Below are 54,427 nucleotides of genomic sequence, written 5' to 3'. Positions count from 1 at the left end.
GTCGTCACGCAGGTGCAGGATCACGCTGGTGCCGCGCTCTGGGCGGGTGGTGTTTTCCACCTCAAAGTCACCGGCGCCACCGCTGATCCAGCGCACGCCCTCCTCGGCTTTCATGCCGGCACGGCGCGACTCAACCGTGATCTTGTCGGCCACGATGAAGCCGGAGTAAAAGCCCACGCCAAATTGGCCAATGAGCTGTGAGTCGGCCTTTTGGTCGCCGGACAATTTGCTGACGAAGTCTTTGGTGCCACTCTTGGCGATGGTGCCGAGGTGGTCGATGGCCTCTTGTGTGCTCATGCCAATGCCGTTGTCGGTGATGGTGAGCGTTTTGGCGTCTTTGTCAAACGTGACCTTGACCTTGAGCTCGCTGTCGTTTTCATACAGGCCACCGTCGTTGATGGCCTCAAAACGCAGCTTGTCGCAGGCATCTGACGCGTTACTGATCAATTCGCGCAGGAAAATTTCTTTGTTGGAATAGAGCGAATGGGTCACCAGGTGCAACAGTTGTGCAACTTCGGCCTGGAAGGAAAGGGTTTGTTTGGTCATGGGTTCAGGTTTGTTCTTAAAGCATTAAAAAACCGGCAGCAAATGCCCCGGCACTCAAGCGAAACATTAACTGGGGGTGATGGTGATTATTTCAAGACGGGGCCAGGATGGCGCGATTTACAGCGCCAACCTGCCCCGGCCAAGTCAGGGCGTCAAGACGGTGCGCAACGGCGCCGTACGCCAGTCCTTCACCTGCCGCAGCAGCACCGGCACCACCATGGCCACCCCGATCAAGGTGGCTGTCAGGCTGGGCGCGACCATCAGCAGCGCGGCAGCAATACACAGCGCCTGCTCCCAGCGCTTCATTTCCACCAGGAAGTACTTGGAAAACGCCATCGCCAGAAAGGTGATGCCCAGCACGCAGCCGACAAAGGTGACGGTAAAGTCATACCAGGTGAAGCCCTTGGCCACCAGCAGCAACGACGGCGAGAAGACAAACACAAACGGCACCAGCGCCTTGGCAATGCCCAGCCGGAACGCGGTGTTGCCGGTTTTGAACGGGTCGCTGCCCGCCATGCCCGCTGCCGCGTAGGCAGCAAGGGCCACCGGCGGCGTAATGTCGGCCAGCACACCGTAATAAAACACAAAGAAGTGCGCCACCAGCGGCTCCACGCCAAGTTGCACCAGCGTGGGGGCCGCCACCGTCACCATGATGATGTAGTTGGCCGTGGTGGGAATACCCGCGCCCATCAAAATGCAAACGGCCGCCGTCATAACCAGTGCAGCCAGCAAGGTCAGGGACTGGAAGGCCATCAAATAGGTCGGGATGACCATGCTCAGCCCATTGGCGATGGTTGTGGCCGCACCGGTGATGATGAAGCTGATCTTGAAGCCCACCCCGGTCAGCGTGACCACGCCAATCACAATGCCCACGGTGGCAGCGGCAGCCCCCACGGCCAGCGCGTATTTGGCACCGGTCTCAAAGGTTTCGACCAGCACTGCGGGTTCAATACGACCCCGAATTTTGTAAAGGCGCATCAGCAGCATGGTGACAACCGCGCTGACGCCAAAAATTCCCAGCTTGACTGACTCATCCAGGCTGGTGAACGCAATGGTGATCAAAGCCAGATGCAGGATCACCATGAGAACCCAGTTTTTGGCGGTGTTGCCGCGCACTTGCGTGGTCAGGCCAACGATGGCGCTGGAGGTGATGCCGACAAACGCCGCCAAATAAGGCGTGCGGCCGTTCACCAGAATGCTGATCAGCAAAAACAAGGGGATCAGCGTGGGCCAGCGCATCTTCAGGCTTTGGCGCAGCTTGGGCATTTCTTCTTCAGTCAAACCACGCAGACCGTAGCGCTTGGCCTCAAAGTGCACCTGCATGAAGACGCCATAAAAGTGCATGAACGCCGGAATGATGGCCGCGGTAATGATGGTCTGGTAGGGCAACCCCAAAAACTCGATCATCAAAAACGCCGCAGCACCCAGCACCGGCGGGGTGATTTGGCCGCCGGTTGAGGCTGCTGCCTCGACCGCGCCAGCAAAGTGGCGCTGGTAACCAACCCGGATCATGGCCGGAATGGTCAGCGAGCCGACCGTGACGGCATTGGCCACCGACGAGCCCGACAACATGCCAAACATGGCCGAGCCGAACACGCTGACCTTGGCTGGGCCACCGGCATAGCGCCCGGCAATGCTCGACGCAATGTCCAAAAACAGTTGCCCCAGGCCAATGCGCGTGGCCATCACGCCAAACAGCACAAAGTGAAACACGTAGGTGGCCACCACGCCCACGGCCACGCCATAAATACCCTGGCTGGTAAGGTACTGGTGGTTAATGAACTGGGCCCAGTCTGAGCCGGCATGTTGCAGCAAACCCGGAAAAATAGGGCCAAACAAGGCATAAAAGGAAAACCCGAGCGCAATGATCGGCAGCGGCCAGCCCATGCTGCGCCGGGTGGCTTCCAGCAAGGCCACGAACAAGATGCTGCCAAACACCACGTCATAGGTGTTTGGGTTGCCGACGCGAAACGCCAGGTCTTCAAAGGTGTAGGGGATGTACAGCACCGCCAGCGCCACGCCCAAGCCCAACAACCAGTCGTACCAGGGAATGCCACCCGGCGTGGCCAGGCTATGGCGCACCGGGCGGTTGGCCACCGCCTTGCTGCCGGCAAACACCAGAAAAATCAGGCCCAACACAAACGCCAGGTGCACGCCACGGTGCGTGGTTTCGCGCAGCAAACCAAACCCGGCCGTGTAGTAATGAAAGCAACTCAGCGTGATCAGCAACCACTTGATGAGCACCGTGGCAGGGGGCACCGAAGGGCGAAAGCGCATCTCGGGGTCGAACTTTTCCTCCATGGCCAAAAGCTGTTTGTCGTCCGGCAGGGTGGTGGCTGTGCTCATGAGGGTGTGTGTTCAAGTTTTCCAACGACAACGGGCGGTGATACCGCCCGTCAAACCATGGGCCAAACCCGCACCTGTGTGAGGTGAGGCTTGGCAGAGAGAGTCAAGCGCGGCTTATTTCAGCACGCCAGCTTCCTTGTAGAACTTCTCTGCCCCCGGGTGAAATGGAATGCCGACACCTTGCACCGCGTTTTGCAGCGTGATGTACTTGCCCTTGGCATGGCCAGCGGCCAGTGTCTTCTGGGCAGCATCGCTGTACAGGGCCTTGGTGATCTGGTACACGGTATCCAGATCAGCCTTGTCACTGGTCACCCATTGCGCGCCCACGGCCAAAGTTTTCACAGCCGCCACGCCCTTGTAGGTTTCTGACGGGATCGAGTCCACCGCAAAGAAGGAACTGGATTTGCGCAGGCCGTCGGCTTGTGCACCGTCAATCGGCAGCAACTCTATGCCGGAACCTGCCGAGGCCAGTTCGGCAATGGCGCCAGCGGGTGCACCACCGGTGAAGAAGAAGGCATCAAGTGCGCCGTCTTTCATCTTGTCGCCAGCCTGATTGGGCTTGATGTATTCGGCCTTGATGTCAGACTCTTTGATGCCATAGGCCGCCAGCACCAGGCGGGCGTTGATCAGCGTGCCGGAGCCGGGTTCGTCCAGCGCCACACGTTTGCCTTTGAGGTCAGCAATGCTTTTGAAGCCCGAGCCTTTTTTGACCACCACGTGGATGCTCTCGGGGTACAGGTTGGCAATCATGCGCAGGCCACCCACCTTGGGTTTGCCTTCAAAAATGCCGGTGCCGGTTTGCCCCCAGGTGGCGACGTCCGACTGGCTAAAACCTGACTCCATGGAGCCGCCCGCAATGCCGTTGACATTGCCCAGCGAGCCGTTGCTGGCCTGCGCGGTGGCAATGATCTTGCCGGGCACTGAGACGGCGTTGGCAATCATGCCGCCCACCGGGTAATAGGTGCCGGCGGTGCCACCGGTGCCGATACGGAAAAACTGCTGCGCGCTGGCCGTGCCAGCGAGCAGGGTTGTCGCCAGAACGACGGCGGCAAAGACTTTGAATTTCATGAAGCGCTCCTGAGTGGTGGAAGGACATGCCAGGCACTTTGGGCACCGGACAAGCAGCTCAGTTTACCCCCGTGCGCAGCTGATCCTCCCGGGTGAAAGCCCTTAGTCTCGGGGCATTTTGGCCGCGATTTAATTCACTTTCGTCGCAGCCAGATTGTTCACCTTGGCCTGTTGGTAGCCCTCAAAAAGGTGGGCGTACACCGGCCCGGGATGGCCGGTACCTACGGGCTGGCCATCCAGCCGGGTCACGGGCAGCACCTCTTTGGTGGCTGACGACAACAGCACCTCATCAGCAGAAAAAACCTCGGCGCGAGTGATGCGGCGCAGCTCAAAACCAATGCCTTGTTGTTGGCAAATTTCTTCGATCAAGCCGTAGCGAATACCTTCCAGCACCAAGTTGTCTTTGGGTGTGCCCAGCACCTTGCCGTCTTTGACAATCCAGACGTTGCAGGCCGCCGCTTCGCTCAGGTAACCGTCACGGAACATGACGGTCTCGACCGCACCCACGTCAAAGCTGATCTGGCGGGCAAACACCGCGCCGAGCAGGCTGGTGGCTTTGATGTGCGCCTTTTCCCAGCGGAAATCATCGGCAGTGACACACGCCACACCGTCCACGCGCTGCTGCTCGCTAGGGGGCTTCATCACGTTGGTCATGACAAACACGGTGGGCGTGATGTCAGTGGGCATGACGTGGTCGCGCATGGCCACGCCGCGGGTGATCTGGATATAAATCAATTGATCTGTAGTTTCCGCCTTAGCCCCTATGGATTGAGCGTATTCAGCTACCAATTTAAGAGCAATTGCGACCCATTGCGCCCGCGTATTGGGATTGACAATGCGCAGCTCTTTGAGGCTGCGATCAAGGCGTGCCATGTGGTGCTCAAAGCGAAACAGTTGCCCCTGGTACACCGGCACCACCTCATACACACCATCGCCAAAAATAAAACCACGGTCCATCACGCTGATCTTGGCGTGGGGCAAGGTGGTGAATTCACCATTGAGGTAACAAGGCAGCGCTGGCAGAGTGTTCATGATGGGGCCATGGTTTGGTTTTGGTCGGCAAAGTTTACGCCCACCCCGCCCACGCATCGGGCTGACAAGGCCACCTCATCCCTGCTGGTGGCGATGCAGGCATGACAAGCAGCGGCGGCTGCCAGGGTGTGATTACCCCAGCCAGGTGAGCAACTGCTTCAGCACAACAGGGCTGCTGAGCAACTGCAGGTGGCCGGTGCGGTAGGCGATGCACTGGCGCTCAGGCGCGAAGTGCAGACAACGCTGCGCCTCGTCATGCTGGCCGAGCGCGCTGTGCAGCGGCACCAGTCCGTCGCCAGTCAGGCGGTCTGCCATCGGGCTGCGCTTGGCAGCCAGGGTGGCGGCGACAGCAAAACAGTTGACATCTTGCGGCAGCGGCACCGGGGTGCGGCTGTCGGGCTTGCGGTGAAAGCGGTCATGGCCCTGCCAATCGGCGTCCAGCACATGGCCGTAGCGCAGGTCGGTGACACCGGCGCTGCGCAGCTGGCCAAGCTTGGCAAACGGACGGGTGTAAGGCGTGCTGCCCAGAATCACATCAACCCAGTTGCCGGCGCGCTCCAGCGGCGAGCCATGGTGCGGTGTGCCCAGGAAGACGATGTTTTTCAGGCGCTGCGGCCACTGCAGGCCGCTTTGGCTGGCGACATGCAGGGCGCTGCGCATCAGCAGCCCACCCATGCTGTGCGCCAGCACGGTGATGTCGGTCAGAGCCATCGGCCAGCGCTGCACCAGCGCCTCCAGCTGGGAGGCCAGCAAGTGGCCATTTTGCGAGACGTGTAAGCCACTGTTGTAGCGCAGGTAAACGGGGGTGTAGCCCAGCGTGCTGGCCAGTGTGGTGGCGTGGTTGAGGTTTTTGCCGTGCTGCCGGGTGGTCCACTGCAGGTCGCTCATGCACAGGCCGTGCAGCACCAGAAGCAACTTGGGGCTGGCGCTGGGGATTTGCTCAGTTAACGACAAATCATCCTCTAGCCCTTTTGAAACTAGCGCACCTAGCTCCTGATAACGTAGCGTCATAGACAGGGCCAGCGGGTTGGCACTGGCCTGCAGCCGGTCACCCATGACACCGTTGAGGGCAGCGATGACGGCAACGCGCTCTGGCGATTCGTCACCTTGTTTTTCAAGCCGCAGCAACAGTGGCTCCAGCCGGTCCAGGGCAGCAATTACACCCTGCCCTACCAGCTGCGAAACCCCGTTGATGCTTTGATAGACCAGTTTGGTCAGGCCGCGGGTTTGCTCCGGGGTGGCGCCACTGGGTGCGCCCAGTGTGCGCCAAACGGACTGGTGAACACCCTCAGCGATGTTGGACACCGCGGCCGTGGCATCGGTGACCAGCAGGGCAAGGGCGCGCAGGTCCGAAGCGCGCAGGTGGTGTGCGGTATTTTTGGGCGTGGGGGCAGTCATGCGCCATTGTGGCAAAGTCACACGCTTGCCAGCAAAACGCCGAGGCCCGGCCAGCGCATCAGCATGCCGGGCAACACGACACTGCCAAAAGTCACCTGCTCAAAATACTCGGTTTGGCGGGTCTGGCCGCGTCGATTCGCCAACGCAAGGTGTAAGCCACGCACATCGCCACCCACAAAAAAGGCCCCTGAGGGCCTCTTTTAATAACATCTATCGGTAAATCAGGGTGGGTAGCCACATCGTCAGCGGCGACCACAGGGCGGCAATCAACAAGTCCAGCATGGCCACCACCACCAATGGCACCACCGCGCGCGAGATTTTGCCCAGACTCACATTGGCAATACCGCAGCTGACAAATAGGCAAATGCCCACCGGAGGCGTCATCATGCCAATGGCCAGGTTCATCACAACCAGCACGCCAAACTGCACCGGGTCAATCATCATCTGCGGCGTCAACAGCGCCAGCACCGGCACCACCAGCAGCAGCGCCGCGGTGGTTTCCATCACGCAGCCCACCAGCAGCAGCAAGCCCATCACCAGCAGCAGCAAGCCCACTGGCGGCAGCGACAGCGAGTTGACAAAACCGTCCAACAACTGCGCGCCCTGTTGCATCGCCAGCAGCCAGCCAAACACCTTGGCCATGGCGATGATGAACAAAATGCCCGCCGCCGCCACCTGCGATTTGATGATGAGTTGCGGCAGACTCTTCCAGGCCAGCTCGCGATTGATCACCGTGCCCACCAGCAGCGCGTAAAACACAGCCAGCGCTGCAGCTTCGGTCACCGTCACGATGCCGCTCAAGATGCCGCCCAGCACCACCACTGGCGCACCCAAAGACCATAGCGCCGAACGCCCGGTGGTTGCCACCTCGCGCCAGCAAAACGGCGTGCGCTGGCCGTACCCCTTGTGCCAAGAGATCCAAACCGCCACGGTGATGAACGACACACCCAGCAGCAAACCCACCATCAGCCCCCCGGCAAACAGTTGCGAGGTCGAGATGTTGGTCATGAAACCAAAAATCACCATCGGGATCGACGGCGGGATGATGATGCCAATGGCCCCGCCTGCCGCCACCACGGCAGCCGCAAACGGCGCCGGGTAACCCTGGCGGATCATGGCCGGGATGACCACCGCGCCAATCGCCGCGGTATCTGCTGCGGCCGATCCGGAAATGCCGGCAATGATCATCGAGGCCACAATCGCCGCCGCCGCCAGCCCGCCGGGCGCCCAGCCCACTAGGCTGTTGGCAAAGTCGATCAGGCGGCGCGAGATGCCGCCGTGCTCCATCAGCGCGCCAGCAATCATGAACAATGGCACGGCCAACAGGTCAAACGAGTCAACGCCGGAAAACAGTTGCTGCACGATGGTTTGGCCTAGGGCGGCCACCGTCACCACGTCCGGAAACACACCGGGCGTGACGATCAGCCCGATGGCGGGCAGGCCAATGGCCAGCGCAATGGGCAGGCCCAGCGCCATCAGCGAGAACATCAGTACAAACAGCAAGATGATGATCATGGTGCGCCGTCCTCGTCGTCCGCTTGCTCATCCAGCCGGGAGGTGTGGCGCTTGCTCATGTCGGTCAGCACATGGAGCAAAAAAATCACACCCGAAATGGGCAGCACAGAGATGGGCAGCGACATGGGCATCTGCATCGCGGTCGAGGTCTGCTCCCAGGCCTTCAGTGTGTAAATCACGCCATACCAGGAGATCAGGCAAAAACAGGCCAACGTGAGCACTTGCAGGCCGCGAAAAATGAATTTCTCCATCAGCCGACCAAAGCGCGCACCAAAACCCGCCAAACCGATGAAGTGGGCGCGCTTATAGGCCACGGTGGCCCCCAGAAAGGTGGTGGCCACCAGCAGGTATCGGCCCACTTCTTCTGACCAGGCCAGCGAATGGCCGCTGTAGCGGGCAATCACCTGGACAAACAGGATCACGGAAATAACAACGCCCATGAGCAATAAAACCCGCTCGACCCAATGATTGACGAGGTTGCTGACCGCCAGCAGCCTGTGATGAATGTTCATGAAATTTGGAAGCGGTTAGCTGTCGCCCCGGGCTTGATCCGGGATCCCCGTCCTAAAAACCGGGATGGCGAATCAGGTCCGCCATGACAGCACCCACTGGCTTGTATTTATTTGGCAGTCTTGCGGATCTCGTCAACGATCTTCTTGGTGTCGCCGCTCAGAGACGCGTACACCGGCTCGGTCTTGGCGCGGAAAGCTGCCAGATCGGGGGTGTCCACCACCTGCATGCCCGCAGCCTTAAGGGCGGCGAGTTGGCTGGCTTCGTTGTCACGCACAAACTTGCGGCCTGCTAATGAAGCTGTTTTGGCCGCATCCATAAACACCTTTCGGTCGGCGCCAGGCAGCTTGTCCATGAAGGCCTTGCTGCCCACAAATACCAACGCCGAGTAGACGTGGCGTGTCAGCGACAGGTATTTTTGGCCCGATTCGTTGAGCTTGGCGGCAGAAATCACAGAAATCGGATTTTCCTGACCATCCAGCACGCCTTGCTGCAACTGGGTGGTGATGGGCCATGCCATCGGCGTCGGGTTGGCACCAAGGGCGCGCCAGATGGCGAGATGGGTTGGCGACTCCATGGTGCGGATCTTCATGCCCTTAAGGTCATCTGGACTCTTGACTGCCACCTTGGAGTTGGTCACATTGCGAAAGCCATTGTCCAAAAAGTGCATGCCCACCAGGCCCGCTTTGTCAAAGCGTTTAAGCAGGTCCTGGCCAATGGGGCCGTCCAGCACCTTGTCGGTGGATTCATAAGAGCTGAACAGGAAGGGAAGCTCCAACGCCTTGACTTCCGGCACAAAGGCTTCGATCGGGCCAGTCGTGGTCACGCTCATCTGCACTGTGCCCAGTTGCAGCTGTTGCAGCACCTGAGTCTCGCTGCCCAACGCCGCCGAGTGGTGCACCACCACGTCGTACTTGCCAGGCAAGGCCTTGTCGACTTCTTCCTTGAACTTGTTCGCTGCAACCGTGTGGACAAAGGTTGGGCCGGTGACAACACCGATGTTCACCTTTTCTGCAGCCAGCGCAGGCAAAGCAAAGGCCAGACTGGCGGCGCAAGCCAGAGCAGTCAAAGTACCGGAGAAGAATTTCATGGGTGTTTCCTTAAAGAGAGAAAGTTATTTTGTTTGCGCCTGCACCACAGTCGCCCTGATCGCGGTGAGTCGCCAATGATAGCTTTGGGGGCACGACCAACATCCGACGATCAGTTGGGGCAGAGCTGGTTCAGAAATGCTCGTGCGGCTGCAAATAGCGCCACTGGCCTACCGGCAAATTGCCAAGCATGACGTTGCCCACGCGCACGCGTTTCAAGCCGACCACTTTCAGGCCGACTTGTTCACACATGCGGCGAATCTGGCGCTTTTTGCCCTCGGTGAGCACAAAGCGCAGTTGCTCGGGGTTTTGCCATTCGACCTTGGCGCGCTGCAAGGCTTGGCCATCCAGGCTCAGGCCGTGGCGTAACAAGGCCAGTTTTTCGGCCGGAAAGACGGATTGCACATCCTGGCTGACGGGGTCATCGTCGTCAATGCGGCTGAGCTGGGTGACCTGGCCAGGCTGCGTGGCCTGAGCTGAGCGCGCCCGCGCACCGGGCGCAGCAGCATAGGTGGCAGCCGCTGAGTTGGCCGCTGCCGCGTTGATGACGCCGGTGTAGACCACGCGCACCAGGTACTCTTTTTCCATCACGGCGTCTTCACCAATCAACTGGCGCGCCACCCGGCCGTCTTGCGTCAGCACCAAGAGGCCGGTCGAATCGATGTCAAGCCGGCCGGCGGGCACCAGGCTTTTGAGCTGGCTTACGTGAAAGAAAAAGCGCGCGTTGTCTTCAGCCCAGCGGTTTTGCGGCTGCACCAGGGTGATGGCGGGCTCGTGGCCGTCTTCGGCTTGCCCGCTCACCAAACCCAGCGGCTTGTTGATCAGCACCGTGACCTGTTTGGCCTGCGCACCGGTGGCTTGTTTGTCGACCTCAATGCGCACATCGGGCGTCACCTGCATGCCCATTTCAGCCACTCGGCCGTTCACCTTGACCCAGCCCTTGCCAATCCATTCGTCGGCTTCACGGCGTGACGCCAGGCCCAGCTCAGCCATGCGCTTGTTCAGGCGCAGCGTGCCATTGGGGCCAACGGCCGCCGTGTTGCTTTGGCCTGCAGGCAGCGCTGCCTTGGCAGCGGGTGGCGCAGCGCGACGAAAAACGGGGGGGTTAGGGGTGTTTGGCATATGCTATTTAATTAGTAGCTGGTAGCGCTTATTTAATAAGGGCTAGAGGCTCATTTTATATATAAATCAACCAGGGAACGCGGGGGGCATGGATGACCCATCGGGTTCACACTGACACGCTTAAAACAGCCAGCACATTCACTGACCGACCACGGCTGCATAGGCCAGCCGTGTTTCTGGACTCACCGAGGCCAGCAGCTGGGCATGTGCGGTTTTGTGCCGCGCCATCATGCGGGCGGATGCCACTATTTTGGAGCGACAAAACCAGTGGCAGCTGTGTTGCATCAGCAGCAACTCGGCCATCAGGGTAAAGGCCTTGCGCTTGGGGTCCTGGCCATTGCTGTTGGCCACCGCGCGGCTGATGCCTTGGTCATGCACGCTCATGAGTTTACGCAAATCAAAGGTGCTGCCTGGAAAGGCCAGCGACACAAACGGCAGCGCCATCGGCAAACGGCTCACGCGCGCCCGGGCTTCATAAACTTCGGCAAAGTCCAGCGCAAAGCGAGCGAACTGCGCCGCCAGGGTCCGCTCTTGTGGCTCCAGATAGCGCCACACCTGCGCCTGGCGGTCGGTGTCTGACTCACCCAGGGCGCGCTGGTAGCCATCCAACACGTCCTGCATCAGTTTTTCAATCTGGAACTTGCCCAGATAGCTGCCCAGCAAGGCAATGCGCTCCTTTTGCTCGCGCGTCTTGAACACATGCACGCCGAAGGCCAGCAGGGCAACAACAACAAAAATATCCATGGGAAAGTGGCAAGAAAAGTAGCAGGAATTTGACGGCGGCCCGAGTGTAGTGGCTACCGCCTGACGTGGCCGCTAAATGCCATGGCTCTGCAACGCGACCGTGCCTTTGGGCGTGTGCAGCGTGGCAATCAGGTTGGCCGGACCTGCTGATACCTCAACACCGGTGAGCCCGATGGCCTCATAAGCCGCCTGCAGCTTAGGCGCTGTGGGGTGGCTGATGGCCAGGCTCTGCAGTGTCACCCCGGAGCGCGGCAAGGTGTTGCGCGGGTGCAGGCGCAATGGCTCGGCGGCATCTGGCTTGCCCCACTGAATCAGGCTCGGCAGGGTGCCGTCAAACAGGCGCTGGCCGTCTTCGCGCACGGTGATTTGCCACTGCAGCACACCTCGGCGCGAATGGCGGCTGGACTGCACGGCCGGGCCGCGGTCAATGCCCTGGGCTTTCAAGGCCGTACGGGCCGCCTGCAGGTCATCGGTGCTGGCCACAAAGTGCACCAGACGCGGCTCAATGGCCACAGCGGCTTGCAGCTTGGCGTCGTCCATGTCAAACCAGCGGCTCGCCGTCGCACTGCCGGTGCGCTTGGCACCGGGGTTGATGGCAATGATTTCAAAATAGGCCAGCGGGTAAGTGGGCGTGGCTATTTTGAACAAGCGGTTGTGGGTGCCGTGCTGGGCGTGCTCGCCACCCGGGGCCGGCGTGATGCCTAAGGTGGCTTCGCACCACTGCACCCCAAGTTCAAGGGTTTGGGCCACGACAACCAGGTGATCAATTTGTGTTTTCATGGCCTGACCATACCATCCCGCGGGAAGGGTCATCGGTATGGACCGTTGAGATTTCGCAATCGCCCTCCCGCCTCTGGGCGTAACTTTCAGGGTTTTCGGGGGGCATATACCGTGCACTTTGACAACATCGTCTTTGCGGGCGGCGGCAACCGCTGTTTCTGGCAGGCCGGGTTCTGGTCAGTCGCTGCCAACGAACTGGATTTGAAACCGTCAGGGGTGGTGTCGGTGAGCGCCGGCTCGGCCATGGCCTGCGCGCTGTTTGCCGGCACCTTTGACCACGGTTTTGCAGGATTCAAGCAAGCCATTGCCGACAACCAGCGCAATCTCTACCTGGCCAACCTGCTGCACAAGCAGCCCGTCTTCCCACATGGCAAGTTGTACCGCAACGCGATCCTTGGCAGCATCGACGGGCAGGCCCTGACACGCTTGCACCATGGGCCTGAAATCTTTGTGTTGATTGCCTGCCCACCGCAATGGGCCACAGGTCGACTGGCGTTTTTACTGGGCATGGTGGCGGTCGGGCTGGATGCCTGCAACACCAAAGCGGTGCACGCTTGCGGGGGGCGCCGCGTTGGCTTCAAGCCGCTCTACTTGTCGGTGCGGGAATGCGCGACCCCAAACGAGCTGGCCGACCTGATCATTGCGTCCTCATGCGTGCCACCGCTAACGCCTCAAGCCAAGCACAACGGCCGTGCCATCTTCGATGGCGGCCTGGTCAGCAATGTACCAACCGACGGCGTGCCACAAAAAAACGGCCAGACGCTGGTGCTTCTGACCCGGCAATTTCCAAATTTACCAAGGGTTGAGGGGCGCACCTATGTGCAGCCGTCACAACCCATCCCGGCCGGCGCGTGGGACTACACCAACGATGCCGCGCTGCAAGCCACTTTCGACCTTGGACGGCGGGACGGCGATAGGTTCTGCACGTCAGCCAGTGGCTCAAGGCCATAAAACCCGCAGGCGGTTACTGATTTTTCTTGGCGATTTCGTTGCCAAGGTAGCCCCCGCCCACGGCGCCAACAATGGTGGCCAGGGTTTTCCCGTTGCCGCCACCCACCTGATTCCCCAGCAAGCCACCCACCACCGCGCCCACGCCGATGCCCACCGGGCTGTTTTGAGTCACCTTTGCGGCGGGCGGCTGCGAAGGCGCTGCCGAATAATGCCGAGCCGGCTGTTGCGCTGGCCGCTGCACCACCGCCTGCGAGGTTTGGTGCACGACAGGTTTGCTCCGTGGTGCCTCCAAGGCGCTTTTGACAGGTGTGGCCACCAACGGCGCGGGTGCCGCATACACCAAGCCAGTCTGATGTGATGCATCTATAGAAGTGCTGTGAGATTTCGGCAGCACGTCCGTCATGGCGGCAATGCCGACCAGGCTCACCAAGGTGACAGATACCGCAGCGGCGGCCAATAAGGGATGGATTCGGTTGGGGGTTTGGGTCATGTTCATCAAGTTTTCCGTGAAGTAAATCGCCTTTTGGCGAGTGAATTTATTAAACGCGCGAACGATGACATGGCATGTACTCAAACTGTTTCCTTTGTAAGCGCGTGTGTCCGGGCTGATGGCGAGTTACATACCCCAAGTTACCAGCATCACGTCACGCCTGGCCACCTGCTAGTTCATCGGCAAATTGGTGGTTGACATCGCGGTGGTGTGCCTCATCGGAACGGATCACGACGATGACGTCACGCAGCGCGGTGCCTGGTGCCAACTTCCAGTAATCGATGGCGACCTGGGGCGCTGGCACATTCGGGTAAGTGCCATCATCGACGCCTGCCAGGTATTCGGTGTAGCTATAAACCGCCTCTTCCTCCAGGTAACCCACAATCCGGTGAGCGGTGCTGGGGGAGAACACATAGAGCACGAAGAACAGGTTGTAAAAAACACCTTGCACCAGAAGAACAAGCAGCCGCTCCAGCCGCGTTGGCTGTGCAATTTCAATGAAGGTCATCAAATGCATGCGTTCATTTTCTGCTTCATCGAGCAGCACGCGAATCCAGCCCCCGTCACTTTTCATCAGGCGCAGCGCCCGCAAATGCTGCAGCGTGCCGCCCACCATGCCCGGCACAGCAGCCACGGTTTCCAGCACGACGGCGCGACTGCCGTAACGTTTTGAGAAAAACGCGTCAGCAAAGAAGCGCATGAACTTGACCAGTCTGTAGGCAAATCGGTCACGAAAACACACTGGTTTTCGATGTTGGATGGGTTCAGCGTCAATCACAACTTATGTCCCCAGACGTCCAGCCCAGTGCAAAAACCGAGTTGGAAACATTGGGCTAGATGGATTGCTGAACCGGCTTCTTGCCGATGGAGCGTCTTGCTTTCTTGTTTTTGATGGCTCATCTGCAACGGCGCTCCGTACTTTGGGGAAAATTTTGATTCATCTTGACTCCTTCAAAACCAACTCAATTGAGACGATGGATAGAAGGTGTATTGCACCGCGCATGCACAAATGCGTCGGTACGCCAGCCAACACAGGCACAGATCGCCATGTGCAGCCTGATGACAGCGCAGCGCCGGAGCAGCTTGACTGACTCTGTTTCTGAGAACTGTGCACAGTGATCAGCATCCGTACGCTGTCGCACCGACGGGCCCGTTCCCGGGGCGTACCGTCATACAACAGTTTGCGGACCGAGCCTGATGCCCATGCCACCGTCAGCTGAACCAGGAGAAACCTATGAACCCACTGACCACCCCACCGTCCAACACCACACCTGTTGACGGAGACCTTGCTGAACAGGCCAACCCCGGCCACGGTATTCCGTCGCAAGACCCGGATGCTGCAGCGCAGACCGCGCTAGAACCCCAGGATGTCGAGCGCGAGGCCAACTCGGTGCTGATCGGTGGCGGCGTGATGGCAGGTGCTGCCACGGGCGTCGCCATCGGCGTTGTGGTGGCTGGCCCTGTAGGCGCTTTGGTCGGCGCCTCGCTGGGTGCGGTTGCCGGCGCACTGGGCGGAGCCGCTGCCGGAGCCGCGGTGAACCCAGACGACTAGCCCGGCGCCATTCGTCCAAGCCTTTTTGTACGCAATCGCACAGACGAAAACACGCTGACTCCATAACATCCAAGCCAGAGTCATCAACTGACTCGCCTGCGAAGCAATTCGCTCACTTTCAAAGGAAAACTACCATGAACAAAAATCAAATCCAAGGCACTGTGAAAGACATCGCTGGCAAGGTCCAAGAGGAAGCCGGGAAACTTGTTGGCAACAAAGAGCAGGAGGCCAAGGGCATTCACAAACAAGTCACTGGCAAGGCAGAAAAGCGGCTGGGTGATGCCAAGGAGATCGTCGAAGACGCCAAAGAGGCTGTTAAAGATGCCATCAAGCGTCTTTAAGATGTTCATCGGGCCAGTGGAACCCGGTGTTCCTGTCAAGCTGCTGGCAGCGCCGACGGGTTGGCGCTCTGGCTGGCCAAGTAAGTGGTCACGCCTCACAGCCAGACGGCCATGAAACCCATTCATGTCGAAGTCGCCATTGTCGGTGCCGGTACAGCTGGCATGGGCGCCTACCGGGCCGCCCGCGCCCAAGTTGATTCTGTTTTGCTGATCGAAGGTGGCACCTATGGCACGACCTGCGCGCGCGTGGGTTGCATGCCCAGCAAATTGCTGATAGCTGCCGCCGAGGCCGCGCATCAGGCTCGCCATGCCTCAGCCTTCGGGATACAGGTGCTGGCAGTCGCGGTGGACGGAGGTGCTGTGATGGCGCGCGTGCAGCGCGAGCGCGACCGTTTTGTCAGCTTTGTGCTGGCGGCCATTGAGGCCATTGCACCCGACGACCGGTTAACTACCAAGGTCAGGTTTCAGGATGCCAACACCCTGGTGACCGAGCAAGGCCAGCTGATTCATGCCAAGCGCATCGTCATCGCCACTGGCAGCAAACCAGTTCTGCCGCCGGTCCTGAAAGGGCTGGGGTCGCATTTGCTGACCAATGAAAACGTCTTTGATCTGCCCACCTTACCGGCGAGCCTGGCGGTGTTTGGACCTGGCGTGCTGGGGCTGGAACTGACGCAGGCCATGAGCCGCCTGGGTGTAAGTGTGAAGGTGTTTGGCGTGGGCGGCGGCATTGCCGGCATTCAAGACCCGGCGATTCGGGACTATGCCAACCAGACCTTCAACCACGAGTTTTATCTTGACGCCTCGGCTCAGGTGAAGTCGGTCAAGGAAACGGCCACCGGCGTCGAAGTCAACTACTTGCACCGCGACGGCGCCTGGCGAACCGAGGCGTTTGACTATGTGCTGGCAGCCACCGGTCAGGCGCCTGCCGTGGCTGGCCTCGGCTTGGAGCACACGGGCCTGCAGCTGAATGATCGCGGCGTGCCACTTTTTGACCGCTTCACGCTGCAATGCGGCGACAGCACCATTTTTATTGCCGGAGATGCCAGCAACGACCGCCCCCTGTTGCATGAAGCGGCCGACCAAGGCCGCATTGCGGGCGAGAACGCAGGGCTGTTCCCAGGCATCCAACCCGGCCTGCGCCGCACGCCGCTGGCGGTGGTTTTCACTGACCCGCAAGTGGCATCGGTGGGCTTGAATCTGAAGCAACTGGAGCAAGACCACAAGGACCGCTTTGCCGTCGGACTCGTGTCCTTTGAGGACCAAGGGCGCAGCCGGGTCATGCTGCGCAACCAAGGTCTTCTGAAGGTTTATGGCGAACGGGGTACCGGCTTGTTTCTGGGGGCGGAAATGTTCGGCCCTGCCGCCGAGCACATCGGGCATCTGCTGGCTTGGGCGGCGCAACAGCGCATGACGGTATCAAGCATGTTGGACATGCCTTTCTATCACCCGGTCATCGAAGAAGGGCTGCGCACTGCCCTGCGAGACCTTAACCACCAACTGCACCTTGGTCCACAGGTCGTTGAAGGGTGTATGGACTGCGGACCTGGCGCTTAGCCTTGGAACAGCCACCGGATGTGCGCTGCGCCGGTGCAACTTGAAAGAAACCGATGAACGACTCTGCCAACTGGTACGCCAGCCTTGCCAAACCCTTTTTCTCACCTCCAGCCTGGATTTTCGGGCCGGTGTGGTCGGTGCTTTACGTGGTGATTGCCATCAGTTTTGGCTATGTTTTGTATTTGGCGTTCAAAAAGCAAATTGGCTGGGCAATTTTTCTGCCATTTGGCTTGAACCTGGTATTCAATGCCGCTTTCACCCCCCTGCAGTTTGGCCTGAAGAGCAACGGGTTGGCTGCTGTCGACATCTTGTTGGTGCTGGCCACACTGGTATGGGCCCTGCGCGCCATTTGGCAATCCGCCCGGTGGGTTGCCTTGGTCAATCTGCCCTATTTGGTGTGGGTGATGTTTGCCACCGTGCTCCAGCTGTCTATCACTTGGCTCAACCTTTGATATGGACCGTTTCAAACAGGATGTGGCAGCCCCGTTCACATCCCATATTTTCCAGCATGTTCGTGCTGCGGCGTAGGACTGTCACTCGCAAAGGCGAAGCCAGACTTGTTTTGCTTGGCTCGGTACATGGCTGCATCGGCACTTTTGATCAAGGCCTCTGCGGTAGTGCCATCTTTCGGAAAAATCGAGATGCCAATACTGGTGTTGACCGTGAGTTGCCCGACGCTGACATCACACGGCACTTGAGCCGCTGAGATGATTTTTTTTGCCACGATGGCAGCGTCTTGGTCTTCTTTCATTTCCATGAGCAGATAAAGAAATTCGTCGCCGCCATGGCGGCTGACCGTGTCGTCGCTGCGTGTATTTTCAATAAGCCGCTTGGCAATTGTCTGCAGAACGGCGTCGCCAACGTCGTGGCCATGCGTGTCGTTGATGGTTTTGAATTTATCAAGGTCCATGAACATCACGGCCAAAGTCCAGCCATGCCGTGTGGCTTGCGCTATCCCATGTTCCAGCCGGTCATAAAAAAGCACGCGATTTGGCAACCCGGTCAAAGCATCATGGAGGGCGGCATGCAAAGTCTCCTCCCGCTGATCCTTGACCATCGTCAGTTCCTGCTCCAGGAGGTGACGGTCCTTGACTTCATTTTCCAGAGCTTGATTGACCTGTGCCAGTTTTTCCGACGCGTCTTGCACTTTGATTTCAATGGCTTCGCTTTTCTCAAGGGCCATCTCCACTTCAGGCAGGCGGTTCCGATTCGAAAACTCTTCATTGAGGATGACGTTGACCGACGCCAGCTCATCTGCAGACTCCTTGACCATGTCCTTGATGAGTTCGCTTTCTTTCAGCACTTGACTCAAGGACTTGGCTGCTTGGGCGCCTTCAGGCAAGCTGGAACTATGTTTCTTTTTCATGGGGATGTCCTTTTTGGCAGTCCAATACGTCGACGTGTTTCGCGTCCGGGTATCCAACTCTAGCTGACTCAGAAAAAATGGTCTGTGTGGAACCGTACATTTAGCCCGCCCATCAAAACTACGGAAATGGCACGCCACCTCAATGCGCAACTTACTCTCATTTAGATAGCTACTAGCGCTTGCTCTACATGGCCTATAGACCAAAAAGGCTTAAAACCTACTCTGAGCTCTGCTGCAACGCCCACATCTGCGCATAACGCCCATTAGCCGCCAGCAGCTCTGCATGCGAGCCGCGCTCCAGAATGCGCCCGGCCTCCATCACCAGAATTTCATGCGCATCAACCACGGTGGACAGCCGGTGGGCGATCACCAGCGTGGTCTTGTTTTGCGCCACGCTTTGTAATTCAGCCTGAATGGCGCGCTCGTTGGCGGAGTCCAGGGCCGAGGTGGCTTCGTCAAAGATCAAAATCGGCGGGTTTTTCAGCAGGGTGCGGGCAATCGCCACGCGTTGTTTTTCGCCGCCCGAGAGTTTCAGGCCGCGCTCACCCACCATGGTGTCGTAACCCTTGGGCGTGGCCGCAATAAAGTTGTGAATGTGCGCCGATTGCGCCGCCTCAATCACCTGCTCGCGCGTGGCGCCGGGTTGACCGTAGGCGATGTTGTATTCCACCGTGTCGTTGAACAGCACGGTGTCTTGTGGCACGATGCCAATGGCTTGGCGCACACTGGCTTGCGTGACCTGCTTGATGTCTTGCCCTGCAATCAAAATCTGGCCGCTTTGCGCGTCGTAAAACCTGAACATGAGCCGCGCCAGCGTGGACTTGCCCGAGCCGGACGGCCCGACCACCGCCACGGTTTTCCCTGCAGGTATGTCAAAGCTGATGTCGTGCAAGATCGGGCGGGCCGGGTCGTAGGCGAAGTTGACATGTCTGAAACTCACGCTGGCGTTGCCAGCCGTGGCGTTCAGCACGTTGCTGCTTTCATCCACCAGCGCCAGCGGCAAGGCACCGGGCAGGTCGGCAATCTCACGCTCACGCTCCATCAAGGTGAACATTTTTTCCAGGTCGGTCAGGCCCTGTTTGATCTCGCGGTACAGCACGCCCAGAAAACCCAGCGGGATGTAGAGCTGGATCATGAAGGCGTTGACCATCACCAAATCACCCAGCGTCATGCGGCCATCGACCACACCTTGCGTGGCACGCCACAGCATGGCGACCAGGCCGGCTGCAATGATGAGTTGCTGGCCGGTGTTGAGCACGCTCAGGGTGGTTTGGCTTTTGAGCGCAGCCTTGCGGTAGCGCTCCAGGTTTTCGTCGTAGCGTTTGGCTTCAAATTCTTCGTTGTTGAAATATTTGACGGTTTCGTAGTTCAGCAGCGAATCAATGGCACGGCTGTGGGCGGTGCTGTCAAGTTCGTTCATCTGTTTTCTGAACTGGGTACGCCACTCAGTCACCAAAATGGTGAAGCTGATGTAGAAAATGAGCGCGATGATGGTGATCCAGGCGAACCACATGTCGAACTTGACCGCCAGAATGCTCAGCACCATCGTCACCTCAATCAGCGTCGGGAAGATGCTGTAGAGCGAATAGCTGATGAGCGAATGCACGGCGCGGGTACCGCGCTCGATGTCGCGCGTCATACCTCCCGTTTGGCGCTCCAGGTGAAAACGCAGGCTCAGGGCGTGCAAGTGGCGAAATACCTGCAAGCTGATGGAGCGTGACGCGCCCTCGGTGGCCTTGGCAAAAATCAGCTCACGCAATTCGGCAAACAAGGTGGTTGACAGGCGCAACAACCCATAGGCCACCAGCAAGCCCAGCGGCACGATCAGCAAGGCCTGCGCGCCCAGACTGGCCTTGGGATTCATGGTGTCAACCAGTTCCTTGAGCAGCAGCGGCACACCTACATTGGCCATTTTGGCTCCCACCATGAAGGCCAGCGCGGCCATCACACGCCATTTGTACTCCCACAGGTAAGGAAACAGGCGCTGCAAGGTGGCCCAGTCGGTGCGGGGCGGCTTTTCGCCGGGTGCGGTGGCAGAAGTTGGGTCGGTGGCGGCGCCGCGGTTGCGGGCGGAAGAATGGCTGCGCATGGGGGACAATCCTGAATATTTGCGGGACAGGCTGCAGCGACACGAAGTGCGCCAACCCTGTCCTCAACACGTTAAGTAAGGATTGTGCCCATGTCTGCAAGCCCACTGCCCCCCGCTACCGAAACCCCAGCGCCCAAGCTGGAGTTGCCCCGTGACGAAAAGCTGGTGCTCAAGGTGATTCCGATGCCGCGGGACTTGAACGCCAATGGTGATATTTTTGGCGGCTGGGTGATGGCGCAAGTTGACTTGGCGGGCGCGGTGATTGCCGCGCCCTATGCCGATGGCCGCATGGCGACGGTGGCGGTGAAGGAGTTCATCTTCAAGCAACCGGTGCGCCTGGGTGACATCCTGAGTTTTTACGGCAAGCTGGTGCGCATTGGTCGCACCTCCATCACGGTCAAGATTGAGGTTTATGCCGAGAGCTTCAAGTTGCAGGGCCAATACACCAAAGTAACCGAGGCATCACTCACCTACGTGGCCATTGATGAGCAGGGCAGGCCGCGTGAAGTACCCAAGCCAACAGTTTAAATTACTACTAATTCAGTAGCTGCTAGCGCTCTATTTAAAAGGGCTAGAGGCCAATTTAACTCAACTATTGATTGGCTTGGCAAAACGCCAGGAAATCGGCCAGCGGCAGCGGTTTGGCATAGTAATAACCCTGAATTTCATCACACCCCGCTTGTCGCAAAAACGCCAGTTGGTCGGTGCGCTCCACACCCTCGGCAGTCACCGACAACCCACCTCCTGATGTAGTTACACAAACCCCAACCTTTTGGCGGCCGACAGCACCATCACCACGTCGCTGGTGGCCGTGGCAAAGGGCGTGTTGGGCGCCAGCGCATCAATGGCCTGCTCATAACGTTTCGCGTTGATTAGCTGCCCGACCTGACCCGCCACCTGGTGAAAATGCGCGTGCTTGCTGACCAGCTCCGTGAAGCTGGCGCGCCCGCGCAGGCGCTGGCCATCGGCATAAATCCACTTGCCCAAGGCGCAGCAGTCATCGCGCGTGAGCGTGGCTACATCGACTTGGTCACCCCCCTCAATCGCATCGCGCAGCTTGACCTTCCATTGACGGTGGCCATCGATGACGGCGTCCACATCAACGCCCTCGACCAATGGTGAGGCCTTTGCACCGGGCAGACGGAACTCGTCTACCTGGGCTGCCATGCGCACGGCGGCCTGGCTCAGCACCATGGATGAGGCTGCAGTTTCTTCCACCAGCGCGGCGTTGGCCTGGGTGTTGCGGTCAAGCTCGTGCACGCCGGCGCCAATTTGCCCAATGCCCAGGCTTTGTTCGCGGGCGCCGTTGGCCACTTCATCGAGCAGGTCTTTGACTTGCGCGGCGTTTTCCACAATTTGCTGCATGTGCTCGCCCGCCTCGTGCACGATGGCGGTGCCTTTCGTGACCTCGTCCGTGCTGCTGGTGATCAAGTGCTTGATCTCTTTGGCGGCTGCCGCACTGCGCCCGGCCAGAGCCCGCACCTCGGTGGCCACTACGGCGAAACCACGGCCCTGCTCACCAGCGCGCGCCGCCTCTACGGCAGCGTTCAAGGCCAAAATATTGGTCTGAAAGGCAATGCCGTCAATCACACCAATGATGTCGCTGATTTTTTGTGACGAGACCTGAATGCGCGCCATGGTGTTGGCCACGTCCTGCATCACCGCGCCGCCCTGGCTGGCGGTGGTGGCATTGCCGGTGGCAATCTCAGAGGCCTTGCTGACGGATTCCGCCGTCATGGCCACGGTGGAGTTGGTTTGCTCCAGTGCCGCAGATGACTCTTCCAATGCAGCGGCGGCCGATTCGGTGCGCGCCGACAAATCCTGCATGCCTTGTGCAATCTGCATGCTGGTGGTGACCACCGATTCACTGGCGTCTTGCACCTGCTGCACCGTGATGCTCAGAGCCAGTTGCATGCTGGAAAGCTCTTTGAGCAAACCAGCCACTTCGTCGCGCCCTTGCACCTTGATGGCCGTTTGCAGGTCCCCCATCGAAATGCTGATCAAGTGGTGGCGCAGCGCCACAAACCCGTTGCTCATGGCTCGGAAAAACCCCATGCACAGGTAAACGCCAGCCAGCAGGCACAGCGTCGTCACGCCCAGCACCAGCCACAAATTGCGCTGCAGGGCGGCTTGCCGGTCTGCCAGCATGGCGTCGAGCACCTGCAGGTTTTTTTCAACCTGATTGAACTGGGTTTGCAGGGTTTGGTTGGCTGCGGCCACAAACGCAGCCGCATCGCCCTTGACTTCAGTGGCCCCCACGGGCACACCAAGGCGCACCAGGCCCATCAACTCTTGCGTGGCCTGGATAGCGCCAAGCGTCAGGCGCGGACCATAGTCAGGGGCGGCCTGTTGCACTTTGTCGAGCGCCATCTTGGCTTTCGCGGTGTCGCCAGTCAGCAGCGCCAGCAAGCCGCTCAGGCGTGCCGCGTTGTCGGGGGTGATTTGCCCGGCTTTGAGGGCAGAGCGCACCAGGCCACGGATTTCAACGGTGGTCTGAATCACGTCGGGTGCGCGTAGCAGCACGGCGCTCATCAAGTGGTAGCTGGCCAAGTCCGGGTCAAGCGCCAGGCCTGAGCCGTCTGTCACCACATCCAGCAAATGGGCCAGGCTGCGCGACACGCCGATCATGCCGTTGTAGACCATTTCCGGGTCAGCTTTGACACCGGGTGCGGGCTGTGCGGCCTGTGCGGCAAGCACGGCACTGCGCAGCGCGGCAAAGCCAGCGCTGGCGTTCAGCGACTGGCCCACCTTGGCGTCAATGGCTTGCAAATCGGCAAAGGCCTTGTCAAAGGCCTGGCGCGTTTGCTGCAACTGCTCGCCGCCTTCACCAAAGGCCGCATTGCGCGCCTGTTGCCGCCATTGGCCGGCCAAGTCAATGGCCGGGTAAATGGCGCTGGCGTAATGCACACCGGAGCGCTCTTGCTGGGCAAAGCCAATGTCGTGCAGCTTGGTGCTCACCGTGACCCAGAGCAGCCAGCAAATCGGAACCAGAAAGGCCAGGGAGATCAGAGCCATCTTGCCCGGGAACCTGAAACGCTGCATCAAGAGTGCGGCAGGCTGCCAAAAAGTAGATGTGACAAGGGCAGATGCTAGTTTCTTCATGGCAGTCTCAACGGCGTTTTATGCCTGAAGTATAAAACCAGCAGCCGCCAGCGCCGCGCCAGCCGGGGGGGGTCAGGAGACGATGTAAGCGCCCGACCCGGTCGACAGCAGCTTGCCGTCAGCGCCCAGAAATTCCATGCGGGTGGAGGCCACGCGTGAGCCCAGACGCATGACCTCGGCACGCAGCTCAAACCACTCGCCAATGCCGGGGCGAAGGTAATCAATGCGCAGGTCAATCGTGCCGAGCTTGGCAAAGCGCTGCAGCCGATGCTGCGGCGACTCGTCCATGTGGCGCGCGCCCAAGGCAGCCATCACCGCCAGGCCGCCCATGGCATCAAGCCCGGCGCTGATGACGCCGCCGTGGATGCGGTTGTAGGCGTAATGCCCCACCAATTCATTGCGCATGTCGATGCGGGCTTTGACCTGGGTTGGTGAAATTTGGGTGATTTTCAAACCCAGCATGCGGTTGAAAACGATCATTTCCTCGAAGATATTCTTGACGCCTGCGATGAATTCGTCTTCAAACTGCAGGTCGGCGGGCGGGGTGGTGTGTTTGGGCATGGTCAGATTGTCACCGGGCGCCATCGGTCATTTTTTCAGCAAAATCGGGGTTGGTGCGCCCAGGCGAAACGTGCTGCGTATCAACGCCATGGCCTGGGGGCCGTCCCATTCGCGCGCGCCCACCGTCTTGCTGAGCACCCGGCCCTTGGCATCAATGAGCAAGGTCAGCGGCAATTGCGTGGCGCCCAGCATGTGCTCCAGTTCCAGCTGGCGGTCAATGTAGTGGTTGATGGTGGCGCTGCTTTTACGCAGGAAACCTTTGGCAGCGTCGGGGTAGTCGTCAGTGGAGATGCCGATCACGGTGAACTGCTGGCCCAGGTCGCTCCAGGCCAGGCGCTCCAGCGAGCCCATCTCGGCAATACAGGGCGGGCACCAGCTGGCCCAAACGTTGATGACCAGCGGCTTGCCGCGAAAAGCCGACAACTTTTGGTCTGGGCCGTTGAGGCCACGCAGCGTGGCCTCACGCAGCACGCTGCCGACCTCGACTTCACCCGGCGTCTTGGCCGCCACGCCGGTGGCCATGGCCAAGCCCAGCAGGGTAATCAGCAGCAGCCGCGTTGCGTTCATGAACATCATTTCAAAGGCCTCTTGAATAGCTATATAAAACAGAGCTGCTTGCGCTTATTTAACAAGGGCTACAGCTTGATTTACCTTAAATTTCCCGGATTTTTTTGACCAGCGCCGTGGTGGAGTAGCCAGCCACAAACGGCAGGGCCAGCGCCCGCCCACCCCAGGATTCAACCAGCGCGGTCTCGGGCAGCCGGGCCATGTCGTAATCACCGCCCTTGACCAGAATGTCGGGGCGCACCAGGGCGATCAGTTCAACCGGCGTGTCTTCGTCAAACCAGGTCACCAGCGTGCTGCTAGCCAGCGCAGCCACCACACAGGCGCGGTCCATTTCGTTGTTCAGCGGCCGGTCTGGGCCCTTGCCCAAGCGGCGCGCCGAGGCGTCGGTGTTGAGCGCCACCACCAGGCTGGCGCCCAGGGCACGGGCTTGTGCCAGGTACATCACGTGGCCGCGGTGCAGCACATCAAAGACCCCGTTGGTGAACACCAGCGGGCGCGCCAATGCGGCCAGGCGCTGCACCAAATCTTCGGGGCGGCACAGCTTGCCAATGAGGTCGGGCGCGCTGGCAACGTCTTCAAAGTCGGGAATAAAGGGGGTTTCAGGCATGTGCTTGATGCTATCAGGCCCGCCCGGTCGCTTATGCTCTGCCTTTTACTCGCCCCCTTTGTGTGGGCTATTTCCACAGACTCTTTGGCATTATTTCGAACACTATGAACCTGGTACCCGTCAGCATCGACGCCATTCTTATTGGCCAGCCCTTGCCTTGCGCCCTGCGCGATGTGAAAGGTGTGCTGCTGGCCAGCCAGGGGTTCATGGTCAACAACCGGCAAGAACTTGAGTCCATGGTGGGCCGGCGCAGCGAAATTTACATCGATGCCGACGAGTCCGACAACTTCAAGCGCGGCTTTGTCAACCGGATCAACGACATGATGTTGCAAGACCGGGTGCTGGGGCAAATTGCCGAGGTGCAGATTTCGCCCTACGACATGAAGAAAGGCGCCGTGCCCGAGGTAAGCGACGAGCCCGACTGGCTTGACCTGCAGTCGCAGACCAACGCCATGTTGCGCGACACCCGCGGCGACACTTTTTTGCCGCGTCTGCAGCGCTTGCAAGCCGAGCTGGAGCGCCACACCTTGCGCAACCCCGACGGCACACTGTTTGCGCTGATTCACCTCTCAAGCAGCGAATTGCGCCATTACAGCGCCACGCACGCCATGCTGGTGTGCGTCATGACCAGCTTGGCCGCGCGCGACGTGTTGAAGTGGCCTGCGGCGCAGGTCAATGCGCTGTGCCACGCGGCGCTGACCATGGACATTGGCATGACCGAGCTGCAAGACCGGCTGGCGCTTCAGAAAGAAGCGCCCTCGGCCGAGCAAATCAAACGCATCGACTCGCATGCAGCGCGCTCGGTTGACCTGTTACAACAAATGGGCGTGGTGGACAACCTGTGGCTTGAAGCCGTGATGTTTCACCGCACCCAGGTGCCTGGCCCCCTGGCTGGGCGCAGCGAAGGCAAGCGCCTGGCGCGGTTGATTCAGCGCGCCGACATGTTCAGCGCCCGGCTGGCGCCACGTGCCTCACGCGCGCCTGACACCCCCAGGCAGCGCCATGCAGTCTTGTTATTTTGACGAAAACAAGCGAATTGGCGAAGCCGGTGCCGCCCTGATCAAGGCCGTGGGCATTTATTCGCCAGGCTCCTTTGTGCGCCTCACCAGCAATGAAATTGCGGTGGTGGTCAAACGCGGGCTCAACACCACCATGCCCAAGGTGGCGGTGCTGGTTAACCGTCAGGGCATGGCCACTGGCGAGCCGATGCTGCGCGACACCAGCCTGGCCGAATACCGCATTGTCGGGAGCGTGCCGCAGCGCGAGGTCAAGGTTAGTCACAGTCTGGAGCGGCTGCTGCCGCTGACCAAAGGCTCGGCGTCTGACCGGCCCTGGTAGACATCGGCTGGCCTTTGCTAGCCCTTGCTAGCCCTTGCTGGCCCTTGCTGGCTGGCATTTTGTTTCGTGGTTTTCTTGGCGCAGTGATTATTTGGCGTTGTAACCCCCACTCTCTACCCCCGCCTTCTCTCGCCCCGCCGGGCGAAAGAAGGAGCCAACAGCCCTATTTGGCCTTGTCTTTTGAGTGAAGACGTACACGCCTGTTTGCCTGTTTGCCTGTTTGCCTGTTTGCCTGTTTGCCTGTTTGCCTGTTTGCCAAACCTAGAACACCTACCAAAAAGCTATATGTTCTATAGCTGCTAGCGCTTTATGCAAAAGGGCTACAACTCAATTAGCCATATAAAACGCCTCGCCTACTGGCCGCTCGACGGGTACTTCACCAGTCAAGATACAAGCCCAAATACGGCTGTTAGCCCCCCTTTCCGCCCCGGCGGGGGTGGAGAGGGGTTGGGGGTGAGGGGGGGATCAACGATAAAAACGCCATCCTCAGCGCCAATCACCCAATAAAAGCGCCCAAACATCAAAGCCCAAACACCCCAACCCAAAAGACAAAAACCATCACATGTGATAAATTACTAATCAGTCACAAAAATACGATTTAGTTTTAAACCCATTCAAACGCCATGAAAATCGCCATCGTCGGCTCCGGCATCTCTGGTTTGGCAGCAGCCCACGCCCTGCACGGCCAGGCCGACATCACCCTGTTTGAAGCCGGCAACTACTTTGGCGGCCACACCCACACGGTTGACATCACCCTGCCCACCTCGCAAGGGTCACTCACCCACGGCGTCGACACCGGTTTTCTGGTGTTCAACGAGCGCACCTACCCCGAGCTGATCAAGCTATTTGCCGCCCTGGATGTGAAAACGTCCAAATCCGACATGTCGTTTTCCGTGCAGGCTGCCGGTACACGGCCGGGGCAGCCGCTGGAGTGGAGCGGTTCGACGCTCAACACCGTGTTTGCCCAACGCGGCAACCTGCTTAACCCTCGGTTTTTGCGCATGTTGCGCGATGTGCTGCGTTTCAACAAGTTGGCAACCGGCATCGCAGAGCATGGGGTCGAAGCCGACCTGATGCAGCCGCTGCAACAGTGGCTAACGCAGGAGCGTTTCTCGGCAGAGTTTCGTGACTGGTATTTGTTGCCCATGCTGGGCTGCATCTGGAGCTGCCCGACCGACCAGATGCTGCAGTTTCCAGTGGCCACCATGATCCGGTTTTGTCACAACCACGGCTTGATTCAGGTGACAAATCGCCCGCAGTGGTGGACGGTGGACGGCGGCGCACGCCACTACGTGAACAAAATCATCGCAAGAATCCGCGACAAACGACTGAACACGCCGGTGCAGCGCATTGAGCGCGATGCCCATGGCGTGCGCCTCACCAGCCGGGGGCAAACCGAGCATTTTGACAAGCTGGTGCTGGCCTGCCACTCGGACCAGGCGCTGGCCCTGCTGGCGCATCCCACTGCGCAAGAACGCGCCACGCTGGGTGCGATCCGTTATCAACCCAACCGCGCCGTACTGCACACAGACACCTCGGTGCTGCCCAAAAACCAGCGCGCCTGGGCGGCCTGGAACTATCAGCGCCCCGCGGCCGCAACCGCAGCCACGCCCGGCGCCAAGGCCAACTCCCAGCAGCGCAACCCCCAAAGCGCCAAGCAACACAACAGCCCACGCACTGATCCAAACAGCAACGCCGTTTGCCTGCACTACCTGCTGAACCGCCTGCAACCGCTGCCGTTTGCGCAACCGGTGCTGGTGTCGCTCAATCCCATCACCGACATTGACACCGCCCAAGTGCATGGCGTGTTTGACTACGCCCACCCGGTGTTTGACGTGGCCGCCATCAACGCGCAGCGCCAGGTGGGCGGGCTGCAAGGCCTGCAGCACACTTACTTTTGCGGTGCCTGGACCGGCTACGGTTTTCATGAAGACGGCCTGAAATCGGGGCTGGCGGTGGCGCAACTGCTGCAGGCCGGATATTTATGAAAAATCAGGCTCTATCCCTTATGAATAAAGCGCAAGCAGCTACTGTTAACAGAGCATCTTGTGGCCAATTCACGCATCAGCCTGCGCCTGGAGTTGAGGCATGAAGCCGCCATCTGCAGGCCTGTCTGATTTCCAGCCGCTGATCGGCTTTGGCCAAGTGCGCCACACTCGCCTGAAACCGGTGCGCCACGCCTTTGCCTACCCCACCTACTTTTTGATGCTGCCCATGCGCCAGCTACAGCGCGCGCCCTCGCCCGCCCTGGCGCGCAACCGCTGGGCTGCTTTGAGTTTTTTTGATGCGGACCACGGCGATGGCCGCAGTGCCGAACAAGGTGGCGCATTGGCCTGGCTGGACGAACTGCTGCACAACGAAGGCATCTTTGATGCCCAAGGCGAAGTCTGGCTGCACACCTACCCACGCGTGCTCGGTTTCACCTTCAAGCCGGTTAGTTTTTGGTATGCCCACCACCTGGATGGCAGCCTGGGCGCCGTGGTGGTGGAAGTCAACAACACCTTTGGCGAGCGCCACTGCTACTTGCTTAACACGCCGCAATTTGGCGTGGAACAGCGCGCCGCCAAGGTGTTTCATGTGTCGCCGTTTTGCCCGGTCGAAGGCGGCTACCGCTTTCGCTTCATGCTGACACCCGACCGCAGCCGCACCGTGGCCCGCATTGACTTTGACGACTTGGCAGGCCCCTTGATTGAGACCAGTGTCAGTGGCCGGTTGGAGCCGTTGTGTGCCTCATCCGTGCGCAAGGCGCTGCTGCGTTACCCCGCGATGACATTCGGGGTGGTGCTGCGCATCCACTGGCAGGCCGTCAAATTGTTCCTGAAAAGTGTGCCTTTTTTCAAGAAGCCCACGCCCCCCACCGCATTCACCACACGCTAAAGGTAGACCGCCATGAACAGCACCACCAGCACCCCAAATGCCCGCGCGTTTGCTTTGCCCTCTGATGCCCCCCGGGCGGCGCGCCTCGTGCTCAAGATGTTGCAACGCCTGCGCCACGGCAGCCTGACGCTGCAGTTGCCCGATGGCCGCATGCAGCGTTTTGGCAGCCAGACGCTGCCACACGCCACGCTGGTGCTGCACAACTGGCGCCCGTGCAGCGCGGCCCTCAAGTCGGGTGACATCGGCTTTGCCGAAGGCTTCATTGCCGGTGACTGGAGCACGCCCAACCTGACCGAACTGCTGCGCGTGTTGGTGAGCAACCGCGCCGAGGTGGAAGATGTGATCTACGGCACTTGGGCCGGGCGCCTGCTGTACCGCATCAAGCACCTGCTGCACCGCAACACGCGCACCAACAGCCAGAAAAACATCCACGCCCACTACGACCTGGGCAACGCGTTTTACCAGCTCTGGCTTGACGAGAGCATGAACTACTCGGCCGCCATCTTCAACGGCGACCCGGCCCAGCCCATGGCGCAGGCGCAGGCCACCAAGGTACGCCGGGCCTTGACCGAGGCGGGTGTCAAGCCGGGTGACCGGGTGCTGGAAATTGGCTGTGGCTGGGGTGCGTTGGCCGAAATGGCGTGCGCTGAATTTGACGCATCTGTGACCGGCGTGACACTCAGCACCGAGCAGTTGGCGTTTGCCCGGGCACGCATGCAGGCGCTGGGCATTACGGCATCGCACGATGCCATTGCACCGCAGGGGCCCTGCCCCGGCGCAATCGGCATCACCGACCGCTCAGAGACATCCTCAGCCCGGTGCGACCTGCGCCTGCAAGACTACCGCGACATTAACGACGCGCCGTTTGACGCGATTTGCTCCATCGAAATGGTCGAAGCCGTGGGGCGTGAGTATTGGCCCACTTACTTTACAACGCTGGCCAAGCTGCTCAAACCCGGCGGAAAAGCCTGCATCCAGAGCATCGTGATTGACGACGCGTTGTTTGAGCGCTATGTAAATTCCACCGACTTCATCCAGCAATACATCTTTCCCGGCGGCTGCCTGCCCTGCCCGCGCGAGCTGCGTGCGCAGGCCCAAGCCGCGGGGCTGGAGGTGGTGAACGTTCACGCCTTTGGCCACGACTACGCCGAAACCCTGAGGCGCTGGCGCGACCGTTTTTTGGCCCAGCGCGAGGCCGTGCTGGCAGGCGGCTTTGACGAACCCTTCATGCGCATCTGGGAGTTTTACCTAGCCTATTGCGAGGCGGCGTTCATGGAAAACAACATTGACGTGCTGCAGGTTACCCTGAAAAAGCGCGCCTGATACCGGCCCGACCCCTGACGCGCCATGCCTGCCATGAACCGCTCAGTGATAACGCTGCCGATGCGCCGCGAGCTGCTGGCTGCGGCTGGCGCCACGCTGGCCGGATGGCCCTTGAACCCGGCTTTTGCACAAGCTGACGCGGTCTGGCCTGAAGTCAGCAGCACGTTGGCAGATGCCCGCCTGGCCGGTACCGCCCGGCTGCGGGTGTGGGGCTTTGAGGTGTATGACGCGCAATTGTGGGTGGGCCCGGGCTTTCGCGCCAGCCAATTCGCCCAATTTCCGCTGGCCCTGAGCTTGCGCTACTTGCGTGCGCTCAAAGGCGTGGCCATTGCCGAGCGCTCTTTGAGAGAAATGCGCGGTATTGCGCCCATCCCCGAGGCCCAGGCGAGCCAATGGCTCAGTGCCATGACCCAAACCTTTGCGGACGTGCAAGCTGGCGACCGCTTGACCGGTCTGCACCAGCCGGCTGTGGGAGCGCGCTTCTGGCTCAACGGCCAGCCCCACGGCAGCATTGCCGATGCGCGCTTTAGCGCGTCCTTTTTCGGCATCTGGTTGGCGCAAGCCACCAGCGAACCCGCCCTGCGCCGCCAGCTACTGGCCGGTGTCACCCCATGACGACACGCACCGACGTGGCATCTGGCCCGACCTTCTCATGGCGCGCCGGTTGGCGCTACGGCCTGATGGGCTTGCCGCTGGCCTTTGTGGCGCTGCCGCTGTATGTGCTGTTGCCCAACCACTACGCCCGCGAATTCGGCCTGAGCCTGGGCGGTCTGGGCGCGCTGCTGCTGGCCGTTCGCTTGTTTGACGCGGTGATCGACCCCTGGCTGGGGCGCTGGGCGGACCGCTTGTTTGCCCACTCGCCAAGCGCCGTGCTGGGCTGGGGCGCGCTGGCCGCAGCGCTGTTGTGTGCCGGCTTTGCGCTGATGTTTTCCCCACCCCTCGCGGTGTCGGGTACGTCTGGTCAGCCTTTGATGCTGTGGCTGGGCTTGAGTTTGCTGCTGACCACCGTGGCCTACAGCGCCCTGAGCATCCTGCATCAGGCCTGGGGCGCGCGCTTGGGCGGCAATGAGGCCAAGCGCAGCCGGGTGGTGGCGTGGCGCGAAGGGTTTGGGCTGGCGGGTGTTGTTTTAGCATCAATTTTGCCTCTAGTCCTTGGTTTACCAGCGACAGAAGCTATTTTATTAATAGCAGCCGTCGCTGCCTGGCTGGCCTGGCGAGCTGGGCCAACACCTTTTCACAGGCCTTCACGCCCGACACCGGGTGACCCAACCCGTAGCAGGCTGGCAAACAGCGTTTGGTTGCCCTGGAAACGCCCGGGTTTTTGCGCGCTGATGGCGGTCTTCATGGTCAACGGCATCGCCAGCGCCGTGCCCGCCACGCTGATCCTGTTTTTTGTGCAAGATCGCCTGCAAGCCCCTGCCGCCATGGCACCTGTGTTTTTGGGCACTTACTTTGTCTGCGCAGCGCTGGCTTTGCCGCTGTGGCTGCACGTGGTGGCGCGCCTTGGCTTGGTCCGCACCTGGGGCCTTGGCATGGTGCTGGCGCTGGCCGTGTTTGGGTTTGCGGCGCAGCTCGGTGCCGGTGACAGCCTGGCGTTTCTGGCGGTCTGCGCGTTGAGTGGTGTGGCCATGGGCACCGACCTGGCCCTGCCCGCCGCGCTGTTGAACGGGCAGATCGAAGCCCACGGCGACCGTGGCCAGGCCGAGGGCGCTTACTTCGGCTGGTGGGCCTTTGCCAGCAAGCTCAATCTGGCCTTGGCCGCTGGCTTGGCGCTGCCACTGCTGGACGCCCTGGGCTACACCCCCGGTACCCGCGACCCGCAGGCCTTGAACACTCTGACCTGGGCCTATTGCCTGCTGCCCTGCGCGCTCAAAAGCATTGCGCTGGCGCTGCTCTACACCTTCATCCTGCGAAAGACACCATGAAAAAACGACTGTTTTTAGGCGCTGCGGCGGCCTCCACACTGACTTTTAGCGGCTGCGCCTCGCAAAAGATTGAGGGCTACGTGCAAGAGACCCCTGCGCTTGACCTGCGCAGCTATTTCAACGGCACGCTGGACGCCTATGGCATCTTCACCGACCGCTCCGGCCAAGTGGTGAAGCGCTTCACGGTGCTCATGCAGTGCAGCTGGAACGGGGACGATGGCGTGCTGGACGAGGCCTTCAGCTACTCGGACGGCACCAGCCAGCGGCGCGTCTGGCGTTTGAAAAAATTGCCCGACGGCCACTACACCGGCCAGGCGGACGACGTGGTCGGCACCGCCCTGGGCACCAGCCGGGGCAACGCGCTGAACTGGCGATATACGCTGTCGCTGCCGGTCGATGGCCGCGTCTTTGAGGTGCAGTTTGACGACTGGATGTACCTGATGACCCCCACGGTGATGCTCAACAAGGCCCGCATGAGCAAGTTTGGCGTGTACCTGGGTGAAGTCACCCTGTCATTCACACGACGGGCTGGTTCATAAATTTATAACAAATAGGCCTCTAGCCCTTATTAAATAAGCGCAAGAAGCTATCAATAAAATAGTATCCCATGCCATTCATCCATTCCCTCAACCCACGCCTGACCAACTGGCACGGCAAAACCGTCTGGCTGGTGGGCGCCTCCAGCGGCATTGGCGCAGCCACTGCGCACGCGCTCCACGCGAAAGGGGCCCGGGTGGTGGTGTCAGCCCGCCAAACGGGCTTGCTGGACGAGTTTGTGCAGCAACACCCCGGCAGCCAGGCGCTGCCTCTGGATGTCACCGACACCCAAGCCGTGACGGCCGCAGCCGCGATGCTGCTGGTGCTAGGACCGCTGGACTGCGTGGTGTATTGCGCCGGCCACTACCAGGCCATGCGCGCCGACAACCTGAACCTGTCCGACATGAAGCGTCATGTGGACGTGAACTTTATTGGCGCGCTGAATGTGCTGGACGCCGTGTTGCCGGCACTGCTGGCGCGCGGCCAGGGGCACGTCAGCCTGATCGGCAGCGTGGCGGGTTATGGCGGCCTGCCTAACAGCCTAGCTTACGGTCCGACCAAAGCGGCACTGATCAACTTGGCCGAGACGCTTTACCTCGATGTGCACCACCAGGGGCTTGGGGTTTCCATCATCAACCCTGGGTTTGTGCAAACACCACTTACGGCCGGCAACACCTTTGCCATGCCCGCGCTGCTGACACCCGAACAGGCCGCCCAGGCTATTTTGAAAGGTTGGGCGCGTGGTGCGTTCGAGGTTCATTTTCCGAAACGCTTCACCCTGTGGCTACAAGCCTTGCGCCTGCTACCCTACCGCCTCTACTTTGACCTGGTTTCACGCGCCACCCAATGACCACCGACCACAGCCAGCACGTTGCCCACATCGTGCAAATTTTTGAGACTCTGACCCCCCAAAACGTGGCGCAGCTCGGCGAGTTTTACGACCCACAAGCGCGTTTTACTGACCCGTTCAACGACGTCACGGGTGTGCCTGCCATCACGCGGATTTTTGCGCACATGTTCGTCAGCCTGCAGCAGCCGCGCTTTGTTGTCAAAGAGCGTGTGCTGCAAGGTGCGCAGTGTTTTCTGACCTGGGAGTTCCGCTTTTATTTCAAGGGCTACCGGGCCGGGCAAGAGCAGGTGATCTTGGGGGCCAGCCACTTGGTGCTTTCTAGCAGCGGCCAGATCACAGTGCACCGTGACTATTGGGATGCCGCGCAAGAGCTCTACGAAAAACTGCCCGTGGTGGGCAGTTTGATGCGCTGGCTGAAACGACGTGTCAACGCCTGAGCGGGCGCAAGGACCGCTCTTTCACTTTATAACGGCTTGGTGTCGGCAAAGCTGGGGCGGGCCATCAGCTTGTCCTGCAATTTGAGCAAATTGGGGTACCGCTCGCGCCAGTCGATTTGTGGAAACCGGAAGTCAAGATAGCCCAGCGCCACACCCACGGCCACGTCGGCCAGGCTCAAATGGATGCTGACACAAAACGCCTTGTCGCCCAGGCCTTTGCTCATGGCCAGCAGTGCGGCATCGACCTTGCCCAATTGGCGGTCAATCCAGGCCTGGCTGCGCTGCTCTGGCGTGCGGCCGCCCCAGGTCGCTTCGAGACGCGCGAGGATGGACGCGTCCAGCACACCATCGGCCAGCGCTTCCCAGGTTTTGACCTCGGCGCGCTCTCGGCCCATGCTGGGAATCAGTTTGCCCACGGGCGACAGGGTGTCAAGGTATTCAACGATCACGCGCGAGTCAAAAATGGCCTCGGCACCTTCCATCACCAGGCATGGCACCTTGCCCAGCGGGCTCGCCGATCCAATGTTGGTGTTGGCCGACCAGACATCCTCCAGCACATACTCGTAGTCAAGCTTTTTTTCTGCCATGACGACGCGCACTTTGCGCACATAAGGGCTGGAGTTGGATCCGATCAGTTTCATAGGCATGAGGCAATTGGGGGGTGACCCGCATAGTTGACTGGTGATTCTATACAGGCAGGGCCAGCCAGGGCGGCGCTTTGGACATGCCCCTTATTGGCGTGTTGCGTCCATGCAAGCTGACGTGGCGCTTGCGGGTTTACCCAGTGTCGCGCCCTACAATGCCGCGCATGACTACCTCCGCTATTTCCGCCCTTTCCCCGCTGGACGGCCGCTACGCCGCCAAGCTTGCCAAACTGCGCCCCGCCATGAGTGAGCAGGGTTACATGCACCGCCGTGTTCAGGTCGAAGTGGCCTGGTTCATCGCCTTGAGCGACTGCGGTTTTGCCGAGTTCAAGCCGCTTTCACCCGGCGCGCGCACCTACCTGATGGGGCTGGTCAAGAACTTCTCGGAAACCGATGGCAAGGCCATCAAGGACATCGAAAAAGTCACCAACCACGACGTGAAAGCGGTGGAATACTGGCTCAAGTCCAAGTTTGAAGCCCGCCCCGAACTGGTGGCCGTGCAGGAGTTTGTGCACTTTGGCTGCACCAGCGAAGACATCAACAACACCAGCCACGCGCTGCAACTGAAAAGTGGCCGCGACGCTGTGTTGCTGCCCACGCTTGACGCCATCATCACCAAGCTGCGCGACATGGCGCATGCGTTTGCCGAGGTGTCGATGCTCAGCCGCACCCACGGCCAAACTGCCAGCCCGACCACGGTGGGCAAGGAAATTGCCAACGTGGTGGTGCGCTTGGTGGCAGCACGCGAACGCATCGCATCCGTCAAACTGATGGCCAAAATGAATGGCGCCGTGGGCAATTTCAACGCCCACCTGTCGGCCTGGCCCGAGTTTGACTGGGAGGCATTCAGCAAGAAGGTCATCGAAACCCCCGAGCCAGTTGGCCTGGGCCTGACGTTTCAGCCCTACAGCATCCAGATTGAGCCGCATGACTACATGGCCGAGCTGTTTGACGCCGTGGCACGCACTAACACCATCCTGATTGACTGGTCGCGTGACGTTTGGGGCTATGTCTCTCTAGGCTATTTCAAGCAAAAGCTGCGCGACGGCGAAGTGGGTTCCAGCACCATGCCGCACAAAGTCAACCCGATTGATTTTGAGAACGCCGAGGGCAATCTGGGTCTGGCCAACGCCATGCTGCGCCACATGAGCGAAAAGCTGCCGATCAGCCGCTGGCAGCGCGACCTGACCGACAGCACCGTACTGCGCAACATGGGTGTGGCCTTGGGTTACGCGGTGCTGGCCTACCAGTCACTCGCTACCGGCTTGGGCAAGCTGGAAATCAACGAAGCCGCGATTGCCGGCGACCTCGACAGCTCTTGGGAAGTGATGGCTGAACCGATTCAAACCGTGATGCGCCGTTTTGGTCTGCCCCAGCCTTATGAGCAGCTGAAAAAATTCACCCGTGGCGAAGCCATGACGCGTGAACTGATGCAAGGCTTCATTGCCGGCCTGGCGTTGCCTGAAGCTGAAAAGGTCCGACTGCTGGCCATGACGCCTGCCAGCTATGTGGGCATGGCGGCGGAACTGGCCCGGCGCGTGTAATCGCTTATTTATCTATTTCAACTGCGCACTTTGAAGCAGATTGAAGAATTGGTCTTCAATCTGCTTCACGTTGGTGTCTACCCGATCATCCATGGCCACCAAATCCACCATCTTTAAAGCCGGCCTGCAAATAGCAGACATTGACCACAGCTACTACGCTGACCATGCGCTCACGCTGGCGCGCCACCCAAGCGAAACCGACGAACGCATGATGGTGCGGCTGTGCGCGCTGGCGCTGCAGGCGCACCAGTTGCAAACCGTCTGCGGCGGTGACGGCACGCTGGCCTTTGGCGCCGGATTGAGCGACCCCGACGAGCCCGATGTCTGGCTGCGCGACTTCACCGGCCTGACTCGCCTGTGGATCGAGGTTGGACAACCTGAAGACAAGCCGCTGAACAAGGCTTGCAACAAGGCCGATGTTGTGGTGCTTTACGCCTTTGGCCCAGCCGCCGACATCTGGTGGCGCGGCATTGAAACCAAACTCACACGCCTGAAGAACCTGCAGGTCTGGCGCATACCCAACACCTCAGCACTGGAACTGAAGCCGCTGGCACAGCGCAGCATGAACCTGCAAGCCACCATACAAGAAGGCGCGCTGATGCTGGGGGACGGCGTGCACAACGTGCACATTGAGCCCTTGCGCTGGAAATAACGCGCAAGGACTGCTTTCCTGCCGCTGGTTGCCCATTCCAATTTTGAGGCCAACCTGACTAGTGCTCTGCCGCGCTGGGTAGCCGTTATTGACGAATAACGACTGCGTCCAGTTTGAGCGCATGAATTTTTTTGGCATCGACATCTGCGTCAGCTTTGCTTTCAAACGGGCCCACGCGTACGCGCGTCAATTTACCTTTGTTGGTCATTAACGCCTGCCGGAATGACACCAGGCCAGCGTCCACCAATTTCGCTTGTGCATAACGCGCATTCCAATCGTTGGCAAACAAACCCACATTGATGTAGTACAGCGGATTTGCTTGCGTCGATGCCGTCACCGTCTGCCGCGATCCAGCGGGTGCCGCCTCCACCGGCGCGGCGGATGTTGCGATCACATCCAGCCGGCGTCTGGGCACATATCGCAAAGCTGCCGCATCCAGGACCGTCAGGTCAGCTTGTGTTGCGCTTGTGGAGAGTGACTCAGTTTCAGGCCGCATCAACTCGGGGCTAGCGCTAGCTACCGGAATCAGCGTAGAGACGACCAAAATCGGGGCAAGGGCAGAGGCAGAGGCAGTTAATGGGCCAGTGGTTGGGACAGAAGCTGGCGCGGCTGCGGGTATCTGCACAGATTCTTCAACTAGGGCTTCGTTATGTTTGTCCATCTCGTCCGCGAACATCGCCCTTTTAGCGACGACGGCAATATCAGGAAACGCCAGATAGACACCGGCAACAGAACTTGCCAGCACCATATTAATCAGCACCAGCCAGATGAAGCGCCCCCGCGAGGCGGCCTGAAGTCTCAGTTTTTCGCAGGCCCCCTTGAGCGTGCTGCTCACGGTGAGCGCATGCAACACGTTTTCACGGGTCGCACCATACAGCAGCTTGTTACCGTAGATCCCAGGCAGCAAAAAATAGAAGACGCCGAAACCCACCCATAAAAAGACTTCATTTGCATCATAGAAGTCAGGCACCCATTTGGACAAAGCAAACAATATGAGCAAACAACACAACACGGCCGAAGCGTAGATCCAAGCTGAGCCCCTCAAGCGCCTAAAAACCAACCAGCTCAACGTGTACAGACATGCAGCCCAATTCCAACTTGGGCCACTGCGGTTGCTTGCGTCAAATAGACGAAAGATAGGCAAGTAATAGTCGAGGGAAATCGGACCAATCGCCGCCCCATTCAGGGCTGTCGTGACGATGGTGCCAGAGTCATCCAGATGAGTGACTTGATCAGCGGCTACGGTGTCGGGTGTGGACATGCCTAATTCTGTCACGGTGCAAAGGCATCGGACTACTGTCGTTTCAACCCAACAATCATCATGAGCAACCTCTAAGGGCAACGCTTGCGGCGCTTGACCGGTTCGTGGTGCAGAAAGGGCGAACGTTGGGTTGCTGAATTAGCAATCCTAGCCCGAAAAAGCATACCGGCAAGATAGCCTGAAACGAACACGCAGCAAAAAGCCCGCTTTAGGCGGGCTTTTTGAATCAAGAAAACCCTTGACTAACTGGTTGCGCGAGAAGGATTTGAACCTCCGACCTTTGGGTTATGAGCCCAACGAGCTACCAGACTGCTCCATCGCGCGATATCTTTATTATAACTTATTCTGAAGCAACTTGAGCTTCAGTAAGTTTTTCTTCTACTGCAGCGCGATCAACAAGCTCAACCAACGCCATGGGGGCGTTGTCACCCACGCGGAAACCCATTTTCAAAATGCGTGTGTAGCCACCTGGACGAGCATTGAAGCGAGGACCCAGATCGTTGAAAAGTTTGACGACGCTATCGCGGTCACGCAGGCGGTCAAAGGCCAAGCGGCGATTTGCAACCGTCGCAACTTTAGCCAAGGTGATCATGGGTTCAATCACGCGGCGAAGTTCTTTGGCTTTTGGCACTGTTGTTTTGATAACTTCATGCTCGATGAGCGAATTCATCATATTGCGCAACATCGCCAAGCGATGTGATGAAGTGCGATTGAGTTTACGTAAGCCAAGTCCGTGACGCATATTATTTCCTTAGTTTGATTGAAGACAGCCGTATCAGGTACTGCCCGTTGCGCGAAGCCTTTTCAGGCTCCTGATTTAGCGCTTTTCCAGTGCAGCCGGTGGCCAACTTTCAAGCTTCATACCCAGTGTCAAGCCACGCGAGGCCAACACTTCCTTAATTTCATTGAGCGACTTCCGACCCAAATTAGGTGTCTTCAAGAGCTCGTTTTCAGTCCGCTGAATCAAATCGCCAATGTAGTAAATATTTTCAGCTTTCAAGCAATTAGCTGAACGAACAGTCAATTCAAGTTCGTCAACCGGGCGCAACAACACCGGGTCAAACTGCGAACTGCCACGTGACGACGGTGACACGATCGCGTCAACTTCACCACCTTCAAGTTGGGCAAACACTGCCAACTGCTCAACCAGAATCTTCGCCGAGGCACGAACCGCATCTTCAGCTGAGATTGCCCCATTGGTTTCAATGTCAACAATCAGCTTATCCAAATCAGTACGCTGTTCAACACGCGCGCTTTCGACGGTGTAGCTCACCCGCTTTACCGGTGAGTAAGAAGCATCAAGCACAATCCGACCGATGGACTTGGTTGGCTCGTCGCCATGACGGCGCATCGTGCCAGGAACGTATCCACGGCCTTTTTCAACCTTGATCTGCATGTCCAGTTTGCCGCCGTGAGACAAATTCGCAATCACGTGATCTGGATTGATGATTTCGACATCATGCGGTGTCTGAATGTCGCCGGCACTGACAACACCCTCGGTGTCCTTGCGCAAACTCAATGTGACTTCGTCGCGGTTATGCAGTTTGAAAACCACACCCTTCAAATTCAACAAGATATTGACGACATCCTCGTGCACGCCGTCAATCGACGAGTATTCATGCAAGACGCCAGCAATGGTGACCTCAGTTGGTGCATACCCAGGCATTGACGACAACAACACACGGCGCAGGGCATTACCCAGCGTGTGACCATAACCGCGCTCAAAAGGCTCCAGTACAACTTTCGCCCTGTTGGGAGACAGCTGCTCAACGTGGATCGCTTTGGGCTTCAGTAAACTACTTTGCATGAATAAATCCTCTCAATACCCCCGATTCGTTACATCGGTAAGGCTGAATAAACGCCGGAAGGCCAACTAAGGCCTTCACAGCAAAACGAAAACGACTGAGTCAATTAGCGGGAATACAACTCAACGATCAAAGACTCATTCACATCAGCGGCGAACTGATCACGATCTGGGACAGCCTTGAACACGCCTTCGGCTTTTTCCGAGTTGACATCAACCCAAGCTGGCATACCAACTTGTTGTGCCAATTGCAAAGCTTCAGCGATCCGATTTTGCTTAGCGGATTTCTCACGCACAGCAATGACGTCCCCTACCTTCACCATGTAGGAAGGGATATTGACGGATTTGCCGTTGACCAGCATCGCTTTGTGAGAAACCAGTTGACGTGCTTCTGCGCGAGTTGAGCCAAAGCCCATGCGGTACACAACATTGTCCAGGCGACTTTCAAGCAAGCCCAACAGGTTTGCGCCCGTGTTGCCCTTGCGACGATCTGCCTCTTCAAAATAGCGACGGAACTGCTTTTCAAGGATGCCGTACATCCGCTTGACTTTTTGCTTCTCACGCAACTGAACACCGTAGTCGGAAGTACGTGCACCCGAAGTGCGTCCGTGCTGGCCCGGTTTGGAGTCGAACTTTGCCTTGTCACCGATAGAGCGACGAGCACTCTTGAGGAACAGATCCGTACCTTCACGACGGGAGAGCTTGGCCTTGGGGCCTAAATAACGTGCCACTTGAGTTTCCTTTTAATCATCTGCCGCGCATGACGCGGGAGCCACGATCCAGTACGGATCATGGCGGTGGGCTTGGTAAAAAATTAGATCCGACGACGCTTTTGTGGGCGGCAGCCGTTATGTGGCACGGGGGTCACATCAGCGATCATATTGATGCGAATGCCTAAAGCCGCCAACGCACGCACAGAAGACTCGCGACCTGGGCCTGGGCCTTTGATCTCGACATCAAGGTTCTTGATGCCCTGTTCAATCGCCGCACGACCAGCAACTTCAGAGGCCACCTGAGCAGCAAAAGGTGTTGATTTACGTGAGCCCTTGAAACCTTGGCCGCCTGAAGACGCCCAAGACAACGAGTTACCTTGACGGTCAGTGATCGTGATGATGGTGTTGTTGAACGACGCGTGAACGTGTGCAATACCATCGGCTACGTTTTTACGAACTTTCTTGCGAACACGCTGTGCTGCATTGTTAGCGGGTGCTTTAGCCATAGTGGTCTTTCAGAGCCTGTTATTTCTTGAGGGAAGCTGCTGCTTTACGAGGACCCTTGCGCGTACGTGCATTTGTACGTGTGCGCTGACCCCGCAGTGGCAAGCCACGACGATGGCGGAAACCGCGATAACAACCGATGTCCATCAAGCGCTTGATGTTCATCGTGGTTTCACGACGAAGGTCACCCTCGATCGTGAACTTTGCGACCTCGTCACGAACTTTTTCAAGCTCAGGATCTGTAAGGTCTTTGATTTTTTTGGAGTATTCAATGCCGCAAGATTCACAAATCTTGCGAGCGCGACTACGTCCCACACCAAAAATGGCGGTCAAGCCAATTTCTGAATGCTTTTGCGGGGGAATATTAATACCAGCGATACGTGCCATTTTGGTCCTCTATAACTCTTGCGCTCAACCCTGACGCTGTTTGTGACGCGGATCCGTACAGATCACACGCACAACACCTTTACGCCGAATAATTTTGCAATTGCGGCAAATCTTCTTTACCGAAGCCGAAACTTTCATTGCGTTCTCCTAAACAATTCTCGAACAATAAAAACTACTTAGCCCGAAACACAATACGTGCTCGGCTCAAATCATAAGGCGTCAACTCAACGGTAACTTTGTCACCAGGTAATATCCGAATGTAATGCATTCGCATTTTTCCAGAAATATGCCCCAAGACTATGTGACCATTTTCAAGCTTAACCCTGAATGTTGCGTTTGGCAGGTTCTCAACAATCTCACCCTGCATTTGAATTACATCGTCTTTTGCCATATTTAACCTCAAGAAGCCTTAAAGTTAGCCTTTTTCAGCAAAGACTCATATTGCTGGGACATCAAATAGTTCTGAACCTGTGCCATGAAATCCATGGTCACGACCACAATAATCAGCAGCGATGTGCCACCAAAATAGAATGGCACGTTGTACTTAAGAATCAAAAACTCAGGCAGCAAGCATACCAAAGTGATGTAAATTGCACCCACGAAGGTCAACCGAAGCAATATCTTATCGATATATTTCGCAGTGTTATCACCTGGCCGAATGCCCGGAACAAACGCGCCACTTTTCTTTAGATTATCTGCAGTTTCCCGGCTGTTGAACACAAGAGCAGTATAGAAAAAACAGAAGAAAATAATCGCAGCAGCGTAGAGCATCACGTAAATTGGTTGCCCAGGTGTCAACGAACCAGCAATATCTTTTAACCAACGCATCGAATCACCTGCACTAAACCAACCCACTACTGTCGCCGGTAGCAAAATGATTGATGAAGCGAAAATTGGTGGAATCACACCGGCCATATTCAACTTCAGTGGCAAATGAGAAGATTGCCCGCCGTACACCTTGTTACCAACCTGCCGCCGTGCGTAATTGACCAAGATCTTACGCTGACCCCGTTCAACGAACACAACGAAGTAAGTAACTAGCGCGATCAACACAACTATAAGCAGCGACACGATGATACTCATCGCACCAGTACGTACCAGTTCCAATAATCCACCGATGGCACTTGGCAATCCTGCCGCGATACCGCCGAAAATCAAAATGGAAATACCGTTACCCAAACCACGCTCGGTAATTTGCTCACCCAGCCACATTAAGAATAAAGTGCCTGCTGTCAACGTAACTACCGCTGTCATGCGAAAACCAAAACCCGGCGTGATCACCAGTCCAGCTGAACTTTCGAGAGCAACAGCAATACCTAGCGACTGAAACAATGCTAAACCAAGCGTCCCGTAGCGGGTATATTGCGTGATCTTGCGACGTCCTGCTTCGCCCTCTTTCTTCAACTGCTCGAAAGCTGGCAATACATACCCAAGTAACTGCATGATGATCGATGCAGAGATGTACGGCATGATTCCAAGGGCGAAAATGGTAAACCGGGACAGCGCACCGCCCGAGAACATGTTGAACATGCCCAAAATACCGCCTTGTTGGCCCTTGAAGAACTGCTGCAGCTGTACCGCATCAATACCTGGCACAGGAATGTGCGCACCCACCCGGTACACCACAAGTGCCAACAACAAAAAGATAAGTCGGCGACGCAGGTCGCCATACTTGTCGGTCTTTGCCGATAGTGCTGAGCTAGATGTTGCCACTTACGCGCGCCCCGAATCAGATTTAAGCAACGCTACCACCAGCAGCCAAAATGGCTACTTTGGCTGCTGCTGTAGCACCGACGCCGTTCAACTTGAAAGGCTTAGTGACTTCACCGGTCTTGATGATCTTGACGACCTTGGCAAGCTCACCAACCAAACCAGCCTGCTTCAGCACCAAAATATCAATGTCAGAGACATCCAACAAATTTAGTGCGCTCAGGGTCACCTCAGCATTAAATTTCAGCAACGCAGATTTGAAACCACGTTTAGGCAGACGCCGTTGCATAGGCATTTGACCGCCTTCGAAACCAACCTTGTGGTAACCACCAGCGCGCGACTTTTGACCCTTATGGCCGCGACCCGCAGTTTTACCGATGCCTGAGCCGATGCCACGACCCACGCGTCGTTTGTAATGTTTTGCGCCGTCAGCCGGCTTAATGCCATTAAGTTCCATCATTTACCTCTTAAAGCACTTTAACCAGATAGCTGATCTTATTGATCATGCCGCGCACTTCAGGCGTATCAACCAATTCGCTTGTGCTGTGCATTTTGCGCAAGCCCAAACCGCGAACAGTTGCACGGTGAGACTCGGCGCAGCCGATTGGGCTACGCACCAGCTTCACGGTGACTTTCTTTTGCGTTGTCATTTCTAGGGACTCCAATTAAGCGAACAGTTCTTCAACTGTCTTGCCGCGTTTCGCAGCAACCACTGAAGGCGTTGTCGCATGAGAGAGCGCGTCTAACGTCGCGCGGACCATGTTGTACGGGTTTGAAGAACCATGGCTCTTTGCCACGATATCGGTGATGCCAACCACTTCAAACACAGCGCGCATTGGGCCACCGGCAATGATGCCAGTACCTTTGGGCGCTGGAGCGACCATCACAGATGCTGCGCCATGGTGACCCATCACCTTGTGGTGAATAGAACCATTCTTGAGCGACATCTTGGCCATGTTGCGACGTGCTTCTTCCATTGCTTTTTGTACGGCTGCAGGAACTTCTTTCGATTTTCCCTTACCCATACCAACGGTGCCGTCACCATCACCAACAACTGTCAGTGCGGCAAAACCAAGAATCCGACCACCCTTCACCACTTTGGTGACCCGGTTGATCGCGATCATTTTTTCGCGCAGACCGTCTTCAGGCCCTTCAGCCTTACCTTGCATTTTTGCTTGTACTTTAGCCATCTTATTTTCCGATCTGCTTAGAACTGCAAGCCAGCTTCACGTGCCGCATCAGCCAGCGCTTTCACGCGGCCATGGTACGCAAACCCTGCACGATCAAACGCTACTTTTTCAACACCAACAGCCTTTGCCTTTTCAGCCAAACGCTTACCTATGACTTGGGCAGCAGCTACGTTGCCGCCCTTGCCGGAACCACCCAATGATTGACGCACATCGGCCTCTGCAGTAGAGGCTGTTGCCAATACTTTGGAGCCATCGCCAGAAATTACACTGGCGTAAATGTGCAAATTGGTACGATTGACCGTCAAACGTGCCACACCCTGGTTTGCGATGCGGATACGTGTTTGACGGGCTCTGCGAAGACGCTGCTCTTTTTTGCTCAACATGATGCAGATCCTTATTTCTTCTTGGTTTCTTTGATCGCGACTTTTTCGTCTGAATAACGAATGCCCTTGCCTTTGTAAGGCTCAGGAGGTCGGATCGCACGAATTTCAGCAGCCACCTGACCCACACGCTGACGGTCAGCGCCCTTGATGAGCACCTCGGTTGGTGTTGGGGTAGTCACAGTAATGCCTTCAGGCATTTCCTTGTTGACAGGGTGTGAGTAACCGACTGTCAGATTGAGTTTGTTGGCTTGAGCCTGCGCTTTGTAGCCCACACCAATCAATGTCAACTTTTTCTCAAATCCTTTGGTCACGCCGACAACCATGTTGTTGACCAGTTGACGCAAAGTACCAGCCATCGCGTCTGCTTCCCTCGACTCGTTGGCAGCCGAAAAATTCAGCTTGCCAGCATCGGTTGTAATCTTGACGAGAGCGTTTTGAGTCAACGACAGGACGCCACCGGCGCCTTTGACAGTCAAGCTTTGGTCATTCATCGTCACATCCACTCCAGCAGGAATTGTGACGGGCATTTTTGCTATACGGGACATCTTATGTTTCTCCTCAATGCCACGCGTTAAGCGACGTAGCAGAGCACTTCACCACCGACACCGGTAGCGCGCGCTTTGCGATCAGTCATCACACCCTTGGGCGTTGTGACAATTGCCACACCAAGACCGTTTTGAACTTGTGGAATGGCATCGCTGCCGCGGTACACCCGCAGGCCCGGGCGACTGACACGCTCAATGCGCTCAATCACTGGACGGCCGGCGTAGTACTTCAAAGCGATTTCCAGCTCGGACTTGCCGTCGACTGTGACTACTTTGAAGCCATCGATATAACCTTCGTCTTGCAAGACTTGGGTAATCGCGATCTTCACTTTGGATGAAGGTACACGAACAGATGTTTTTGCAACCATTTGCGCATTTCGAATGCGTGTCAGCAGGTCGGCGATCGGATCACTCATGCTCATATCTATTTCTCCTGCCGATTACCAGCTAGCCTTGACGATGCCGGGTATTTCACCAGCAAACGCCATTTCGCGAATCTTTGCACGTGCCAGGCCAAAATGCTGGAATGTGCCACGTGGACGACCGGTGATCGCACAACGGTTACGCTGGCGAGTCGGGTTTGCGTTGCGAGGCAACAACTGCAGACCCAGACGAGCCGCTGCGCGCTCTTCTTCGGTATGCTTGGCACTGGTTGAAATCGCCTTCAATTCCGCATGTTTTTTTGCGTACTTGGCAACCAGTTTGTCTCTCTTGAGCTCGCGCTGTATCAAAGCCATCTTAGCCACAGGTCACCTCAGTTCTTGAAGGGGAAACGGAAACCAGCGAGAAGCGCTTTGCACTCGTCATCAGTCTTGGCCGTTGTCGTGATACTGATATTGAGACCACGCAAGGCGTCAACCTTGTCGTATTCAATTTCAGGGAAAATAATTTGCTCTTTGACGCCTACGTTGTAGTTACCGCGGCCGTCAAATGAACGACCGGAGATACCACGAAAGTCACGCACCCGAGGCAAAGCGACAGTAACAAAGCGATCCAGGAACTCATACATCTGAGCACCACGCAGGGTTACCATGCAACCGATTGCTTGGTTTTCACGGATCTTGAAACCAGCAATAGCTTTCTTTGACATGGTGACCACAGGTTTTTGACCTGCGATTTTTGTCAAATCACTGACTGCGTGATCCATGACTTTTTTGTCAGCCACTGCTTCACTCACACCCATATTGAGCGTGATCTTCGTCAGACGAGGCACTTGCATCGGAGACTTGTAGCCAAATTTGGCAATCAGTTCTGGCGCCAGTTTTTCACGAAAGAGTTGTTGCAAACGAGCCATGTTCATGCCACCTTGATTTCTTCGCCGCTTGACTTGTAAACGCGAACGCGCTTGCCATCAGCCTGCAATTTGATACCCACGCGGTCAGCCTTACCAGTTGCCACATTGAAGATCGCAACATTGGATTGGTGAATAGCCATGGTTTTCTCAACGATGCCGCCTGCCTCACCCTTCATGGGGTTTGGCTTGGCATGCTTCTTGACGATATTGACACCTTCAACCATCAGGTGCGAATCATCTTTGCGCGAAGCAACTATGCCGCGCTTGCCTTTATCGCGCCCAGTGAGCACGATCACATTGTCGCCTTTGCGAATTTTGTTCATGTGATGTCCTTACAAAACTTCAGGTGCCAAAGACACGATCTTCATGAACTTTTCAGTGCGCAATTCACGCGTCACTGGCCCAAAGATGCGAGTGCCAATAGGCTCGAGCTTGGCATTGAGCAACACTGCTGCATTGCCATCAAACTTCACCAAGGAACCGTCACTGCGACGAATGCCCTTGGCAGTACGAACCACCACAGCACTGTATACATCGCCTTTTTTGACGCGTCCACGGGGCGCAGCTTCTTTGATGCTCACTTTGATAATGTCGCCTACGCTGGCGTAGCGACGTTTAGATCCGCCCAGCACCTTGATGCACAGAACGGACTTCGCACCGGTGTTGTCGGCGACTTCGAGTCGAGATTCGGTTTGGATCATTTGTTTAATTCCCAACTTGCACTGAAAAAATCAGTTTGCACAACGCAAACTGCCACATCAGTCAGTCTTGGGCCCGTTACTCACAATATGAACCACTCACATTGCTAGCTTTGGGCAGACACTTCGTTTTTAACGCGAAGCCTTGTATTATGCAGCAAAAATGAAGCTTGATCAAACTTTTTCGGTTGCACTTGTCAAATAGTTTGGCCACAGGTGATCGAACCCCTCTTGATCTGGATCCACCCCCGTCTCATCCTGCAAGATGTTGGCGACATCGCCCGCCAGTTGGCCCGCGAGTCGCGCATCAAGAAACAACAGCCGGCTTCTTCGGGCCAGCACATCTTCCACCTTGATGGCGTACTCATATCGCGCGGCAAATCGCACCATGCTCTCAGACAGCCCATTGCAAAGCCAACGATCAGCACCCGGCAATGTGCGTACCCTGTCCTGCTCTGCGCCGTACGAATGCCAACCTTCTGGCTCATGCAAGGGAATCACACAAACCCCGGTAGCACCGGCGCCCACCAAGCGAAGGTTTTCTGTTAACCCACAAGCGGTCGATTTGATCAGGCCATGCGTGGTGCATTGCGCCAGCACATCTTCAGCCATGGCCCGATAGGTGGTCCACTTGCCACCCGTAACGGTGACCAACCCACTGCGGCCCACCAATATCGTGTGCTCCCGACTCAGGCCCTTGGTGTTGTCACCCTCATCATCTGGCGGCTTGACCAACGGGCGCAAGCCCACCCAAACGCTTTTAACGTCGGCACGGGTTGGCGCACGACGCAAATACCGCGCCGATTCGTTCAGGATGAATTCAATCTCGTCCGCAAATGGCCCCGGCTCCACGGCCAGGTCATGGCGCGGCGTGTCGGTGGTGCCCAGAATGACTTTGCCCAACCACGGCACAGCAAACAGCACACGTCCATCTGCAGTCTTTGGCACCATCAGAGCGGTATTTCCGCCCAGAAATTTCCGGTCAACCACCATATGGACACCTTGGCTGGGGGCCACCATGGGCTGCGTCTTTTTGCCGTCTGGCTCGCCTATTGCTGTGCCATCCTGGCGGCGCAGCTCATCAACCCACACGCCCGTGGCATTCACCACACAGCCACACGCGATGGCGTGAGCCTTTCCTGTGAGCTGGTCTTCGCAATTCACGCCGACCACCCGGCCACCCTCATGGACCAGACTGGTTGCCCGGCAATAGTTCACCAGCAAAGCGCCATGTGCCGCTGCGGTCCGCGCCAATGCCAGCGCCATGCGTGCGTCATTGAACTGGCCATCCCAATACTTGACGCCGCCTTTGAGCCCCGCTATGCGCACCATGGGCAAATGCGCCGACGTCTCGCGGCGGCTTAAAAACTCAGTGCGACCCAATCCCGCGCTGCCTGCCAGCGCGTCATACATTTTCAGGCCGACCCCATAAAAGGGAGCCTCCCACCATTGGTAAGTGGGCATGACAAAGGGCAGGGGTTGCGCCAGATGCGGTGCATTTTTGAGCAGCAAGGTGCGTTCATGCAATGCTTCGCGCACCAATGAAATATTGCCTTGGGCCAAATAACGCACGCCCCCGTGCACCAGTTTGGTGGAGCGCGACGAGGTACCTTTGGCGAAATCGTAAGCCTCCATCAGCACCACGCGCAAGCCCCGTGCGGCCGCATCCAGCGCTATGCCCAAACCGGTGGCGCCACCACCCACCACTGCAATGTCATAGTGACACGGCTCGGCCAGACGCGCCGTCAGTTGCGCACGGTCGGTGGCAATCGCTTGGGGTAAAGTGGGCATGTGTGATTCACTTGGGTGACAAACCACCCCATTATTCGCCAGTTCAGGACACCCATGACCTACCTGCTTGCTCTAGACCAAGGCACTTCCAGTTCACGCAGCATTGTGTTTGACCAAGATGGCCAGCTCATTGCCATGGCGCAACAGGAACTTAACCAGATTTACCCGCAGCCGGGTTGGGTCGAACATGACCCGCTGGAAATCTGGCGCGCGCAACTCACCACGGCGCGCGAGGTGCTGGCCAAGGCGGGCCTTCAAGCCCGGCAAATCAAAGCCCTGGGGGTTACCAACCAGCGCGAAACCACGGTAGTCTGGCACCGCAAGACGGGCCTGCCAATTCACAACGCCATCGTCTGGCAAGACCGGCGTACCGAGCCCACCTGCGTGGCTTTGCGTGTAGGCGGCTTGGCAGCCAGCATCCAGGCCAAAACCGGTTTGTTGCTCGACGCCTACTTCTCCGGCACCAAGCTCAAATGGATTCTGGACAACGTGAGCGGTGCACGTCAGCAAGCAGCGCAAGGAGATTTGCTGTTTGGCACGGTAGACAGCTGGCTGATCTGGCAACTCACTGGCGGAGCCAATGAGCGCACCCGCGCCCAAGCGGTTCACGCCACAGATGTCAGCAACGCCTCGCGCACCATGCTGTTCAACGTGCACACCAACCAATGGGACGGCAAACTGCTGCAGACGCTGGACATTCCCGGCAGCCTGCTACCCAAGGTGCAGGCCTCCAGCAGCCTGTTTGGCACCGTCAGTGCAGACCTGCTTGGCGCCGAGATTCCGATTGGCGGCGTGGCTGGCGACCAGCAAAGCGCCCTGTTTGGCCAAGCTTGTTTCAAACCCGGCATGGTGAAAAACACTTATGGGACGGGTTGCTTCATGCTGATGCACACCGGCCACAGCTTTCAAACCTCGACCAACGGACTGATCACCACCAGCGCAGCGCAAGCCACAGCGCAGCCCGAATTCGCCATGGAAGGCAGCGTGTTTGTTGGCGGTGCCGTGGTGCAGTGGCTGCGCGATGGGCTGCAAGCCATTCCCAGCAGTGCCGAGGTGCAGGCGCTCGCCGAAAGTGTGCCCGATGCCGGTGGCGTGATGGTCGTGCCGGCCTTTACCGGCCTGGGCGCGCCTTATTGGAAGCCGGATGCCCGCGGCTCCATCACCGGTTTGAGCCGGGGCAGCACATTGGCGCACATTGCCCGGGCCGCCCTGGAGAGCATTGCGTTTCAAAGTGCCGCCCTGCTGCAGGCCATGAGTCGCGACGCCATTGCGGCCGGCGGCGTCGCGGTGTCTGAGTTGCGGGTCGATGGTGGCGCGTGTGTGAACAACCTGTTGATGCAATTCCAGGCCGACCTGCTGGGCATTCCAGTGGTGCGCCCGGCAGTGACCGAAACCACGGCGCTCGGTGCGGCCTACCTGGCCGGCCTGGCCACCGGGGTTTACCGCAGCACCGATGAGCTCACTGCCTTGTGGCAAACCGAGCGGCGCTTTTTACCCACCTTGGCCCCCGAACGCGCACAAGAACACATGGCTCGCTGGGAGCACGCGGTGCGACAAACCGTGCTGCCTGTCGACCAATAAGTGCTGGTTGTTGCCGCAGTTGATTAGACTCACAGACTTAACAACGCGGGAGCAGCCTTTGCGCTGTGTTTAATTCATGAGCAAACGCATTGCATTCATTGGCGGGGGCAACATGGCCAGCGCCATCATCGGCGGCCTGATCAAACAAGGCCTGCCCCCTGAACAAATTGACGTGGTAGAACCTTTTGACGAGGCCCGCGACAAACTGCAGATGAGCTTTGGCATTGAGGCCCATGCGCAGGCCGGGGCTTTTTTGGCCGATGCCGCCCTGGTGGTGTGGGCCGTCAAACCACAAACCTTCAAGGAAGCCGCGCTCGCCGCTGCCCCACACGCTTTGGGTGCCCTGCACCTGAGCGTGGCCGCAGGCATTCGCAGTGACAGCATCGCCGCCTGGCTGGGTGTCGAGCGCGTCGTGCGCGCCATGCCCAACACGCCGGCGCTGATTGGCCAAGGCATCGCTGGCTTATATGCCCGCGACAGCGTGTCGGCCAATGACAAAGCCTTCATCGAAGAAGTAATGGCCACCACGGGCCAATCGCTCTGGCTGGATGCCGAAGAACAGCTCGACGTGGTGACGGCCTTGTCAGGTTCGGGCCCGGCTTACGTGTTTTACTTCATGGAAGCCATGACCACGGCAGGCATTGAAATGGGCTTAAGCCGTGAGCAAGCCCATCAACTGGCCGTGGCAACGTTTACCGGCGCCAGCGCCTTGGCCCAGGCGTCCACCGAATCGCCGCAAGTGCTGCGCCAGCGCGTCACATCCAAAGGCGGCACCACCTTTGCAGCGATTTCCAGCATGGAAGACAACGATGTGCGCGCCCTGTTCATCGATGCGATGTATGCGGCACGTGAACGCGCCCGTGAACTTGGCGACGAATTTGGCGCAGACTGAAAAACCGTCGCATCTGCTCTCCCCAGCCACCCTGCCAGGTGGCTTTTTATTGCGCGAAATAGCTCGCAGCAATGCCCGAAAACACGGCAAAGCCCAGCCAATGGTTCAGCCGAAAGGCTTTGAAGCAGCCCGCGCGGGTACGAGCCTGGATCATCGTGAAGTGCCACACCACCTGTGCCAAGGCCACGGCAATTGCTATATAAAACAGAGTGCCTTGCGCATAAGGCATAAGGGCTAGAGCCCAGATTATTATAAAGGTCAAATAACACAGCATGACCACCGGTACATCCCAACGCCCAAGCGTGATGGCTGAGGTCTTGATGCCCAGCCGCAAATCGTCATCACGGTCGACCATGGCGTACTCGGTGTCGTAGGCCAGCACCCAAAACAGGTTTCCCAGCATCAGCACCCAGGCCAGCGGTGGCAGGTCGCCGCGCACGGCCGCAAACGCCATCGGAATACCCATGCCAAAAGCCACGCCCAACACCGCTTGCGGCATCGACACATATCGCTTGGCATAGGGGTAAGCCAGCGTGACGGCCAGCGCGGCGCACGACATACCCACCGTGAGGGTGTTGGTGGTGAGCACCAGCGCCAGCGCCAGCAGCGCCAGCAGCGCGCCCACCAGCAGCGCCTCTCGCACCGACACTGCGCCAATGGTCACCGGGCGCCCAGCCGTGCGCTTGACGTGTTTGTCAAACTCGCGGTCTGCCACATCATTGATGCAGCAACCCGCACTGCGCATCAGGATCGTGCCCAGCACAAACACGGTGAGCAGATGCCAGCCGGGAAACCCCCCAGCCGCCACCCACAGCGCGCCCAGCGTGGGCCACAGCAGCAGCAGCCAACCCGCAGGCCGGCTCCAGCGAATCAGGTCAAGGTACAGCGCCAGCCTGTTTTCAAGAGCGGAAGAAAGAACACGCACACAGTCTCTTTTCGTAGTTCAAGGGACACAAAATGCTATATTTATTGGAGCTACTAGCGCTTATTTTTAAAGGCCTAGGGTTCTATTTAATGTAAAAATCATGCGGACAAACGGGTCACACCCGGCAGTTCGCAGGCGTAAATGGCGTTGCGCAACGCGGCAATGGCTTCGTAGCGGGTGAAGCTGCGCCGCCACGCCAACACCACACGGCGCATGGGAGGCGGGCCACCATCTTTGTCAGTGATGGGCAAATACTTGATATACGCATCTTCATCACGTCGGCGTTTGGGTTTGACGGCAAAAGCCTCTTTGGGCACGCTCAAACGTGGCACCAACGTGACCCCCATGCCTGCCGCCACCATGTGTTTGATGGTTTCCAGCGAAGAGCCTTCAAAGCTCTTGCGAATGCCTTCGGTGTTGCTGGAAAAGCGGGCGAACTCCGGGCACACTTCAAGCACATGGTCCCGGAAACAATGGCCACTACCGAGCAGCAACATGGTCTCGTTCTTCAGCTCGTCGCTGGTCACCTGTGTTTTACTGGCCATCGGGTGCTTGGCAGGCACCGCTGCCATGAAGGGTTCGTCGTACAGCGGCGCAATCGCCAGGCCAGCATCAGGAAATGGCTCCGCCAGAATGGCGCAATCGATCTCGCCGGTACGCAGCATCTCCAGCAGCTTCACTGTGAAGTTCTCCTGCAGCATCAAGGGCATTTGCGGTGTGCGCGCAATCATCTGGTGCACCAGGTCGGGCAACAAATAGGGGCCAATGGTGTAGATCAGACCCAAAGTGAGGGCGCCGCCGAGCGGGTCTTTGCCACGTTTGGCAATCTCCTTGATGGCGGCAGCCTGCTCCAGCACGCTCAGCGCCTGGCGCACAATTTCTTCGCCCAGCGGGGTCACGGTGACCTCGTTGGCACTGCGCTCAAAGAGCTTTACTTCCAGCTCTTCTTCGAGCTTTTTCACGGCCACGGACAGGGTGGGTTGCGACACATAGCAGGCTTCAGCCGCCTTGCCAAAGTGCCGCTCCCGGGCCACCGCTACGATGTATTTGAGTTCAGTCAGGGTCATGGTGTTATTTTCGCCGAGCGTGTGGCCAATTCAAAAAAAGATCAGCGTGGCATCCAGGCACTGCAAGCCCAGCACTGCTCAAAGCCGCCTTCAACCAGCTCGCCACAAACACAGGCCCAGCGGTGCTGCGGCACGTGCTGCAAGTGGTAGAGCAGCTCGCGGGCCCGCGCCTCTTGGGCGCTGTCCTGAATCCAGACTTCAGGCAGGCATTGGTCTGGCGGCAACT

General features: G+C 58.2%; 65 protein-coding genes and 1 tRNA gene (2 of these 66 only partly in view). 21 read left to right on the top strand and 45 right to left on the bottom strand.

Annotation, left to right across the window (positions count from 1 at the left end; all coding sequences use genetic code 11):
* The 5 genes from htpG to PHQ58_RS12885 all read right to left on the bottom strand — a co-directional run.
* Positions 1-546, bottom strand: the 5' end (the start) of a protein-coding gene (htpG, locus tag PHQ58_RS12905; RefSeq protein ID WP_300111557.1) for a molecular chaperone HtpG. 1,443 nt of this gene lie to the left of the window's left edge; only the first 546 of its 1,989 coding nucleotides appear in the window; it begins with the start codon at positions 544-546; the stop codon falls past the left edge of the window.
* Between the two features lie 144 nt (positions 547-690).
* Positions 691-2,892, bottom strand: a complete 2,202-nt coding sequence (locus PHQ58_RS12900) for a TRAP transporter permease (protein WP_300111555.1) — start codon at positions 2,890-2,892, stop codon at positions 691-693.
* A gap of 114 nt (positions 2,893-3,006) precedes the next feature.
* Positions 3,007-3,960, bottom strand: coding sequence for a TAXI family TRAP transporter solute-binding subunit (locus PHQ58_RS12895; protein WP_300111554.1), 954 nt, complete (start codon positions 3,958-3,960; stop codon positions 3,007-3,009).
* A 129-nt stretch (positions 3,961-4,089) separates the two neighbouring features.
* Positions 4,090-4,992, bottom strand: coding sequence for a D-amino acid aminotransferase (locus PHQ58_RS12890; RefSeq protein WP_300111552.1), 903 nt, complete (start codon positions 4,990-4,992; stop codon positions 4,090-4,092).
* Between the two features lie 132 nt (positions 4,993-5,124).
* Entirely contained in the window at positions 5,125-6,390 is a 1,266-nt protein-coding gene (locus PHQ58_RS12885; RefSeq protein ID WP_300111550.1) for an alpha/beta hydrolase, read from the bottom strand.
* A gap of 8 nt (positions 6,391-6,398) precedes the next feature.
* Between PHQ58_RS12885 and PHQ58_RS12880 the strand changes: the two genes are divergently transcribed.
* Positions 6,399-6,545, top strand: coding sequence for a hypothetical protein (locus PHQ58_RS12880; RefSeq protein WP_300111548.1), 147 nt, complete (start codon positions 6,399-6,401; stop codon positions 6,543-6,545).
* 55 nt (positions 6,546-6,600) lie between these two features.
* On the opposite strand, the gene PHQ58_RS12875 is transcribed toward PHQ58_RS12880, so the two are convergent.
* The 6 genes from PHQ58_RS12875 to PHQ58_RS12850 form a co-directional block, all read right to left on the bottom strand.
* Positions 6,601-7,905: a TRAP transporter large permease gene (locus tag PHQ58_RS12875; RefSeq protein ID WP_300111546.1), complete on the bottom strand. Its 1,305-nt coding sequence runs from the start codon at positions 7,903-7,905 to the stop codon at positions 6,601-6,603.
* A complete protein-coding gene (locus PHQ58_RS12870; RefSeq protein ID WP_300111545.1) occupies positions 7,902-8,417 on the bottom strand; it encodes a TRAP transporter small permease in 516 nt (171 codons plus the stop codon). The genes PHQ58_RS12875 and PHQ58_RS12870 overlap by 4 nt, the downstream gene beginning before the upstream one ends.
* A 107-nt stretch (positions 8,418-8,524) precedes the next feature.
* Positions 8,525-9,505, bottom strand: coding sequence for a DctP family TRAP transporter solute-binding subunit (locus tag PHQ58_RS12865; protein ID WP_300111544.1), 981 nt, complete (start codon positions 9,503-9,505; stop codon positions 8,525-8,527).
* Positions 9,506-9,635: 130 nt separating this feature from the next.
* Positions 9,636-10,625, bottom strand: a complete 990-nt coding sequence (locus PHQ58_RS12860) for a pseudouridine synthase (RefSeq protein ID WP_300111543.1) — start codon at positions 10,623-10,625, stop codon at positions 9,636-9,638.
* 138 nt (positions 10,626-10,763) lie between these two features.
* A complete protein-coding gene (locus PHQ58_RS12855; protein WP_300111541.1) occupies positions 10,764-11,369 on the bottom strand; it encodes a hypothetical protein in 606 nt (201 codons plus the stop codon).
* A 72-nt stretch (positions 11,370-11,441) separates the two neighbouring features.
* Positions 11,442-12,149, bottom strand: a complete 708-nt coding sequence (locus tag PHQ58_RS12850) for a VOC family protein (RefSeq protein WP_300111539.1) — start codon at positions 12,147-12,149, stop codon at positions 11,442-11,444.
* Between the two features lie 111 nt (positions 12,150-12,260).
* On the opposite strand from PHQ58_RS12850, the gene PHQ58_RS12845 reads away from it, so the two are divergent.
* The gene (locus PHQ58_RS12845) at positions 12,261-13,100 is read left to right on the top strand and encodes a patatin-like phospholipase family protein (protein ID WP_300111537.1); all 840 of its coding nucleotides are present in this window, start codon (positions 12,261-12,263) and stop codon (positions 13,098-13,100) included.
* Positions 13,101-13,113: 13 nt separating this feature from the next.
* Here the strand turns inward: PHQ58_RS12845 and PHQ58_RS12840 are convergent, their stop codons facing one another.
* Together PHQ58_RS12840 and PHQ58_RS12835 are read right to left on the bottom strand one after the other, a co-directional pair.
* Positions 13,114-13,596: a glycine zipper 2TM domain-containing protein gene (locus PHQ58_RS12840; protein WP_300111535.1), complete on the bottom strand. Its 483-nt coding sequence runs from the start codon at positions 13,594-13,596 to the stop codon at positions 13,114-13,116.
* Positions 13,597-13,744: 148 nt separating this feature from the next.
* Positions 13,745-14,368: an alternative oxidase gene (locus PHQ58_RS12835; RefSeq protein ID WP_300111533.1), complete on the bottom strand. Its 624-nt coding sequence runs from the start codon at positions 14,366-14,368 to the stop codon at positions 13,745-13,747.
* Between the two features lie 456 nt (positions 14,369-14,824).
* Between PHQ58_RS12835 and PHQ58_RS12830 the strand changes: the two genes are divergently transcribed.
* From PHQ58_RS12830 to PHQ58_RS12815, 4 genes are all read left to right on the top strand, one after another.
* Positions 14,825-15,142 (top strand): hypothetical protein, encoded by a 318-nt coding sequence (locus tag PHQ58_RS12830; RefSeq protein WP_300111531.1) that lies wholly within the window; start codon positions 14,825-14,827, stop codon positions 15,140-15,142.
* A gap of 134 nt (positions 15,143-15,276) precedes the next feature.
* A complete protein-coding gene (locus PHQ58_RS12825) occupies positions 15,277-15,483 on the top strand; it encodes a CsbD family protein (RefSeq protein WP_300111529.1) in 207 nt (68 codons plus the stop codon).
* 111 nt (positions 15,484-15,594) lie between these two features.
* The gene (locus tag PHQ58_RS12820) at positions 15,595-17,037 is read left to right on the top strand and encodes a dihydrolipoyl dehydrogenase (RefSeq protein WP_300111528.1); all 1,443 of its coding nucleotides are present in this window, start codon (positions 15,595-15,597) and stop codon (positions 17,035-17,037) included.
* Positions 17,038-17,090: 53 nt separating this feature from the next.
* Positions 17,091-17,489 carry a TspO/MBR family protein gene (locus PHQ58_RS12815; RefSeq protein WP_300111526.1) on the top strand — a complete coding sequence of 133 codons (399 nt, stop codon included), beginning with the start codon at positions 17,091-17,093 and terminating at the stop codon, positions 17,487-17,489.
* A 35-nt stretch (positions 17,490-17,524) separates the two neighbouring features.
* On the opposite strand, the gene PHQ58_RS12810 is transcribed toward PHQ58_RS12815, so the two are convergent.
* Both PHQ58_RS12810 and PHQ58_RS12805 read right to left on the bottom strand, forming a co-directional pair.
* Positions 17,525-18,553, bottom strand: a complete 1,029-nt coding sequence (locus PHQ58_RS12810) for a diguanylate cyclase (RefSeq protein WP_300111525.1) — start codon at positions 18,551-18,553, stop codon at positions 17,525-17,527.
* A gap of 67 nt (positions 18,554-18,620) precedes the next feature.
* Complete coding sequence (locus PHQ58_RS12805) at positions 18,621-20,492, bottom strand: ABC transporter ATP-binding protein/permease (protein ID WP_300111523.1); 1,872 nt, start codon at positions 20,490-20,492, stop codon at positions 18,621-18,623.
* 90 nt (positions 20,493-20,582) lie between these two features.
* On the opposite strand from PHQ58_RS12805, the gene PHQ58_RS12800 reads away from it, so the two are divergent.
* The gene (locus PHQ58_RS12800) at positions 20,583-21,020 is read left to right on the top strand and encodes an acyl-CoA thioesterase (RefSeq protein ID WP_300111521.1); all 438 of its coding nucleotides are present in this window, start codon (positions 20,583-20,585) and stop codon (positions 21,018-21,020) included.
* 64 nt (positions 21,021-21,084) lie between these two features.
* Here the strand turns inward: PHQ58_RS12800 and PHQ58_RS12795 are convergent, their stop codons facing one another.
* The 5 genes from PHQ58_RS12795 to PHQ58_RS12775 all read right to left on the bottom strand — a co-directional run bounded on the left by PHQ58_RS12795 (position 21,085) and on the right by PHQ58_RS12775 (position 25,329).
* A complete protein-coding gene (locus tag PHQ58_RS12795) occupies positions 21,085-21,222 on the bottom strand; it encodes an EAL domain-containing protein (protein WP_300111581.1) in 138 nt (45 codons plus the stop codon).
* A 23-nt stretch (positions 21,223-21,245) separates the two neighbouring features.
* The gene (locus PHQ58_RS12790; protein WP_300111520.1) at positions 21,246-23,594 is read right to left on the bottom strand and encodes a methyl-accepting chemotaxis protein; all 2,349 of its coding nucleotides are present in this window, start codon (positions 23,592-23,594) and stop codon (positions 21,246-21,248) included.
* Positions 23,595-23,666: 72 nt separating this feature from the next.
* Positions 23,667-24,155 carry a thioesterase family protein gene (locus tag PHQ58_RS12785; RefSeq protein WP_300111519.1) on the bottom strand — a complete coding sequence of 163 codons (489 nt, stop codon included), beginning with the start codon at positions 24,153-24,155 and terminating at the stop codon, positions 23,667-23,669.
* A 27-nt stretch (positions 24,156-24,182) separates the two neighbouring features.
* Positions 24,183-24,731, bottom strand: coding sequence for a TlpA disulfide reductase family protein (locus tag PHQ58_RS12780; protein WP_300111518.1), 549 nt, complete (start codon positions 24,729-24,731; stop codon positions 24,183-24,185).
* 76 nt (positions 24,732-24,807) lie between these two features.
* On the bottom strand, positions 24,808-25,329 hold the full coding sequence (locus PHQ58_RS12775; RefSeq protein WP_300111516.1) for an adenylyltransferase/cytidyltransferase family protein: 522 nt from the start codon (positions 25,327-25,329) through the stop codon (positions 24,808-24,810).
* A 104-nt stretch (positions 25,330-25,433) separates the two neighbouring features.
* Between PHQ58_RS12775 and PHQ58_RS12770 the strand changes: the two genes are divergently transcribed.
* The 10 genes from PHQ58_RS12770 to PHQ58_RS12725 all read left to right on the top strand — a co-directional run bounded on the left by PHQ58_RS12770 (position 25,434) and on the right by PHQ58_RS12725 (position 34,616).
* Positions 25,434-26,351 carry a hypothetical protein gene (locus PHQ58_RS12770; RefSeq protein ID WP_300111514.1) on the top strand — a complete coding sequence of 306 codons (918 nt, stop codon included), beginning with the start codon at positions 25,434-25,436 and terminating at the stop codon, positions 26,349-26,351.
* Positions 26,332-26,667 (top strand): hypothetical protein, encoded by a 336-nt coding sequence (locus PHQ58_RS12765; protein WP_300111512.1) that lies wholly within the window; start codon positions 26,332-26,334, stop codon positions 26,665-26,667. Before PHQ58_RS12770 ends, PHQ58_RS12765 begins: the two co-directional genes overlap by 20 nt.
* A gap of 623 nt (positions 26,668-27,290) precedes the next feature.
* Positions 27,291-28,655, top strand: a complete 1,365-nt coding sequence (locus PHQ58_RS12760) for an FAD-dependent oxidoreductase (protein WP_300111510.1) — start codon at positions 27,291-27,293, stop codon at positions 28,653-28,655.
* A 100-nt stretch (positions 28,656-28,755) separates the two neighbouring features.
* Complete coding sequence (locus tag PHQ58_RS12755) at positions 28,756-29,544, top strand: DUF1365 domain-containing protein (RefSeq protein ID WP_300111508.1); 789 nt, start codon at positions 28,756-28,758, stop codon at positions 29,542-29,544.
* Positions 29,545-29,556: 12 nt separating this feature from the next.
* A complete protein-coding gene (locus tag PHQ58_RS12750) occupies positions 29,557-30,867 on the top strand; it encodes a cyclopropane-fatty-acyl-phospholipid synthase family protein (RefSeq protein WP_300111506.1) in 1,311 nt (436 codons plus the stop codon).
* A gap of 24 nt (positions 30,868-30,891) precedes the next feature.
* On the top strand, positions 30,892-31,482 hold the full coding sequence (locus tag PHQ58_RS12745; protein ID WP_300111504.1) for a chalcone isomerase family protein: 591 nt from the start codon (positions 30,892-30,894) through the stop codon (positions 31,480-31,482).
* Complete coding sequence (locus PHQ58_RS12740; RefSeq protein ID WP_300111502.1) at positions 31,479-32,792, top strand: MFS transporter; 1,314 nt, start codon at positions 31,479-31,481, stop codon at positions 32,790-32,792. The genes PHQ58_RS12745 and PHQ58_RS12740 overlap by 4 nt, the downstream gene beginning before the upstream one ends.
* Positions 32,789-33,331 (top strand): DUF3833 domain-containing protein, encoded by a 543-nt coding sequence (locus tag PHQ58_RS12735; protein WP_300111500.1) that lies wholly within the window; start codon positions 32,789-32,791, stop codon positions 33,329-33,331. The genes PHQ58_RS12740 and PHQ58_RS12735 overlap by 4 nt, the downstream gene beginning before the upstream one ends.
* A gap of 68 nt (positions 33,332-33,399) precedes the next feature.
* Positions 33,400-34,179 carry an SDR family oxidoreductase gene (locus PHQ58_RS12730; protein WP_300111499.1) on the top strand — a complete coding sequence of 260 codons (780 nt, stop codon included), beginning with the start codon at positions 33,400-33,402 and terminating at the stop codon, positions 34,177-34,179.
* Complete coding sequence (locus tag PHQ58_RS12725; protein ID WP_300111497.1) at positions 34,176-34,616, top strand: nuclear transport factor 2 family protein; 441 nt, start codon at positions 34,176-34,178, stop codon at positions 34,614-34,616. Before PHQ58_RS12730 ends, PHQ58_RS12725 begins: the two co-directional genes overlap by 4 nt.
* A 26-nt stretch (positions 34,617-34,642) precedes the next feature.
* On the opposite strand, the gene PHQ58_RS12720 is transcribed toward PHQ58_RS12725, so the two are convergent.
* Positions 34,643-35,257, bottom strand: a complete 615-nt coding sequence (locus PHQ58_RS12720) for a glutathione S-transferase N-terminal domain-containing protein (protein ID WP_300111579.1) — start codon at positions 35,255-35,257, stop codon at positions 34,643-34,645.
* A 167-nt stretch (positions 35,258-35,424) separates the two neighbouring features.
* Here PHQ58_RS12720 and purB point away from each other — a divergent pair, with 167 nt between their 5' ends.
* Both purB and PHQ58_RS12710 read left to right on the top strand, forming a co-directional pair.
* Positions 35,425-36,804: an adenylosuccinate lyase gene (purB, locus tag PHQ58_RS12715; protein WP_300111496.1), complete on the top strand. Its 1,380-nt coding sequence runs from the start codon at positions 35,425-35,427 to the stop codon at positions 36,802-36,804.
* Positions 36,805-36,895: 91 nt separating this feature from the next.
* On the top strand, positions 36,896-37,456 hold the full coding sequence (locus tag PHQ58_RS12710) for a YaeQ family protein (RefSeq protein ID WP_300111495.1): 561 nt from the start codon (positions 36,896-36,898) through the stop codon (positions 37,454-37,456).
* 85 nt (positions 37,457-37,541) lie between these two features.
* On the opposite strand, the gene PHQ58_RS12705 is transcribed toward PHQ58_RS12710, so the two are convergent.
* The 21 genes from PHQ58_RS12705 to PHQ58_RS12605 form a co-directional block, all read right to left on the bottom strand.
* Complete coding sequence (locus tag PHQ58_RS12705; RefSeq protein ID WP_300111493.1) at positions 37,542-38,717, bottom strand: SPOR domain-containing protein; 1,176 nt, start codon at positions 38,715-38,717, stop codon at positions 37,542-37,544.
* A 247-nt stretch (positions 38,718-38,964) separates the two neighbouring features.
* A tRNA-Met gene (locus tag PHQ58_RS12700) sits at positions 38,965-39,041 on the bottom strand.
* A gap of 16 nt (positions 39,042-39,057) precedes the next feature.
* Positions 39,058-39,459 carry a 50S ribosomal protein L17 gene (gene rplQ, locus PHQ58_RS12695; RefSeq protein WP_300111491.1) on the bottom strand — a complete coding sequence of 134 codons (402 nt, stop codon included), beginning with the start codon at positions 39,457-39,459 and terminating at the stop codon, positions 39,058-39,060.
* Positions 39,460-39,534: 75 nt separating this feature from the next.
* Positions 39,535-40,524: a DNA-directed RNA polymerase subunit alpha gene (gene rpoA, locus PHQ58_RS12690; protein WP_300111489.1), complete on the bottom strand. Its 990-nt coding sequence runs from the start codon at positions 40,522-40,524 to the stop codon at positions 39,535-39,537.
* 104 nt (positions 40,525-40,628) lie between these two features.
* Entirely contained in the window at positions 40,629-41,252 is a 624-nt protein-coding gene (gene rpsD, locus PHQ58_RS12685) for a 30S ribosomal protein S4 (protein ID WP_300111487.1), read from the bottom strand.
* Positions 41,253-41,335: 83 nt separating this feature from the next.
* The gene (gene rpsK, locus PHQ58_RS12680) at positions 41,336-41,740 is read right to left on the bottom strand and encodes a 30S ribosomal protein S11 (RefSeq protein WP_227334136.1); all 405 of its coding nucleotides are present in this window, start codon (positions 41,738-41,740) and stop codon (positions 41,336-41,338) included.
* Positions 41,741-41,759: 19 nt separating this feature from the next.
* Entirely contained in the window at positions 41,760-42,125 is a 366-nt protein-coding gene (gene rpsM, locus PHQ58_RS12675; protein ID WP_300111485.1) for a 30S ribosomal protein S13, read from the bottom strand.
* A gap of 24 nt (positions 42,126-42,149) precedes the next feature.
* Positions 42,150-42,263 (bottom strand): 50S ribosomal protein L36, encoded by a 114-nt coding sequence (gene rpmJ, locus PHQ58_RS12670; protein WP_012348927.1) that lies wholly within the window; start codon positions 42,261-42,263, stop codon positions 42,150-42,152.
* Between the two features lie 34 nt (positions 42,264-42,297).
* The gene (infA, locus tag PHQ58_RS12665; protein ID WP_223907181.1) at positions 42,298-42,516 is read right to left on the bottom strand and encodes a translation initiation factor IF-1; all 219 of its coding nucleotides are present in this window, start codon (positions 42,514-42,516) and stop codon (positions 42,298-42,300) included.
* A gap of 8 nt (positions 42,517-42,524) precedes the next feature.
* The gene (gene secY, locus PHQ58_RS12660; protein ID WP_300111483.1) at positions 42,525-43,838 is read right to left on the bottom strand and encodes a preprotein translocase subunit SecY; all 1,314 of its coding nucleotides are present in this window, start codon (positions 43,836-43,838) and stop codon (positions 42,525-42,527) included.
* Between the two features lie 22 nt (positions 43,839-43,860).
* A complete protein-coding gene (gene rplO, locus PHQ58_RS12655; protein ID WP_300111481.1) occupies positions 43,861-44,292 on the bottom strand; it encodes a 50S ribosomal protein L15 in 432 nt (143 codons plus the stop codon).
* 10 nt (positions 44,293-44,302) lie between these two features.
* Positions 44,303-44,485, bottom strand: a complete 183-nt coding sequence (rpmD, locus tag PHQ58_RS12650; protein ID WP_300111480.1) for a 50S ribosomal protein L30 — start codon at positions 44,483-44,485, stop codon at positions 44,303-44,305.
* Positions 44,486-44,500: 15 nt separating this feature from the next.
* Positions 44,501-45,025 carry a 30S ribosomal protein S5 gene (gene rpsE / locus PHQ58_RS12645; protein WP_300111478.1) on the bottom strand — a complete coding sequence of 175 codons (525 nt, stop codon included), beginning with the start codon at positions 45,023-45,025 and terminating at the stop codon, positions 44,501-44,503.
* Positions 45,026-45,042: 17 nt separating this feature from the next.
* Positions 45,043-45,408: a 50S ribosomal protein L18 gene (rplR, locus tag PHQ58_RS12640; RefSeq protein ID WP_300111477.1), complete on the bottom strand. Its 366-nt coding sequence runs from the start codon at positions 45,406-45,408 to the stop codon at positions 45,043-45,045.
* An 11-nt stretch (positions 45,409-45,419) separates the two neighbouring features.
* Positions 45,420-45,953 carry a 50S ribosomal protein L6 gene (rplF, locus tag PHQ58_RS12635; protein ID WP_300111476.1) on the bottom strand — a complete coding sequence of 178 codons (534 nt, stop codon included), beginning with the start codon at positions 45,951-45,953 and terminating at the stop codon, positions 45,420-45,422.
* Between the two features lie 26 nt (positions 45,954-45,979).
* Complete coding sequence (gene rpsH, locus PHQ58_RS12630) at positions 45,980-46,375, bottom strand: 30S ribosomal protein S8 (protein WP_300111475.1); 396 nt, start codon at positions 46,373-46,375, stop codon at positions 45,980-45,982.
* 18 nt (positions 46,376-46,393) lie between these two features.
* Positions 46,394-46,699 carry a 30S ribosomal protein S14 gene (gene rpsN, locus PHQ58_RS12625; protein WP_300111473.1) on the bottom strand — a complete coding sequence of 102 codons (306 nt, stop codon included), beginning with the start codon at positions 46,697-46,699 and terminating at the stop codon, positions 46,394-46,396.
* A gap of 8 nt (positions 46,700-46,707) precedes the next feature.
* Entirely contained in the window at positions 46,708-47,247 is a 540-nt protein-coding gene (gene rplE / locus PHQ58_RS12620; RefSeq protein WP_300111471.1) for a 50S ribosomal protein L5, read from the bottom strand.
* A gap of 2 nt (positions 47,248-47,249) precedes the next feature.
* On the bottom strand, positions 47,250-47,570 hold the full coding sequence (gene rplX / locus PHQ58_RS12615; RefSeq protein ID WP_300111469.1) for a 50S ribosomal protein L24: 321 nt from the start codon (positions 47,568-47,570) through the stop codon (positions 47,250-47,252).
* 9 nt (positions 47,571-47,579) lie between these two features.
* Positions 47,580-47,948, bottom strand: coding sequence for a 50S ribosomal protein L14 (rplN, locus tag PHQ58_RS12610; protein ID WP_075585457.1), 369 nt, complete (start codon positions 47,946-47,948; stop codon positions 47,580-47,582).
* A gap of 171 nt (positions 47,949-48,119) precedes the next feature.
* Positions 48,120-49,736, bottom strand: coding sequence for a glycerol-3-phosphate dehydrogenase/oxidase (locus PHQ58_RS12605; protein ID WP_300111467.1), 1,617 nt, complete (start codon positions 49,734-49,736; stop codon positions 48,120-48,122).
* A 54-nt stretch (positions 49,737-49,790) separates the two neighbouring features.
* Here PHQ58_RS12605 and glpK point away from each other — a divergent pair, with 54 nt between their 5' ends.
* Together glpK and proC are read left to right on the top strand one after the other, a co-directional pair.
* Positions 49,791-51,317, top strand: a complete 1,527-nt coding sequence (gene glpK / locus PHQ58_RS12600) for a glycerol kinase GlpK (RefSeq protein WP_300111466.1) — start codon at positions 49,791-49,793, stop codon at positions 51,315-51,317.
* A gap of 76 nt (positions 51,318-51,393) precedes the next feature.
* Positions 51,394-52,209, top strand: a complete 816-nt coding sequence (proC, locus tag PHQ58_RS12595; RefSeq protein ID WP_300111465.1) for a pyrroline-5-carboxylate reductase — start codon at positions 51,394-51,396, stop codon at positions 52,207-52,209.
* Positions 52,210-52,255: 46 nt separating this feature from the next.
* Here proC and ubiA read toward each other — a convergent pair whose 3' ends face one another.
* The 3 genes from ubiA to PHQ58_RS12580 form a co-directional block, all read right to left on the bottom strand.
* Positions 52,256-53,134: a 4-hydroxybenzoate octaprenyltransferase gene (gene ubiA, locus PHQ58_RS12590; protein WP_300111463.1), complete on the bottom strand. Its 879-nt coding sequence runs from the start codon at positions 53,132-53,134 to the stop codon at positions 52,256-52,258.
* Positions 53,135-53,232: 98 nt separating this feature from the next.
* The gene (locus PHQ58_RS12585) at positions 53,233-54,201 is read right to left on the bottom strand and encodes a LysR substrate-binding domain-containing protein (protein ID WP_300111461.1); all 969 of its coding nucleotides are present in this window, start codon (positions 54,199-54,201) and stop codon (positions 53,233-53,235) included.
* Between the two features lie 41 nt (positions 54,202-54,242).
* Positions 54,243-54,427: the 3' portion of a DUF2007 domain-containing protein gene (locus PHQ58_RS12580; protein WP_300111460.1), read on the bottom strand. It continues 118 nt past the right edge of the window; only the last 185 of its 303 coding nucleotides appear in the window; its start codon lies off the right edge, out of view; its stop codon occupies positions 54,243-54,245.

Origin of the sequence: Rhodoferax sp. (assembly GCF_028688795.1) — a bacterium.
Taxonomy (GTDB): Bacteria; Pseudomonadota; Gammaproteobacteria; order Burkholderiales; family Burkholderiaceae_C; genus Rhodoferax.
Note: the sequence above shows the minus strand (reverse complement) of the source record. Positions and strands in the feature narration are given on the sequence as shown.

Excerpts from the sequence above, each read along its gene's own strand:
- PHQ58_RS12900 (WP_300111555.1), bottom strand. The coding sequence starts at position 2,892 with ATGAGCACAGCCACCACCCTGCCGGACGACAAACAGCTTTTGGCCATG.
- PHQ58_RS12895 (WP_300111554.1), bottom strand. The coding sequence starts at position 3,960 with ATGAAATTCAAAGTCTTTGCCGCCGTCGTTCTGGCGACAACCCTGCTC.
- PHQ58_RS12890 (WP_300111552.1), bottom strand. The coding sequence starts at position 4,992 with ATGAACACTCTGCCAGCGCTGCCTTGTTACCTCAATGGTGAATTCACC.
- PHQ58_RS12885 (WP_300111550.1), bottom strand. The coding sequence starts at position 6,390 with ATGACTGCCCCCACGCCCAAAAATACCGCACACCACCTGCGCGCTTCG.
- PHQ58_RS12875 (WP_300111546.1), bottom strand. The coding sequence starts at position 7,905 with ATGATCATCATCTTGCTGTTTGTACTGATGTTCTCGCTGATGGCGCTG.
- PHQ58_RS12870 (WP_300111545.1), bottom strand. The coding sequence starts at position 8,417 with ATGAACATTCATCACAGGCTGCTGGCGGTCAGCAACCTCGTCAATCAT.
- PHQ58_RS12865 (WP_300111544.1), bottom strand. The coding sequence starts at position 9,505 with ATGAAATTCTTCTCCGGTACTTTGACTGCTCTGGCTTGCGCCGCCAGT.
- PHQ58_RS12860 (WP_300111543.1), bottom strand. The coding sequence starts at position 10,625 with ATGCCAAACACCCCTAACCCCCCCGTTTTTCGTCGCGCTGCGCCACCC.
- PHQ58_RS12855 (WP_300111541.1), bottom strand. The coding sequence starts at position 11,369 with ATGGATATTTTTGTTGTTGTTGCCCTGCTGGCCTTCGGCGTGCATGTG.
- PHQ58_RS12850 (WP_300111539.1), bottom strand. The coding sequence starts at position 12,149 with ATGAAAACACAAATTGATCACCTGGTTGTCGTGGCCCAAACCCTTGAA.
- PHQ58_RS12840 (WP_300111535.1), bottom strand. The coding sequence starts at position 13,596 with ATGAACATGACCCAAACCCCCAACCGAATCCATCCCTTATTGGCCGCC.
- PHQ58_RS12830 (WP_300111531.1), top strand. The coding sequence starts at position 14,825 with ATGAACCCACTGACCACCCCACCGTCCAACACCACACCTGTTGACGGA.
- PHQ58_RS12825 (WP_300111529.1), top strand. The coding sequence starts at position 15,277 with ATGAACAAAAATCAAATCCAAGGCACTGTGAAAGACATCGCTGGCAAG.
- PHQ58_RS12820 (WP_300111528.1), top strand. The coding sequence starts at position 15,595 with ATGAAACCCATTCATGTCGAAGTCGCCATTGTCGGTGCCGGTACAGCT.
- PHQ58_RS12815 (WP_300111526.1), top strand. The coding sequence starts at position 17,091 with ATGAACGACTCTGCCAACTGGTACGCCAGCCTTGCCAAACCCTTTTTC.
- PHQ58_RS12805 (WP_300111523.1), bottom strand. The coding sequence starts at position 20,492 with ATGCGCAGCCATTCTTCCGCCCGCAACCGCGGCGCCGCCACCGACCCA.
- PHQ58_RS12800 (WP_300111521.1), top strand. The coding sequence starts at position 20,583 with ATGTCTGCAAGCCCACTGCCCCCCGCTACCGAAACCCCAGCGCCCAAG.
- PHQ58_RS12790 (WP_300111520.1), bottom strand. The coding sequence starts at position 23,594 with ATGAAGAAACTAGCATCTGCCCTTGTCACATCTACTTTTTGGCAGCCT.
- PHQ58_RS12785 (WP_300111519.1), bottom strand. The coding sequence starts at position 24,155 with ATGCCCAAACACACCACCCCGCCCGCCGACCTGCAGTTTGAAGACGAA.
- PHQ58_RS12780 (WP_300111518.1), bottom strand. The coding sequence starts at position 24,731 with ATGATGTTCATGAACGCAACGCGGCTGCTGCTGATTACCCTGCTGGGC.
- PHQ58_RS12775 (WP_300111516.1), bottom strand. The coding sequence starts at position 25,329 with ATGCCTGAAACCCCCTTTATTCCCGACTTTGAAGACGTTGCCAGCGCG.
- PHQ58_RS12770 (WP_300111514.1), top strand. The coding sequence starts at position 25,434 with ATGAACCTGGTACCCGTCAGCATCGACGCCATTCTTATTGGCCAGCCC.
- PHQ58_RS12765 (WP_300111512.1), top strand. The coding sequence starts at position 26,332 with ATGCAGTCTTGTTATTTTGACGAAAACAAGCGAATTGGCGAAGCCGGT.
- PHQ58_RS12760 (WP_300111510.1), top strand. The coding sequence starts at position 27,291 with ATGAAAATCGCCATCGTCGGCTCCGGCATCTCTGGTTTGGCAGCAGCC.
- PHQ58_RS12755 (WP_300111508.1), top strand. The coding sequence starts at position 28,756 with ATGAAGCCGCCATCTGCAGGCCTGTCTGATTTCCAGCCGCTGATCGGC.
- PHQ58_RS12750 (WP_300111506.1), top strand. The coding sequence starts at position 29,557 with ATGAACAGCACCACCAGCACCCCAAATGCCCGCGCGTTTGCTTTGCCC.
- PHQ58_RS12745 (WP_300111504.1), top strand. The coding sequence starts at position 30,892 with ATGCCTGCCATGAACCGCTCAGTGATAACGCTGCCGATGCGCCGCGAG.
- PHQ58_RS12740 (WP_300111502.1), top strand. The coding sequence starts at position 31,479 with ATGACGACACGCACCGACGTGGCATCTGGCCCGACCTTCTCATGGCGC.
- PHQ58_RS12735 (WP_300111500.1), top strand. The coding sequence starts at position 32,789 with ATGAAAAAACGACTGTTTTTAGGCGCTGCGGCGGCCTCCACACTGACT.
- PHQ58_RS12730 (WP_300111499.1), top strand. The coding sequence starts at position 33,400 with ATGCCATTCATCCATTCCCTCAACCCACGCCTGACCAACTGGCACGGC.
- PHQ58_RS12725 (WP_300111497.1), top strand. The coding sequence starts at position 34,176 with ATGACCACCGACCACAGCCAGCACGTTGCCCACATCGTGCAAATTTTT.
- PHQ58_RS12720 (WP_300111579.1), bottom strand. The coding sequence starts at position 35,257 with ATGAAACTGATCGGATCCAACTCCAGCCCTTATGTGCGCAAAGTGCGC.
- purB (WP_300111496.1), top strand. The coding sequence starts at position 35,425 with ATGACTACCTCCGCTATTTCCGCCCTTTCCCCGCTGGACGGCCGCTAC.
- PHQ58_RS12710 (WP_300111495.1), top strand. The coding sequence starts at position 36,896 with ATGGCCACCAAATCCACCATCTTTAAAGCCGGCCTGCAAATAGCAGAC.
- PHQ58_RS12705 (WP_300111493.1), bottom strand. The coding sequence starts at position 38,717 with ATGTCCACACCCGACACCGTAGCCGCTGATCAAGTCACTCATCTGGAT.
- rplQ (WP_300111491.1), bottom strand. The coding sequence starts at position 39,459 with ATGCGTCACGGACTTGGCTTACGTAAACTCAATCGCACTTCATCACAT.
- rpoA (WP_300111489.1), bottom strand. The coding sequence starts at position 40,524 with ATGCAAAGTAGTTTACTGAAGCCCAAAGCGATCCACGTTGAGCAGCTG.
- rpsK (WP_227334136.1), bottom strand. The coding sequence starts at position 41,740 with ATGGCTAAAGCACCCGCTAACAATGCAGCACAGCGTGTTCGCAAGAAA.
- rpsM (WP_300111485.1), bottom strand. The coding sequence starts at position 42,125 with ATGGCACGTATCGCTGGTATTAATATTCCCCCGCAAAAGCATTCAGAA.
- rpmJ (WP_012348927.1), bottom strand. The coding sequence starts at position 42,263 with ATGAAAGTTTCGGCTTCGGTAAAGAAGATTTGCCGCAATTGCAAAATT.
- infA (WP_223907181.1), bottom strand. The coding sequence starts at position 42,516 with ATGGCAAAAGACGATGTAATTCAAATGCAGGGTGAGATTGTTGAGAAC.
- rplO (WP_300111481.1), bottom strand. The coding sequence starts at position 44,292 with ATGGAACTTAATGGCATTAAGCCGGCTGACGGCGCAAAACATTACAAA.
- rpmD (WP_300111480.1), bottom strand. The coding sequence starts at position 44,485 with ATGACAACGCAAAAGAAAGTCACCGTGAAGCTGGTGCGTAGCCCAATC.
- rpsE (WP_300111478.1), bottom strand. The coding sequence starts at position 45,025 with ATGGCTAAAGTACAAGCAAAAATGCAAGGTAAGGCTGAAGGGCCTGAA.
- rplR (WP_300111477.1), bottom strand. The coding sequence starts at position 45,408 with ATGTTGAGCAAAAAAGAGCAGCGTCTTCGCAGAGCCCGTCAAACACGT.
- rplF (WP_300111476.1), bottom strand. The coding sequence starts at position 45,953 with ATGTCCCGTATAGCAAAAATGCCCGTCACAATTCCTGCTGGAGTGGAT.
- rpsH (WP_300111475.1), bottom strand. The coding sequence starts at position 46,375 with ATGAGCATGAGTGATCCGATCGCCGACCTGCTGACACGCATTCGAAAT.
- rplE (WP_300111471.1), bottom strand. The coding sequence starts at position 47,247 with ATGGCTCGTTTGCAACAACTCTTTCGTGAAAAACTGGCGCCAGAACTG.
- rplX (WP_300111469.1), bottom strand. The coding sequence starts at position 47,570 with ATGAACAAAATTCGCAAAGGCGACAATGTGATCGTGCTCACTGGGCGC.
- rplN (WP_075585457.1), bottom strand. The coding sequence starts at position 47,948 with ATGATCCAAACCGAATCTCGACTCGAAGTCGCCGACAACACCGGTGCG.
- PHQ58_RS12605 (WP_300111467.1), bottom strand. The coding sequence starts at position 49,736 with ATGCCCACTTTACCCCAAGCGATTGCCACCGACCGTGCGCAACTGACG.
- glpK (WP_300111466.1), top strand. The coding sequence starts at position 49,791 with ATGACCTACCTGCTTGCTCTAGACCAAGGCACTTCCAGTTCACGCAGC.
- proC (WP_300111465.1), top strand. The coding sequence starts at position 51,394 with ATGAGCAAACGCATTGCATTCATTGGCGGGGGCAACATGGCCAGCGCC.
- PHQ58_RS12585 (WP_300111461.1), bottom strand. The coding sequence starts at position 54,201 with ATGACCCTGACTGAACTCAAATACATCGTAGCGGTGGCCCGGGAGCGG.